At 42.4% G+C, this 57,671-nt stretch carries 38 protein-coding genes (1 of these 38 running past the window's edge); 14 read left to right on the top strand and 24 right to left on the bottom strand.

Translation table 11 applies throughout. From position 1 onward, the window contains the following. Positions 1 to 270 precede the first annotated feature (270 nt). The 7 genes from HUJ21_RS12615 to HUJ21_RS12645 all read right to left on the bottom strand — a co-directional run bounded on the left by HUJ21_RS12615 (position 271) and on the right by HUJ21_RS12645 (position 14,562). A complete protein-coding gene (locus HUJ21_RS12615) occupies positions 271 to 1,734 on the bottom strand; it encodes a vanadium-dependent haloperoxidase (RefSeq protein ID WP_291370322.1) in 1,464 nt (487 codons plus the stop codon). Beyond that, a complete protein-coding gene (locus HUJ21_RS12620) occupies positions 1,721 to 3,850 on the bottom strand; it encodes a thioredoxin domain-containing protein (RefSeq protein WP_291370324.1) in 2,130 nt (709 codons plus the stop codon). Before HUJ21_RS12620 ends, HUJ21_RS12615 begins: the two co-directional genes overlap by 14 nt. A 32-nt stretch (positions 3,851 to 3,882) precedes the next feature. Further along, entirely contained in the window at positions 3,883 to 7,287 is a 3,405-nt protein-coding gene (locus HUJ21_RS12625; protein ID WP_291370326.1) for a VCBS repeat-containing protein, read from the bottom strand. A 121-nt stretch (positions 7,288 to 7,408) separates the two neighbouring features. Further along, positions 7,409 to 9,226, bottom strand: a complete 1,818-nt coding sequence (locus HUJ21_RS12630; RefSeq protein ID WP_291370328.1) for a RagB/SusD family nutrient uptake outer membrane protein — start codon at positions 9,224 to 9,226, stop codon at positions 7,409 to 7,411. Between the two features lie 41 nt (positions 9,227 to 9,267). Beyond that, positions 9,268 to 12,618, bottom strand: coding sequence for a TonB-dependent receptor (locus HUJ21_RS12635; RefSeq protein ID WP_291370330.1), 3,351 nt, complete (start codon positions 12,616 to 12,618; stop codon positions 9,268 to 9,270). A gap of 143 nt (positions 12,619 to 12,761) precedes the next feature. Then, positions 12,762 to 13,817: a FecR domain-containing protein gene (locus tag HUJ21_RS12640; RefSeq protein WP_291370332.1), complete on the bottom strand. Its 1,056-nt coding sequence runs from the start codon at positions 13,815 to 13,817 to the stop codon at positions 12,762 to 12,764. A gap of 139 nt (positions 13,818 to 13,956) precedes the next feature. Next, complete coding sequence (locus tag HUJ21_RS12645) at positions 13,957 to 14,562, bottom strand: sigma-70 family RNA polymerase sigma factor (protein WP_291370334.1); 606 nt, start codon at positions 14,560 to 14,562, stop codon at positions 13,957 to 13,959. A gap of 295 nt (positions 14,563 to 14,857) precedes the next feature. Between HUJ21_RS12645 and HUJ21_RS12650 the strand changes: the two genes are divergently transcribed. Both HUJ21_RS12650 and HUJ21_RS12655 read left to right on the top strand, forming a co-directional pair. After that, positions 14,858 to 15,964, top strand: a complete 1,107-nt coding sequence (locus HUJ21_RS12650; protein WP_291370336.1) for an alkene reductase — start codon at positions 14,858 to 14,860, stop codon at positions 15,962 to 15,964. A 264-nt stretch (positions 15,965 to 16,228) separates the two neighbouring features. Beyond that, positions 16,229 to 17,257, top strand: a complete 1,029-nt coding sequence (locus HUJ21_RS12655; protein WP_291370338.1) for an LLM class flavin-dependent oxidoreductase — start codon at positions 16,229 to 16,231, stop codon at positions 17,255 to 17,257. A gap of 10 nt (positions 17,258 to 17,267) precedes the next feature. On the opposite strand, the gene HUJ21_RS12660 is transcribed toward HUJ21_RS12655, so the two are convergent. From HUJ21_RS12660 to HUJ21_RS12670, 3 genes are all read right to left on the bottom strand, one after another. Further along, a complete protein-coding gene (locus tag HUJ21_RS12660; protein ID WP_291370339.1) occupies positions 17,268 to 17,897 on the bottom strand; it encodes a hypothetical protein in 630 nt (209 codons plus the stop codon). A 232-nt stretch (positions 17,898 to 18,129) separates the two neighbouring features. Beyond that, a complete protein-coding gene (feoB, locus tag HUJ21_RS12665; protein WP_291370341.1) occupies positions 18,130 to 20,241 on the bottom strand; it encodes a ferrous iron transport protein B in 2,112 nt (703 codons plus the stop codon). Positions 20,242 to 20,244: 3 nt separating this feature from the next. Further along, entirely contained in the window at positions 20,245 to 20,466 is a 222-nt protein-coding gene (locus HUJ21_RS12670; protein ID WP_166151093.1) for a FeoA family protein, read from the bottom strand. Positions 20,467 to 20,846: 380 nt separating this feature from the next. On the opposite strand from HUJ21_RS12670, the gene HUJ21_RS12675 reads away from it, so the two are divergent. Together HUJ21_RS12675 and HUJ21_RS12680 are read left to right on the top strand one after the other, a co-directional pair. Then, positions 20,847 to 22,229: an MBL fold metallo-hydrolase gene (locus HUJ21_RS12675; RefSeq protein WP_291370345.1), complete on the top strand. Its 1,383-nt coding sequence runs from the start codon at positions 20,847 to 20,849 to the stop codon at positions 22,227 to 22,229. Positions 22,230 to 22,442: 213 nt separating this feature from the next. After that, on the top strand, positions 22,443 to 23,909 hold the full coding sequence (locus HUJ21_RS12680) for a pyruvate kinase (protein ID WP_291370347.1): 1,467 nt from the start codon (positions 22,443 to 22,445) through the stop codon (positions 23,907 to 23,909). Positions 23,910 to 24,053: 144 nt separating this feature from the next. On the opposite strand, the gene HUJ21_RS12685 is transcribed toward HUJ21_RS12680, so the two are convergent. After that, on the bottom strand, positions 24,054 to 25,220 hold the full coding sequence (locus tag HUJ21_RS12685) for a hypothetical protein (protein ID WP_291370348.1): 1,167 nt from the start codon (positions 25,218 to 25,220) through the stop codon (positions 24,054 to 24,056). 262 nt (positions 25,221 to 25,482) lie between these two features. Between HUJ21_RS12685 and HUJ21_RS12690 the strand changes: the two genes are divergently transcribed. After that, entirely contained in the window at positions 25,483 to 28,344 is a 2,862-nt protein-coding gene (locus tag HUJ21_RS12690) for an alpha-L-rhamnosidase (protein ID WP_291370350.1), read from the top strand. Between the two features lie 34 nt (positions 28,345 to 28,378). Here the strand turns inward: HUJ21_RS12690 and HUJ21_RS12695 are convergent, their stop codons facing one another. From HUJ21_RS12695 to yiaK, 3 genes are read right to left on the bottom strand one after another with little or no spacing between them, the layout of a single operon-like run. After that, on the bottom strand, positions 28,379 to 29,353 hold the full coding sequence (locus HUJ21_RS12695; protein WP_291370352.1) for a phosphotransferase: 975 nt from the start codon (positions 29,351 to 29,353) through the stop codon (positions 28,379 to 28,381). Then, entirely contained in the window at positions 29,343 to 29,846 is a 504-nt protein-coding gene (locus HUJ21_RS12700) for an ATP-binding protein (RefSeq protein WP_291370354.1), read from the bottom strand. The genes HUJ21_RS12695 and HUJ21_RS12700 overlap by 11 nt, the downstream gene beginning before the upstream one ends. A gap of 47 nt (positions 29,847 to 29,893) precedes the next feature. Further along, a complete protein-coding gene (gene yiaK / locus HUJ21_RS12705; protein WP_291370356.1) occupies positions 29,894 to 30,910 on the bottom strand; it encodes a 3-dehydro-L-gulonate 2-dehydrogenase in 1,017 nt (338 codons plus the stop codon). A 244-nt stretch (positions 30,911 to 31,154) separates the two neighbouring features. Here yiaK and HUJ21_RS12710 point away from each other — a divergent pair, with 244 nt between their 5' ends. Then, complete coding sequence (locus HUJ21_RS12710; RefSeq protein WP_291370358.1) at positions 31,155 to 32,162, top strand: zinc-binding alcohol dehydrogenase family protein; 1,008 nt, start codon at positions 31,155 to 31,157, stop codon at positions 32,160 to 32,162. 96 nt (positions 32,163 to 32,258) lie between these two features. Continuing rightward, positions 32,259 to 32,732 carry a hypothetical protein gene (locus HUJ21_RS12715; protein WP_291370360.1) on the top strand — a complete coding sequence of 158 codons (474 nt, stop codon included), beginning with the start codon at positions 32,259 to 32,261 and terminating at the stop codon, positions 32,730 to 32,732. Positions 32,733 to 33,051: 319 nt separating this feature from the next. Here the strand turns inward: HUJ21_RS12715 and HUJ21_RS12720 are convergent, their stop codons facing one another. Further along, positions 33,052 to 35,214: a glutamine synthetase III gene (locus tag HUJ21_RS12720; RefSeq protein ID WP_291370362.1), complete on the bottom strand. Its 2,163-nt coding sequence runs from the start codon at positions 35,212 to 35,214 to the stop codon at positions 33,052 to 33,054. Positions 35,215 to 35,448: 234 nt separating this feature from the next. Between HUJ21_RS12720 and mtaB the strand changes: the two genes are divergently transcribed. The 3 genes from mtaB to HUJ21_RS12735 all read left to right on the top strand — a co-directional run bounded on the left by mtaB (position 35,449) and on the right by HUJ21_RS12735 (position 39,697). Then, positions 35,449 to 36,771, top strand: coding sequence for a tRNA (N(6)-L-threonylcarbamoyladenosine(37)-C(2))-methylthiotransferase MtaB (gene mtaB / locus HUJ21_RS12725; protein WP_291370364.1), 1,323 nt, complete (start codon positions 35,449 to 35,451; stop codon positions 36,769 to 36,771). A gap of 96 nt (positions 36,772 to 36,867) precedes the next feature. Next, positions 36,868 to 38,958, top strand: coding sequence for a BNR-4 repeat-containing protein (locus HUJ21_RS12730; RefSeq protein WP_291370366.1), 2,091 nt, complete (start codon positions 36,868 to 36,870; stop codon positions 38,956 to 38,958). A 37-nt stretch (positions 38,959 to 38,995) separates the two neighbouring features. Further along, entirely contained in the window at positions 38,996 to 39,697 is a 702-nt protein-coding gene (locus HUJ21_RS12735) for a DUF1080 domain-containing protein (protein ID WP_291370368.1), read from the top strand. A 947-nt stretch (positions 39,698 to 40,644) separates the two neighbouring features. Here HUJ21_RS12735 and HUJ21_RS12740 read toward each other — a convergent pair. Further along, complete coding sequence (locus tag HUJ21_RS12740; protein WP_291370370.1) at positions 40,645 to 42,777, bottom strand: hypothetical protein; 2,133 nt, start codon at positions 42,775 to 42,777, stop codon at positions 40,645 to 40,647. Positions 42,778 to 43,001: 224 nt separating this feature from the next. Between HUJ21_RS12740 and HUJ21_RS12745 the strand changes: the two genes are divergently transcribed. Continuing rightward, positions 43,002 to 44,810 carry a GDSL-type esterase/lipase family protein gene (locus HUJ21_RS12745; protein WP_291370372.1) on the top strand — a complete coding sequence of 603 codons (1,809 nt, stop codon included), beginning with the start codon at positions 43,002 to 43,004 and terminating at the stop codon, positions 44,808 to 44,810. Here HUJ21_RS12745 and HUJ21_RS12750 read toward each other — a convergent pair. The 4 genes from HUJ21_RS12750 to HUJ21_RS12765 form a co-directional block, all read right to left on the bottom strand. Then, a complete protein-coding gene (locus tag HUJ21_RS12750) occupies positions 44,795 to 45,874 on the bottom strand; it encodes a dihydrodipicolinate synthase family protein (protein ID WP_291370374.1) in 1,080 nt (359 codons plus the stop codon). The genes HUJ21_RS12745 and HUJ21_RS12750 overlap by 16 nt on opposite strands. Before the next feature lie 3 nt (positions 45,875 to 45,877). After that, positions 45,878 to 46,894, bottom strand: coding sequence for an NAD(P)-dependent oxidoreductase (locus HUJ21_RS12755; protein ID WP_291370376.1), 1,017 nt, complete (start codon positions 46,892 to 46,894; stop codon positions 45,878 to 45,880). Positions 46,895 to 47,292: 398 nt separating this feature from the next. After that, positions 47,293 to 48,489, bottom strand: a complete 1,197-nt coding sequence (locus tag HUJ21_RS12760) for an Nramp family divalent metal transporter (RefSeq protein WP_291370378.1) — start codon at positions 48,487 to 48,489, stop codon at positions 47,293 to 47,295. 56 nt (positions 48,490 to 48,545) lie between these two features. Then, positions 48,546 to 49,046: a hypothetical protein gene (locus HUJ21_RS12765; protein ID WP_291370379.1), complete on the bottom strand. Its 501-nt coding sequence runs from the start codon at positions 49,044 to 49,046 to the stop codon at positions 48,546 to 48,548. A gap of 289 nt (positions 49,047 to 49,335) precedes the next feature. Here HUJ21_RS12765 and HUJ21_RS12770 point away from each other — a divergent pair, with 289 nt between their 5' ends. Further along, a complete protein-coding gene (locus HUJ21_RS12770; protein WP_291370381.1) occupies positions 49,336 to 49,878 on the top strand; it encodes a hypothetical protein in 543 nt (180 codons plus the stop codon). Positions 49,879 to 49,904: 26 nt separating this feature from the next. Here the strand turns inward: HUJ21_RS12770 and HUJ21_RS12775 are convergent, their stop codons facing one another. Beyond that, positions 49,905 to 50,372: a polymer-forming cytoskeletal protein gene (locus HUJ21_RS12775; protein ID WP_291370383.1), complete on the bottom strand. Its 468-nt coding sequence runs from the start codon at positions 50,370 to 50,372 to the stop codon at positions 49,905 to 49,907. Between the two features lie 656 nt (positions 50,373 to 51,028). Here HUJ21_RS12775 and HUJ21_RS12780 point away from each other — a divergent pair. Together HUJ21_RS12780 and smc are read left to right on the top strand one after the other, a co-directional pair. Further along, the gene (locus tag HUJ21_RS12780) at positions 51,029 to 51,457 is read left to right on the top strand and encodes a response regulator (RefSeq protein WP_291370385.1); all 429 of its coding nucleotides are present in this window, start codon (positions 51,029 to 51,031) and stop codon (positions 51,455 to 51,457) included. Between the two features lie 138 nt (positions 51,458 to 51,595). Then, a complete protein-coding gene (gene smc, locus HUJ21_RS12785) occupies positions 51,596 to 55,156 on the top strand; it encodes a chromosome segregation protein SMC (RefSeq protein ID WP_291370387.1) in 3,561 nt (1,186 codons plus the stop codon). A gap of 54 nt (positions 55,157 to 55,210) precedes the next feature. On the opposite strand, the gene HUJ21_RS12790 is transcribed toward smc, so the two are convergent. The 3 genes from HUJ21_RS12790 to HUJ21_RS12800 all read right to left on the bottom strand — a co-directional run. Beyond that, positions 55,211 to 55,699 (bottom strand): DUF6691 family protein, encoded by a 489-nt coding sequence (locus HUJ21_RS12790; RefSeq protein WP_291370389.1) that lies wholly within the window; start codon positions 55,697 to 55,699, stop codon positions 55,211 to 55,213. A gap of 38 nt (positions 55,700 to 55,737) precedes the next feature. Then, positions 55,738 to 56,319, bottom strand: a complete 582-nt coding sequence (locus tag HUJ21_RS12795) for a YeeE/YedE thiosulfate transporter family protein (protein WP_291370391.1) — start codon at positions 56,317 to 56,319, stop codon at positions 55,738 to 55,740. 155 nt (positions 56,320 to 56,474) lie between these two features. Next, a protein-coding gene (locus HUJ21_RS12800) for an MBL fold metallo-hydrolase (RefSeq protein ID WP_291370392.1) crosses the window boundary here: on the bottom strand, positions 56,475 to 57,671 show its 3' portion. The gene runs 225 nt beyond the window's last position; the window shows 1,197 of its 1,422 coding nt (coding positions 226-1,422); the start codon falls outside the window, past its right edge — the gene reads right to left on this strand; its stop codon occupies positions 56,475 to 56,477.

Consider the following 57,671-nt stretch of genomic DNA (forward strand, 5'->3'; position numbering starts at 1 on the left):
CAATTGTCCGAAAGGATCGGCCTGACATGAAAGTTATAGCTGACCTGGTCTCCTGAATCGAGTATTTCCCCATTCTTTTGACCTTTATTACAACCTGAAATAAAAACTAATAAAATTAAACTACTGATTATTCTCATCGATTACGGAAATAAACTTTGTTACTATAAAGAGAGAAAAAATGGGAAATCTCATCTTGCTCCGAGTAAAACTAACCGGAAAATTAACAAAACGCTTACCAAATCAATCGTTTTCATTTTTAAGCCAAACCAACTAATCCCCTACATGGGCATTATAAAAACCCCATACCTCATTGGCAACATTCCGACCTAGTTCAAGTCCTTCCAAATTATCGGATTGGATGTGATACCCACCTAAAACTCTGGAAAAGCCGGCCATTTCCGCTGTTTCGGTAAACGTAGGAAAATGCAGAACAACTGTATCTCCCAAAAAATCGGGCTCCGTCATGGCACCGGCCACCAGGGTTGCGCTTTCACCAAATTCGTCACTTCCTGTCCATAATCTTAGTGCCTCCGCACAGGCACCACTAACGGCACTGTGACCTGAAACATAACTTGGAAAAGGGGGACAAAGGAAAACCTCAGGCGAATAAGGCCGCCACTGATTCCCGGGCAACTGGCTCATTCCTGTCTTTTCCCCTGCCCATCCATAGATCTGCTGGTCTTCAAAAAGTGAATGAACCAAGGCAAAAGGCCTTGCATAATCGTAAAACATCTTGGAATCCCAGGCAGCAATAAAAGCATCCATGGCCACTACCTGGTTATAGAAATACATTTTCACATCCTGATCAAGGGTATGCTTGTCTCGTCTTGAAACATCCTGTGCAAATCTCAGCCAATGACCTGCCTGCTGTACAGATTTAGGACCATCCCGCATGTACTCTACCAATGCCTTTTGATAATCTGTTAAATTGGATTGAACATCCACCACTTCCTGAACTTCCATATTAAGCTTTTCGGATCCGATTTTGGGAGGAGGGCCGGGACGAAATTGGTCTGCTGATTTTAGCCCGATTGGTTTAACTCTATCCCAAAAAGGCGTCAAACATGGAGGCGCAAACCTACCTCCTTTGCCATCGGAAAAATATTTGGGTTGCCACCTGCCAAGGTCCGAATTTACATCTGCGGAGTTGGCGGGTTTGTATCCGGTATAATCAAAATAGGGAATTTTAGAAGAACCAGGTTCTTCACCATATTGGTTGGCACCATCACCTTTTCTGGAAGATATTACATAAAAAGCTGCCAAATTCCCGATGCCTTCAGGAGATTTGGGATCCTTAGAAGACAGGTCGGGATCCAAACCCAAATCCAGCATAAATCCTGTAAAAAGCAGGCTATCCCCCGGGAAATATTCCATAAGTGCACGAAATGCGGCATAGCTAATGGCAATTTCCTTTTTTTCCAAAGTCCTTTCCTCCTCAGGTCTCCTGGATACATCTTTCAAATAGACAGGAACTGCTTTGCTATCATAAGCCGTCCAGGCATCAAACATGGATACAAAAATCAAGGCCAGATAACGGGAAGTTACCGTCGGTCGGGGTTTAAATCTCTCGGTATCGTTAGCAGTGGCTTCCAGTGCAATTTGGGCCCATTTATAGGCCAGGTTATCTTCTCCTAAAGGACCCTGATTCAATTTTGTTGAAGCATTGGTGCCGCAACCAGTGAGAAGACCCAAACAAACCACAACATAAAAGGAATATAGCTTACATTTCTTCATAAGATGTGTGGATTAATTCAATAGCTTGCTCCGGTAAAGCCACCGGAAGTTTACAGGTATTATTTTTACAGACATAAATCATGGTTTTCCCCGCATAGAACCTATTATTGAACAGGGGCAATCCATTTTCCTTTTCCGACCCTACAATCAAAGTGTTGGGCAGGTGTTTCTCATGCAATTGTTGGATCAATGTTTTTGAATTTTCACCAACCACGGCTACCTCCATGTAGGGAAGCGAAATATGCATCAATAATTCATTCCACTTCCCATATGCCTGACCGTCGGAAAGGATGCTTGGCATCATGGAGGCCACCATATTTTTCGACTTCTTCAAAAACTCTTGTTTACCTAAAATATGGCCTAAATGAAACAAATTCAAAGCCATTGAAGCATTGGGAGAAGGCAAGACACCATCATGGGTTAGCACAAGCGGAGATATCAATTCCTCTTTCTGATTGAACTTAAACATACCTGAACCCTGATCCGGGAAAGTATCGATCACATGGGAATTTAGGCTCACTGCCAGATTCAAATGATCCTGATTCAGGGTAAGGGTATATAATTTAATTAATGCCTCAATGAGAAATGCATAATCCTCCAGAAATCCGGGCACATGACTGCCTCCTTCTTTGTAGGAATGAATCAATTGGTTTTCCCTGAGAGAATATTTTTTTAGAAATTCAAGTATTTCAAGTGATTTATTCAAAAAGGCCTCATTCCCCGAAGCACTATAAGCCTCCAAAAATCCAATCATGAGCAAGGAATTCCATGAGGTGATTACCTTATCGTCTTTTCGGGGAGCGATGCGCTTCTGCCGAATCCCTAAAAGAAGTGAATTCCACTTTAATTTTAAATCCCGGAATTCAGCATAAGAAATTCCATGGTCATTTGCAAAAAACTTATCCGGCTTATCCCTGAAAAGCACAATGGAACTATCCTCCATCATTCGCTGAGATGGGAGAGAATAATAAGCGGAAAATAAATCAAAATCATCCTCCAAAACCGCTTTCAATTCCGCTTCTTGCCATAAATAATATTTTCCTTCAGTCCCCTCCGTATCTGCATCTAATGCAGCATAATATCCTCCAGAAGGATGTTTCATTTCACGTTCCAAAAAATCAGTGATTCCAACAACGATGTCCTTGTAAAGATCGGCATCAAATTCCTTCATTGCGGTGGAATAAATGCGCAGCATTTGGGCATTGTCATAAAGCATTTTTTCAAAATGGGGAACCTTCCAATACGTATCCGTACTGTATCTAAAAAAGCCTCCTCCTACCTGATCATATATTCCGCCAAGTGCCATTTTGTTTAGCGTGTTTTGAACATGCTCCATGGATTCCTCATCCTTTTTAATTGAAGAATAATTCAATAAAAAAGAAAGGTTGGTAGGCATCATGAATTTTTCATCTCCCCTATCCCCTCCCCAATCCAAGTCCCAGGTGGTTTTCCATCTACTTATACTTTCTTGTAAATTAGCTGCGCTGGTTTCGTCGGAATGAGTTAGGGGAACAATCTTGTTGGTTTCCTGAATACCCTTTGCCAGCATTTCCCCGTATTCCTCAGCTTTCTGTGTATCTTCTGTATAAAATTTATTTACATCAAGCAAAACCTGCATCCACTGTTCCCTGGTATGGTAAGTGCCTCCATACAGTGGATTCCCATTTGGCAAGGTGATTACATTAAGCGGCCAGCCTCCACTCCCCGTAATTAACTGGAGGGCCGTCATGTATACATTATCTACATCCGGACGCTCTTCCCTGTCGACTTTTATATTGATAAAATGTTCATTCATCAAGTCGGCCACTTCCTGATCTTCAAATGTTTCTGATTCCATCACATGACACCAATGGCAAGAAGCATATCCGATACTCACCAATACAAGCTTTCCTTCTGATTTGGCCTGCGCCAGGGCCTCTTTGCTCCATGGCACCCAATCAACCGGATTACTGGCGTGTTGCAATAAATAGGGGCTGGTTTCATGAATGAGGGCATTGCTATCGGGATGAACTACATTTACTTGTTTCCCCCTGCCACATGCCGCTAAACCGATAAAAACGGCGAAAAACAAATAATTTATAATGGATGACTCCTTCATATATTTGGCAATAAGCATTTTTAAGGAAAGTCGGATTTCAATAGCAGAAGTTAAGGATTAATCGGAGAAATCGCTGTTAAATTTAGGTTTTCCTTTTTTTCAATCCGGATGAGCTGAAGAAAATCATTGTTTTTGGCAAATAAAATCCCCTCATCCCCTCCGGCCAAATTCATCTTTTTTGCTGATTTCACTTCTCCCCGTATCATCAATCCGCTTTGATAAGGCATTTGGCTTTCAAATCCCCCGTTTCCATTACCCAATAGGAGCCCCCCGTAACTGGAATCATTTCGTGGCGTCTCCACTTCAGATCCGTACAAGTTACCCGCATAGATAATATCCTGGTGGCCGTCTTGATTTATATCCAGGGGCACAAGTGTATTGATGGAGGATATTTGGGAGAAAGTATCCAATGGGGAAATCCTGAATGTACCGTCTCCCAGGTTTTCCAGGTATTGATGGGCAAAACTTTTCACCTCATAATGTGTGGATTTCTCCAAATATTCAGTCGTATAAATTTGCTCCAAACTGGCAGAGGCATAGGATTTGTAATCCTTAAATTTTGCTTTTATGGCTGGAATTTGCTGGGAGGAACATTCCCTCCCCCGGACAGGAACTCTCACTCCTTTGTCTAAGTAACTTAAAACAAGATCATCCTTACTGTCATTATCGTAATCGTAGACATAAAGGCTGAAAGGAGATGACTGGCTTGCCTGGTATTTGTAGTTTTTCCCCAGATTCCCAACAATGAAATCGATATCCCCATCATTGTCAAAGTCCTCTCCAATAAGTCCAAACCACCAACCTTTGGTATGCTCCAATCCTGCATTACTTGAAGCATTGATAAATTTACCTCCTTTATTTTTAAGGTAGGTTATTCCCATCCATTCGCCTACCAGCATTAAATCATCCAATTTATCCCCATCCACATCTACCCACATGGCCTGGGTCACCATTCCCAAATCCAGCAACTCAGGCGCTACCTCTTCGGTAACATCATCAAATTTTATTTCATCTCCACTACTATTGTTCCTCAAAATTCGACTTTTTGGGGCATGGGGATAATTTCTAGGTGCTACCCTCCCTCCTACGAAAAGGTCCAGGTCTCCATCCTGATCTATGTCCGAGGCAACTGCTACCGATCCGCTTTCTCTCATGATAGGCAGAGCCGTTTCTGATTTTTCAAATAAGCCATCTCCCCTATTTATATAAAACTTATCCTGATAATAGGCATCTCCTTTACGAAGTTCGTTGCCACCGCATACCACATAAAGATCAGACAAGCCATCTCCGTTTGCATCAAAAAACATGGCCCCTACATCCTCCTGGAACTTATCCTTTTCCCATAGTTCATGAAGAATTTCAGCAAAGGTTCCATCCTGATTTTGTACAAACATTTTTCCACTTTGACCAGAGGCCCCTCCGATATAAAAATCATCCAAACCGTCATTATCGATGTCCCCAACTGCAAGTCCGGGCCCGTACTCCGAAATTTTGTGTGGCAACAATACCTGATATTGAAAATCATCAAAGGTGTTTTCAGTATGCTGGTGATCTATGGAGGTAAGGGAAGTAATGTCGCTGAATAAACCAGGCTGAGAAACCGACTTAGCAGGTCTAGCTTCCTCAGCATCGGAATCATTTAGTGTGATTCTTTGGTTTGCGGGAATGTTTTCCAGCAGACTTTCACGGCCATCGGGCCATAGAACCCTGATCTTCTTGATTGAACCTGCCTTTCCAATTCCAAAATGAATGATTGGGTCTACAGAAGATTGAAAACCCCTGGTAAGCGTCAGTTCCTGGTACTGGGTTCCTGCATCCGTTTCCAACCAAATTTTGGCTCCAATACCCAAAGTGTTTGCGGCATTCCCCTTTAACTCAATTTGTAAAAAATTAGCACTATCCTTTTCACTGGCATTATTTTCATAAATGCTTGCCCGATCATCCAGGTTATTGATTACCAAATCCAGATCCCCATCGTTATCCAGATCTGCGTATGCCACTCCATTAGAGAAGCCGTTAAAATTTATGCCCCAGCTTTCTGATACATCGGTAAAGGTTAAATCTCCTTTGTTTTGAAAGGCAAAGTTCTTGATTTTTTCAGATGGAATCTTTTTGGTCAGATCAAGTGAATTTCCTTCTTCGAAATTTTGCACCTCATCACTTCTGAAATAATCACTATTGTTAATATCTCTTCTTACACCATTTGTTACATAAATATCCTTATAACCATCGTTATCAAAATCAGCAAACAGAGAGGCCCAACTCCAATCTGTGGAGGATACCCCAGCCATTTTTCCGATATCTCCAAAACGCGGCAAACCATTGCTGTCATTACCCATATGCAGTTGGAGTGTATTAATAGAATATTGGTGGTGCATATCATTATTTACCATGGAATAAAAGCGATCTGGATCCATGCTATCCATGTTTTCCTTAGCCCTTCGGTAACTTTTGGGCATCATATCCACCTGATAAATGTCCAAATAACCATCATTATTGAAATCAGCCACATCTGTTCCCATTCCAAAATAGGAGGTATGATTGGTGAGTTCCAGATTTAAATCTGTAAAAGTCCCGTCCTGATTATTGATGTAAAAAAAATCGGGGGTACTAAAATCATTGGACACATACAGGTCTTGCCAACCATCCTGATTAAAATCTCCAACTGACACACCCAAAGACAATCCGTATTTATCAAGTCCGGCTTCCCGGGTCCGTTCAGTAAAGTTTCCATTCCCTTCATTTCTGTAAAGCCGGTCGCTGCGGTGATAGGGTGCAGCATTACGGTAGGTAAGGTACTCCATCATACTTGTGCGTGAAGGCACAATCGGATAATTTATTACATACAGGTCCTGAAGACCATCTCCGTTATAATCAAAAAAGACAGCCTGAGTGCTATTTCCGGCGTCCGCCAATCCATAGGCTTCTCCCATTTCGGTGAAGGTGGGGATGTCACCTTCCTCGGCATTGTTAATAAACAATAAATTTTTTGTTGTTGTCCATTTACCTGAAACACTGACATAAATATCCATCCAACCATCCTGATTTGCGTCACCAACCGTGACCCCCGTCATCCACCTGTCATCACCTGCAACACCAGCCAGTTCGGTTACATCCTCAAATTTCATGTTTCCTCTGTTGAGGTAAAGTTTGTTTGGGACCATATTTCCTGTAAAATAAAGATCTTGCAGGCCGTCATTGTTAAAGTCCCCTACAGCCACTCCTCCTCCCATATAAATATACATGTAGTTAAAATAGTTAATGGAATCATTTTCCGTCAGATTATTCGAAAAGTCTATCCCCGTGGCAGGAATGGAAAGTTCGTCGAATAGGGGGTGTTCATCGCCAGGTATTTCACAGCCCAACAAAAAAAAGAACAAAGCAATAGAGAGTAGGCTACCCCATATGCTTGAAATTTTATAAAAATTAAAACAAAAACACAAGAAATTATTCATCTGAGACAGGATCATTTAATTACGAACTTACGCAACTGCTAAGGCAAAATTCCACAGAGAAGAAAGCGCAAATGTGCTTTCTTCTCTGTGGAAAAATTCTATTAACAACTATACCAACTTATCAATCTTCATATCCGGGATTTTGCTCTATATTATTATTGCTGCGTTGAATTTCTTCTCTGGGTATTGGAAACCTATAATAGAAATCTCCCGGCCAGGGAAAGCGGGGATCCACCTCGGGTACTTCGCCATAGGTATAGTTTAAGGTACCCATTAAATCACCTTCTTCCGCTGTGGACCAATCCATTGTAACACTGGTTAGCCCTCTTATTGGATTGATGTCGATATTTCCGGGAGCAGCTTTCCAACGCAACAAATCCCAAAATCGCATGTCCTCCAGATGTAGTTCTACGGCACGTTCATTGCGATAATCCCTTACTAGATTATCACCAGAACTGGTAATTTCGGGCATATCGACGGAGGGTCTTTTTCTTACCCTATTTATGTATTCCCTGGCCAAATCTTCATTACCCAAAGCCATCTGAATTTCGGCATAATTGAGGTAAAATTCTGCCAATCGCATGAAAATCGTCGTTTGGCTGTAATCAAAATCAAAACTTGCCCTTGGGCCCTGAAAATCCAACAGCTTTCTAAACGTATAACCGGTCTGAACCCTCCAGTGAAAAGGAGTTAGTCCTTTTACCCAATAGGTTTTTGAATCCCTCCCAAAATCAAAAAGGGTCTGATTATTTATGGGATCAATTTTGTTGGGATTTTCATAGGGGGGTTGGTTGTCTGGATTAGGATTCGCATCCTCCCAATATTCGTATAGTCTTTGCGTACTTTTTGACCCATCGATGATATTTACCGGCCCTGCACCCGGATATAAAATATAACTGTAGTACCTGGGATCCCTGTTTACATTTGGATTTTGTTCGTCATAACCGGAATTGGGGTTGACTGTCATTCCATCAGCTAAATAAGGGTATTCTCCATTCTCCATTTGAAACATATTGATGAATTGCTGGGTAGGCATGAGTCGCTGCCGGGCATCAAAACCACTTGGCCAATAGTCATAATTATACCCCCAATCCGGGATTCTGGATCCGGCTGTATACGTTCTGCCAAAAACCGTTTCATTCGTTTCAAGAGGCTGAAGAAACAACTCCTCGTGATTTTCGTGAAGGGTAAAACCCGCATCGATCACGGCCTTAGTCGCTGCAGCTGCTGCCTGCCATTTACTCATGTCATTGGTCGGGTTATTGAGCGGGCTGGCCATGTACAACAACATTCGGGCCTTTAATCCCATGGCGGCTTCTTTGCTAATTTTACCGGCGGCTGGGGTTACACCTTCTAAAAGGGTAATGGCCAAATCAGCTTCATCCAAAACAAATTGGGCACACTCATCATAGGAATTTCTGGAAACATCGAAGGACTCATCACTCAAGCTAAAGCTTTGGGTAATTAAGGGTACCCCACCAAAGGTTCTGATCAGCTCAAAATACATCCAGGCCCGGAGGAAGTGTACTTCTCCCTTCATGCCGTTAAGGAGTTCTGCATCAATACTTGATCCTTCGGTTTTTTCAAAGAAAATATTGGCTCTACGAATAAAATCATATTGCTCCGCCCAAATATTGGTCAATTGGGTAACATTGTCAGGGGTGATATTTCCCTCCAAATATTGGCGTATTCCAGCAGCCCTGTCGTGCGTATCGGGAGCAGAAACTGCTATATCGGTCATACCAATATAGCCACCGCTACCTGGTCTCCAATGAGGTTTAATCCCGTTGTACATATTATATACATAATTCTGTAGAAAGGTGGGATCGGTAAATACATTTTCTTCGGAGATAGCATCCAGGGGAGTTACCTCAAGAAGGTCTTCGTTGCAGGCGGAGAAAACAAATCCAGTTAGCAGTATGATATAAAATTTTTTCATCAGGCTGCTTGTTTTAATGCTGATTTTCATAACGTTTTTCATTAGAAAGAAAGATTAAGACCAAAACCCAGAGTTCTCATATTGGGGTATGTACCCCCTTTACCACTGAGAAACTCAGGATCACCTGCACCAAATTCTGCCAGATTATTGTAAATCATGAATAAATTTTCCCCTGATAAATACACCCGTAATCCAGAAATACCGATTCTATCCATAAGCGGTCCTGGTAAATTGTAACCCAACTCAGCAGATTTAAAGCGGACCCATCTGGCATTGTGATACCAGAAATCATTGTTTTGTGCGGCAAAACCCACCGGCCGAATTCTAGGAAGGATTGCATCAGTATTCTCCAAATCATAAGTATTGTTGGCCACATAGGCCAATCCATTTCCATTGGCTCCCGTATCAAAGCCGTTGTCAAGCCTGAACTTCCCCCCGTCTTGCCCCTGAAGCAACATTGTCAGGTCGAAGTTTTTATAATCAAACCCTATGGTCATTCCAAATTGGGACCTGGGAAATGCGTTGATGTTGTAGCGGTATCGGTCATTCCCGTCAATGACACCATCGTTGTTCAAATCATTGAATATCAGACTCCCTAAAGTAGCATTGGGGTAGCTGACATAGGAATCCAGGTCATCCTGTGTACGGTAAATACCAATGGCATTGTAAACCAATTCTGAACCTATAGGCATTCCTTCCAGATTTTGATAGGGCTCAGCCTGAGGTACTTCATCGAAGAATATGATTTCATTGTCGTTATAGGAATAATTGGCACTAACTCTGTAATTGACCAGCCCAAAATGTTCCCTAAAACCCAATTGAAATTCTATCCCGTGACTTTTCATCTCGCCGATATTTTCATCGGGTAAAATCAGTCCGGTATAGCCTGGAATAGAAGCCTGCCTTCTGCCCAGGATATTGGTCGTGTATGTTCGGTAGACATCCGTTTCGAAAGTCAATCTATCCTGCAAAAAACCCAGCTCCAATCCAATATCCGTTGATTCGGAAACTTCCCAAGTTATATTGGGATTTGGAGTTGTCAGAGCCGCTATTCCCCGTACATCGGCACCATTTACTACCCAACCAGGTCCGTATCCAAACCGGCCAATGTACTGAAAAGGGTCTACCCTGTCATTTCCCAGTTTGCCCCAGGATGCTCTTAGTTTTAAATTACTAAAAAGGTTGTCCGACATAAATGCCTCTTCACTTACTACCCATCCTGCCGACAAGCCCGGAAAAAAGCCCCATCTGGTTTCCTTTGGAAAAATGGGGGATCCATCATACCGGAAGTTAAAACCAAACAAGTACTTGTTGCTGAACTCATAATTTAAGCGTCCAAAGTAGTTTTGCCGGGCATTTTCGCTGGCACCTCCACTATTGTTCCATTGACTCCTGTTTTCGCTACCTGCGAAAAGCTGGTCAATTTGGGGAGAATCAAATCCTAACCTTTGCGCCCAAAAGAAATTGTCATCATAGGTCATTTGCTCGTAAGCAATGAATCCACTTACCCTATGATTGGTTTTGATAACCCTATCATAAGCTATTTTCGAATTCAGGGTTATCATCGTACTTTGGTTAAAATCCTCCCTTAACCCGATATCCTCAACAGTACGCGAGGTTCTTTTTACAATAACTCCTTCGGAGTTTCTCTCGTAATAATCCCATACGTAATCAAAGGATTTATTGTAATTGAAAGTCTTTACAATAGAGGCAAAACCGTCCACCGACAAGCCTTCCACAAATGGAATCTTGTATTTATACCTGAAGGTACCATTGGCTACATCTCCTGTATTTCGTCTATATCCCGGACTTAAAAGCCGGGCGGCAGGATTTAAATGGGACCAACCTTCTCCAGGATATCTGTAATCCCCTCCAATATAAGCCTCCTGCAAGGGACTGGTGGAAGCAAAGGCCCCAATAGCACCTGAGCCACCTTGAGGAGATTGCGTGAATTTTTGTCGGATCGACAGATCAATTCCAACTTCCAAATCATCCGTAACGGTTACGTCCAGGTTTGCACGTACATTGTATTGTTTGAGCTTCGTAATATCATCGGCGCGGAGTATACCTCCCTGATTGACCATTCCTACAGAAGTAAAATACCTAATCCTGTCAGATCCGCCACGCATGGTTAATGATTGCCTGGAAATGATTGCGGGAGGGTCTACCAAGGCATCCCACCAATCTTCCGCACGACGGCTCCCATTTCTGAAAGACTCCACCAAATCGTCTGGGAATACTGCTCCACCACCTTCCAGTACCCTATTCCGGTTCAAAACATCCATGTAGTCAAAAACACCTGCCGACTTAACCTTCATGGTAGGCGACTGAAACAAATGGGAAGTGGAAAAATTAAAAGTTGGTTTCCCGGTCTTTCCTCGTTTTGTAGTAACCAAAATCACTCCACCAGCAGATTGGGCTCCATAAATAGCTGCTGAGGCATCTTTTAAAACAGAAATGGATTCTATATCATTCGGGTCCAATCGGTTGAGCCCATCAGGATCTGCGTTAGCTACACCATCAATTACAATTAATGCCGAATTATTTCTGGTGGTATTGAATCCCCTTACCAGTATTTGCGCATCATCGAAACCTGGAACTGCACTTCGCTGGTTGACATATAAGCCTGCCAACCTTCCAGATAAGGCGTTGGAGAGGGATACCGCTGATGACTTTTTAACCTCCTCACCGGAGGTTTGAACCACTGCATTGGTTAGTTCGGATTTCTTTTGAGTACCATAACCGAGAACAATAACTTCGTCGAGTGCCTGTGCACTCTGCTCCATGGTAATGTTAATGGTGGTTTGATTTCCCACTTCTACCGTCTGACTCTCAAACCCAATAAAGGAAAAGACAAGGGAGGAGCCTTCGGGAACGACTATCGAATATTTTCCATCCATATCGGTGGCTGTTCCTGAGTTGGTACCGGGAACAAATACCGTCACCCCTGGTATGGGGTCACCATTTGCATCCACAACCGTACCAGTAATCGTTACTTCAACGAGTACAGCTTTCGACCTGTCTTTTGATTTCGAAAATTTTACGCTGATTTTATCATCCACCTGCTTAAAGGCCAATTGGTGGGAAGAAGAAAGGGATAACAAAACGGATTCCAGTGTCTGATCCTCAATCTGAATACTTACCTGATCTGCGCCTTCAAGCAGACGATCGTCGTAAATAAAAGAAAACTCCGTTAACCTCATTATCTCAGAAAAAGTCTCTTCCAAAGAAACATCTTCAAGGTCTAAACTCAGGTGAACTTGCTTAATATCCAGTGAACCCTGGGCATTGGAAGGAGCCGCATAGATCAGTGGTAAAAAAAGCATCTGGATCAGAAATCCATACAAATAGTATTTTCCTATCATACATAGGGCATGTAATAATTTTTCCATAAATTTGGGTGTTTTATTGTGAGTTTTCAGTAAAACAAAGGCAAATAGGTAACATCTGATAAATCTTTCTATTTGCCGGACAAAGTCAATGAGAAATCATTGGCTTTGTTTTTTTATCGATCTGTTTTCTTCATCCAATTTGATTAATGTTCGAAAACTAACTTAACTTTTTTTTGATCAATGATGTGATTGAACCCGTATGCATATCCAACGGATTCCAAAACATTACTTAAATAGCTGTCCTTGAATTCCCCCGATATTTTTAACTTCTGTTTTGGCTTATTCTCCAGAGAAATTTCTACCCCATACCATCGCTCAAGTGTTAGTTCAAATTCAGAAAGCGAGGCATTGTCAAAAAACAAAACTCCTGATTTCCAGGAAAAGGCTTTTTTTGGATTAAATTTACTCTTGGTGATTTTTTGGTTTCCAACAGATGTCACTTCCTCTCCTGGCTCAAGAAAAACAAGTTGATTTTCCAGCAGCTCATTTACGACCTCAACCTTACCTGTAGCAAGTTGAACCTTAATTTTTTCGGGATTATAGGATTGAATATTGAAGGAAGTACCAAGGGCAGTAGTGATGACTTTCCCGGAAAATACCCGAAAAGGTAATAAACTATCCGGGACCACTTCGAAAAAAGATTCACCAATCAAATGAATCTCCCGATTATTCACGCCAAAATCACTCCTGTATTTGATTTCACTATCGGCATTGATGATTACCGTGCTGCCATCTGGCAAATGAATCTTTGATTTTTGCCCTTTTGGATTGAATTTGGTTATCCAATGTGGCTTATTTTCAGTTTTTCCCAATTCTGGTGCTGTATGATACTTTACCACATCAAATGCCAAAAACCCCATCATTGAAATGAAAATCACTAACAAAAGCATCGAAAACCTCCTCCAATGATTTTTATTGGAATGGTCTAATTTCACTGTGTAATGCCCCCTCCCGGGTTTTCCTTGCTGAATATTTTGGTGGATACTGGAAAGCAACAAAAGTTGATCCTGTTCTTCCCAATCCTCCCCGGTCGCTTGAAATTCCAGCAAAATTAACCTGGCCTGGTTTAAAATTATTCCTTTCTCCTTATCTGAAGCCATTTTTTCCCAAAAACAACCGTTCGAAGTATCATCATGTAATACCCAGGATAAAAAGGATTTATCCTGCAAAAAATCTTCTATGGTGTTGTATGACTTCATTAATCTTCTGCTATATGTATTAAAGAGAAAATAGTGCTACAAATCTCATCTCCAATTCCAAAAAAATTTAATATTTTTTTGGAATACTTGAGGTATTAACCAATAAATTAAACCTAAAGAAGTGTTTTAACCAATTTAATTAATACCAATGCAAATTAAAATAGAATAAAAAAATAACTTTGGACGTGAAATCACTGTGTGACAAAACGGTCTTTAAGGATTTGATTCCCTTAAATATTAAATTGTAGATTGAAGGAATTTGAACTCCCATTAATTCAGAGATTTCGTCATAGGTCAATTCCTGAAGATACCTCAAATAGATTGCCTCTTTTTGCCTTAGAGGTAAAGCGTCAATTGCTCGACTAAGTTTGTGGGTTGAATCAAGGCTGATCTGATTTTCCTCTAATATTTCCTGAAAAGATACTTCCCAGGAAATTTTAGAATGGTAATCCTCAATACTCTCGTATTTACAGGCTACGTTGACACGCTTGATTACCTCCCTCCTAAAGCATGAAAAAAGATAGAATTTTATTGACTTATTGATGAAAAGCACATTTTTGGACTCCCAAATATGAATGAAAACATCTTGTATTACGTCCTTGATCAATTCCGTATCCTGCGTGAATCGAAATCCATATTTGTATAAGTCTTTGGCATGGGTTAGATAAATATGATCAAAGGCTGTTTGATCACCATCTGCCACCAATTTCCAAAGTTCAATGTCTTTTAGTATGTGAAACTTCATTGAACATAAGGTTATAAAATGGGTTTAATTGAATATATCAAACATACGATAATTTGAAAAATAAATTACTTACAAACGAAAAGAAATTCAAATTATTAAAATACCAAACCTTTAATTGGTATTGAAAGAAATTTTATTACTTTTTTTAGTTTTTATCCTCATTTCAATTTTTACCGAAAAAGAAACTATTATGTATAAACATAGGTTGTATGTACATTAATAGGTTTGTTTTGTTTATTTAATATTTTAATCCAGCAATCAAATTATGCTAACTAATAGAAAATCAAATACATACATGGAAAAACAACCTTTATTGGAAAAATTAAAGATGGGTGACCTCTTACTCAACAACAGAGTAGTGATGGCCCCCATGACACGAAGCAGGGCTGATAACCCTGACAATGCGCCAACCGAACTTCAGGTTAATTACTACACCCAACGAGCTAGTGCAGGGCTGATCATAACAGAGGGATCACAAATTTCCAAAAAAGCAGTGGGCTACATCAATACTCCCGGTATCCATACTGCTGCTCAAATGGAGGGTTGGAAAAAAGTGACATCTGCCGTACACGCGCAGGGGGGTAAAATATTCGTACAGTTATGGCATGTAGGCAGGATTTCTCATCCGGACTTTCACAATGGAGAATTGCCCCTGGCCCCTTCTGCCATCAATCCCAATTCCAAAGCCTACACTCCAAAAGGTTTTAAGGAAACGGTAACACCAAAAGAAATGAGCCTTGAAGAAATCAAGGAAACCATACAGGATTTCAGAAATGCTGCAAAAAATGCCTGGACGGCTGGTTTTGACGGGGTAGAAATACACTCCTCCAATGGGTACCTCTTGCACCAGTTTTTCAACAGGACATCTAATGTCAGGACAGATGAATATGGAGGCAGTATAACCAATCGAACGAAAATCCTTTTTGAGATCATTGATGCCATCAAAAAAGAGATACCGGAAAACCGTATTGGCTTGAGATTAAACCCTTCGCTTCATGGTTTGTTTGGCATGAGCATGGATGAAGAGACCATACCTGCCTTCGACCATATCATCGAAAAACTCAATGACTACGACCTCGCTTACCTGCACCTTTCAGAACCATTTAATGATGTTTCGGAAATTCCTTACGCAGAAACAAACATTGCCGAAAGGTACCGACCCCTGTTTAAAGGTACACTTATCATAAATGCTGGCTTTGATAAAGAAAAGGGTAACCGGTTTATCAGTGAAGGATTGGCAGATGCAGTAGCCTTTGGCAAACCTTATATTTCCAATCCCGACCTGGTAGAAAGATTCAGGCAGGATGCTCCGCTGGCAGAGTGGGATCAGGACACCTTTTATACGCCGGGTTCAAAGGGATATACAGACTACCCCAAATTGGAAGCAACACCACAAAGTTAATTTAGCTTTACCTTAACTAAAAAGCCATTTCTGTTCTGAGATGGCTTTTTAAGTTTTTCCCGAAATCAGCAATCCTATCAGCACTGTAGAGGGATAAACCAGCAAACAATCGGGTGAATTCTGATTTTATAAAAGGAATCGACCGAATGAAGGAATTTACTACGGGTTTGTGGCATTTTCCCTCCATTACTCCTCAATCTGTGGATTTTAATTTCCTTGTTTAGAAGCAGGAACCAAAAAAAGGTCTCAATAGTTTTAATACCTATGTCTACAAATATTCCCTTTTCCATACTTGATTTGGCCATTTTAAAAAAGGACCATGATGCTTCAGATGCCTACTCCAGGAGCCTGGACCTGGCCAGACATGCAGAAAGATGGGGCTACAATAGGTTTTGGCTGGCAGAGCACCACAACATGCCACATGTAGGAAGTTCTTCTCCTATAGTTTTAATGGGTTATATAGCTCAGGGAACCCAGCATATACGGGTCGGGTCAGGGGGTATCATGCTCCCCAATCACAGCCCCTTGATGGTGGCAGAACAAATCGGCACTTTGGCCACTTTGTATCCTGGAAGGATTGACCTGGGTCTGGGAAGAGCTCCGGGTACGGATCAAAAAACCGCAGCAGTTTTGAGGCGCGGAAGAATGGAAACCGTCCAGGAATTTCCTCAGGACCTGGAGGAGTTACAACAATTTTTCTCGGTAGACAATTTGGACGCTGAGGTAAGGGCATTCCCTGCCGAGGGATTAACAGTGCCCATATATTTACTTGGGTCCAGCATGGACAGCGCCTACCTGGCTGCATCCCGGGGCTTGCCCTATGTTTTTGCCAGTCACTTTGCTCCCAATTATTTCCAGCAGGCATCGGCTTATTATCAAAACAATTTTCAGGCTTCGGCGAATTGCCCCAAGCCCTATCTGATAGCCTGCGTCAATGTAATCGTTGCAGATACGGATGATGAAGCCCAATTTCTGGCCAGTTCTTTTTATCAAATGGCATTGGGAATCATCCGCAGACGCTCCTACCCCTTGTCAGCACCTGTAGAAGATATGGATCAAATCTGGTCCATACAAGAGGCCGCCGCCTTACAGCACATGATGCAATATTCCTTTATTGGGAGTCAGGCGACAGTCAAAGCCGGACTGGAAAAATTTGTAAACCGGCATAAAATTGATGAACTGATGGTCACCACCAATTTATATGACCATAAAAAGCGATTGTACTCTTTTGAACTGACTGCAGCTGCCATACAATCCTTCCAGGCAGACCATTTGGTGCACAATCATGCATGAGTGCGTGATTTTAGTTTAAATTGGGGTTTTCCGGAATTTTAAATCCATTGCTGGTTTTTGAAGCAAAAAACAGGGCCTGTATCAATAAGCAGATAATGATCAGGACCACCATTTCAAATTGCAACAGGATGCTTCCCATGGAAAAAATTTTGTCTGTTTTTGATTTTAACTTATCCGCCTCATTCAATTGGATCTGAGAAAGGGAATGCAGGTCTAAAAGTGCTGAACGGATCATCGGTTCCTCGCTATCCAAATCACCAGCTTTTAACCTTAGGTCCATTTCATGGGTGAGTCCTGTAAAGTGGACAAAATACCGGGCCTCTTCATCTGTCAGTCGGGTAGCTTCATACAAATGATTGAGGGTATCGATTTCATTAAGAATCTTGTTGGCAATTTCCTGTTTTTTTAAAAAGGGTAAAGCCGGATCGTTGATCGCATCATGCATGTCATGAAGCTTTTCCGAGAAATCCAATATATAGCTTTCTGCAACCAGCCTGTCTTTGTAAATGGACTCAAAGGCAGATTTCAGCTCTTCAATTTGGTTGCGTTGATTAAAATTGATCAGCAAAACAACCACGATTACCCCAAATAACAAGCTTGCTGCTGTTATTTTATTTTTTACACTGTATGTCCACTTCATGATTCTTAGAACCGGATCCTTACCCGTATCATTTCTTAATGGAAAATTAAACCAGCACCAAATGTAATTGTTAAAAGGGAAAAAGAAACAGCAATCCACAAAAGAGTTTATCCACATTTGTCACAGCCACAGCCATTCTGGCCCTTCACCCGTTTTTTAATCCAGGTCCTGTAAATCCAGAAGAAGATAACTCCGGTAAACAATATACCCACAATAATTTCCTGCCACATGATTAACTCCAGATTTGATAGGTGATCAATGCACCCAGATAGGCCACAATCGTCATACCAATAGTTTGCAAAACCGGCCATTTCCAACTTTTCGTTTCCCGGTAAACCACGGCAACCGTACTCATGCATTGCATGGCAAGCGCATAAAATACCATTAGAGAAAATCCTGTTGCCCGGGTAAACACCTTTTCTCCGGTGTCGGCATGCACTTGCTTATTCAGCTTTTCTCTGATAGTCAACTCATCCTCAACATTTTCTCCCACACTGTAGATGGTAGCTACAGTGGCGACAAAGACCTCTCTGGCCGCAAATGAAGTCAATAAAGCAATCCCAATCTTCCAATCATAGCCCAAAGGCCGAATGGCTGGTTCAATGGCTTTTCCCAAAATCCCAATGTAGGAAGCCTCCAGCTTCCTGGATGCAAATTCATTGGTCAGTTCAAACTTTTGTTCCTCCACTACATTTTCCAACATGGCTTTCTCCTCAGCTTCAATGGCTTCCATTTCTCCGGAAGGCCCATAACTGGCCAGGACCCAAAGCACAATGGATATGGCAAGTATTACCTTTCCTGCTTCCAAAACAAAAATCTTCGATTTGTTGAACATGGTCAGCAATACCGTCTGCCAGCGAGGCATTCTGTAAATGGGCAATTCCGTCATCAGGAAGCTTTTTTCCTGGGACTTCAATACAAATTTTAAGGCAAAAGCCCCCAAAAGGGTAAAAGCAGCGCCTATCAGGTACATCACCAAAAGGGCTAAAGCCTGAAGGTTTATCCCCAACCAGGCCTCATCAGGTACGGTAAGTCCAATCAATATGATGTAAACCGGGAGTCTGGCAGAACAACTCATCCATGGAGTTACCAGAATAGTAATCAATCTTTCTTTGGTATTGCTGATATTCCTGGTGGCCATGATCCCGGGAATGGCACAGGCCATTCCGGAAATGAGGGGGACAATGCTCTTTCCATGCAATCCAAATGGCCGCATGAGCCTGTCCATCAGAAAAACCACTCTGGAAAAGTATCCCGTATCTTCCAATAAAGCCAGGAATCCAAACAATAGCGCAATTTGAGGGATAAAAATAACTACTCCTCCTATTCCGGTGATAATACCTTCGGAAAGCAAGTCTGTCAAAACCCCCGGCGGAAGGGTATCCGAAACCCATCCGCTCAAGGCGGCAAAAACACCGTCAATTAAATCCATTGGTGCTTCGGCCCAGGCAAAAATGGCCTGAAAAATCAACAACATAATCCCTAAAAAAGTAACATACCCCCAAACAGGATGCATCAATACCTTATCCAAAGTGGCATGAAACTTTTTGGGCTTACCACTACCTGAAGATTGAGTCCTGCTCAGCGTGGATTTAATTTTTTCGAAGCGTTGATTGGTTTCCCTGGTTTGCTGAATCTGGCTGTCAAAACCATGGCTCCTGGCTTTATCTTCCAGCCACTGTTTCCTTTCCTGGTCAAGCATTGGGTCATACCCGGCAAACACCAACTGTTGAAATGCCTGATAGGGAGTTTCAAACCCGAATTTCAGTCTGACTTCTTCCAACAGTGCTGCAAAACCCAACTCATAAAATGGTTTTCCTACTGCGAAATCATCATTGGATAACAGGTCCCGGACTGCTTCCAGCCCCTGGTTGTTTCTGGCATCTGTCAGCACCAGGGGAACACCCAATTCCTTATACAATGCAAAAGTCTGAATGGAAAGCCCTCGCTTTTCAGCCAAATCTTTCATGTTGACCACAAATGCCATAGGGATGCCCAAATCCAACACTTGTGTTCCCAGTAGAAGGCTGCGCTCCAGGTTACAGGCATCCAAAACCACCAATGCCGCATCAGGCTTTTCCATCCCAAGCCCGTTCAATACCTTTTGTGCAATGATTTCATCCTCAGACTTGGGATACAAACTATAGGTACCTGGTAAATCTATCAACTCAAAGCTTTTATTTCCTATCTGAAAATAGCCCATCATTTTGTCTACCGTCATTCCCGGATAGTTTCCTATCTTCTGATTTAATCCGGTAAGCTGATTGAAAATACTCGATTTACCTACATTGGGGTTACCTATAATCGCAATGCTTTTTACAGCTTTCTTTTCTGACACTTCCATGTATTAGGATCCTTTTATTTGGATAAGGTCGGCTTCTTCTATTCTTAATGCGAGAATATTTCCTTCGATTAAAAATGCCATGGGCCCCTTAAATGGAGCTTTTTGGAGAAGACTGATGCTTTTACCGGGCATTACCCCCATTTCCATCATCCTTACCATCAGGGGTGATGCGGAGATACCTTCGATTTCGTATGTTTGGTTGATTTTAAGTCCGGTTGCAGTCATGAGCATTTTGAATTAAAGACCAATTCCGTTAGATGATTTGAAAAGGCAATTTTAATATATTTTTTGCGGAATAATAAGTATTTCAGCCTTTATTTAGATTGAATAAATAATAATGACAAACTCAGTTCTTTCAATTACATCCATCACCAACTCCATTCAAAAGGAGAGGATTGCCGGGGTTTCCTACAAAGCACTGTTAAAACAAGCGCATTCAATTTCATAAACCGGAATTCAATTATTATTATAGCTGTAAATGGTTTCCGTAATAATTATCACATCCCGGGAAATCAGTAATGCTTAAACTTGCATAAGATTTGGGTGAACCTACTTCTGGTCCACCCGTTTGAAAAATGAATAAATGATAAACTAAAAAAATAGCGATGTTTTTCGAATTAGTATATGACAAAAGTTTGGCGCAAGCCAGTTATGTAATAGGATGTCAGGCAGGAGGTGTAGCCGCTGTGATTGATCCAAAAAGAGATGTGGACACCTATCTGGAAATAGCCAAAGCCAATAATATGAAAATCACTCATATTTTGGAAACACACATCCATGCTGACTTTCTGAGTGGTTCCCGGGAGCTGGCCAAACTGACAGGTGCGCAGATGTACCTTTCCGATATGGGAGATAAAGACTGGAAATATGAATTTCCCCACAACAAACTGAAGGAAGGGGATCATGTTAAATTGGGCAATCTGGACTTCGAAGTGTTGCATACTCCGGGCCATACCCCGGAAAGTATTAGTTTTCTGCTTACCGACAATCCCGCCACCCAGGAACCGGTAATGCTTTTCACGGGAGATTTCGTGTTTGTAGGGGATGTGGGAAGACCAGATTTGCTTGAACAAGCTGCAGGATTGAAAGGCACCCAGGATATTGGCGCAGCCCAAATGTACGATTCCCTTAAGACATTTAACAAACTACAAGATTTTATTCAGGTCTGGCCTGGTCATGGAGCCGGCTCTGCCTGTGGAAAATCTCTCGGAGCGGTACCCGTCTCCACTGTTGGCTATGAGAAAATCAGGAATTGGGCTTTACAGTTGCTAGCCGATAAAGCAGCATTCAGCAAAGAGCTTTTGGCTGATCAGCCAGAGCCTCCCCGGTATTTTGCCATGATGAAAAAGCTCAACAAAGTTGACCGAAAGCTGTTGACCGAAGTACCGAAAATCGAAAACCTTACCCAAAAGGCATTTGAAAAAGCCAAAAAAGAAGGATTGAAAATCATCGATGTTCGCACACCGGAAGCTTTTTCCAAGGGTTTTCTGAAAGGTTCTCTGAACATCCCGAATACCAACACCTTCTCCACCTGGATGGGCTGGTACATGGATTATGATGAATTCTTTGTGCTGATCGCCGAAGAAAATGAGGTAGAAGAGCTTACCCGTAAATTGATGAGAATCGGTTTGGATAACATACAAGGATACATTACTCCCGGACAATTGGCCGACATTGAAGGAAAAGCCTTGGAAAATTACCAGGCCATCGATAAAAAGGAGGTTGAGCAGCAGCTCGAAAAAGGAACCGTGCAGGTAATTGATGTGCGGGGAGCCTCTGAATACAAAAAAGGCCATATCGAAGGGGCGAAAAATCTTTTTGTAGGTAAGCTGGACCAGAACCTGGATAAAGTTTCCAGGGAAAAGCCCGTAATTGTCCATTGTCAAAGTGGTGGCCGGGCGGCCATCGCCTATTCTCTGCTAAGGGCCAATGGCTTCGATAATATTTCCAACTATGCCGGAGGCTGGGAAGACTGGAGCAATAATTAATAAGCCAAACAGCTGACAGTAAGGCGGGACATCCCATGGATGCCCCGCTTTTTTTTTAAGGCAATTTTTCGGTTTCAATCATGCCGGTTGACGCTCCATTTGGCATTGAAAAAGGGGGTGTGTTTAATAATCGGATTAATTTTCGTTTGAAACCATGTTTTGGCACCATTCTGGGGATTAAAATGCCCGGAATAACTTCTATATTTACCCCGGATGAAAACAGCATTAGAACAACTGAATAAGGAACTGGCAAGCCTGGAGCAGGCCTTAATAGAAACCAGCCAAAAGCATCAAAAATACATAGAAGGGATTCCTGAAAGCTCCCAGGCAGCTGCCAGAAACCTGATCCAATACCTCTTTTTCAGAAGTGAGGACAGGAAAGCTTTGCAGGAAAAGCTGCATTTGTACGGCCTCTCCGCACTATCCAACTCAGAAAACCATATTCACAGGCAAATTCAGGTCATTCGGGAACGCCTTGGGCACCACTACAAGCCGGAGGAACTCAACCCCTGCACCTATACGTACAGCCAGGCTCAATTGGCAGAGAACAGCCGGGTTTTATTTGGCCCACCAGAAAATCAGGGAGTACCGACAATAATGGTAACCTTTGACACGGGTTTTGCCGATGATCCGGATTTGGTGGAAAACCTAATGGTCCAGGGCATGAATGTGGCCCGAATCAACTGCGCCCACGATGATGAAAAGGTCTGGAAAGCCATGATTGACCAAATTCGTGAGGCAGAAAAAAAGACAGGAAAGCATTGCAAGATACACATGGACCTGGCAGGTCCAAAAATCAGAACCGTATTATTGGGTAAGGGCAAAAAGAAAGGAAAGGTTAAAGTATCCGTAGGGGATACCATTTGGCTTTCCGAGAACATGGACCATTTCAGCGAGGATCAGGTCGTGTTGCATCCGAATGAGGAGGGCATTATTTCTTCCTTGGTACCCGGGCACCGGGTTTTTATTGATGACGGGGAGATCGGAGGTAGGGTCACTCAAACCGAAAATGGAAACGCAGCTGTGGTCCTGGACAGGGTTTCTTCCAAAAAAGGAAAGATCAAATCAGAGAAAGGCATCAATTTTCCGGACACCACCTTCAACATCTCCTCTTTGACCGATTATGACAAGACATGCCTGCCTTTTATTTGCAGCCATGCAGACCTCATTGGCTATTCCTTCGTGAAAAACACAGGAGATATTCGACATCTTCGGAAAGAGTTGCAAAAAATAGGTGGTCGCCGTCCTGACCTGGTGTATCAAATCGAAACTACGGATTCAGTGGCCAATTTACCGGCATTGCTTTCGGAAGGCATGATGCACCCACCTTGTGTAATCATGATTGCCCGTGGATACCTGGCCGTAGAAATTGGTTTTGAACGTATGGGAGAAATTCAGGAGGAAATCCTTTGGATCTGCGAAGCTGCCCATGTGCCTGTAGTATGGGCCACACAGGTATTGGAAAACCTACATAAATCTGGAATGCCCACCCGCTCTGAAATAACCGATGCAGGCCAGGCTGCACTTGCTGAATGCATCATGATTAATAAAGGCAAGCACACAATCTCCGTTTTGAAAAGCCTTAAAAAAATCATGAAATGGACAGGCGGACGCAGAACTAAAAAGAGATTTACCCTTAGCCGCTTGTCCATTGCGGAAAACTTTATTCAATCTACTTAAAGTGGGGCGGTTATTCTTTGACAGCAGCTGGCTTCATTTTTTACCAGGCTCATTATCAAAATAGTTGCTTGATTCGTCTTGGAAAGTCATTTGTACAGATAGCTAAAAAAATCGCAAATAGAAAGCCAAAAATTAGTAATTGTATTAGTTGGAATCCGGTTCCAAATTAAAGTATAATACTGGTTTTTTTGTTTTATCGCCGCTGCCACTGGCGAAAAAAGACACCTGTAAGCTTCCCAATGAGAAGAAAACCAGTCCTTTACTGCGTCCGCTAATCAGTCTCTGTAATACATTTGGCGGCAAGGGGATATCCATTACCTGATCATTACCCTTTGGTACAAACATATCGATAATCATTTGTTCGTTAAAAAGTTCTGTCTTTACACGTCCTTGTGCCAATGATTCATAGGTGAGTGTAGTTGCATCCCAATCTGTATTTCCACCAATAATTTCTACGACCCTGAGTCTGCAAAACTCATCTTCCGGCACGGGCACCTGTTGGCTCGAAAAGACGGCCAATCTCAACAATCCCCAACCATCAACAGTCCCCTTGACCTGAGAAAGATCCCATTTTAACAATGTGCTCAGCTCATGAGAAACACTCAAAAGTGGAATATCACCAGTACCCCAACCTGACAGATTTTTGTCAGTATATTTAAAATCAACCATTCCCGCATCATCTACTACCACCGAATTGCCAAAGGAGGCCGGCTTTTTTGGTTCTGGGTGGTAGGGCAGAGCATTTGCCGATGGACTCAGGTTTTCGTCTTTATCGTAAAAAACCCTTACATTCCGGACATCGAGGTAATACGCATTGACACCCCAGTCCATCAGCGCAAAATGGCCTGTCAACTGATCTCCTTTTTGATAGTCCAAATTGTCGGGACTAAACCTTATCGTATACCAGGTGGCAGTATCTTCCAAATCAAATTCCATTAAATTCGAATGATGGTCTACCCCTTTCTGATTAGGGGAAAATAAGCGCATGTTAATTCTCCGGATTGGATGGCTTGATCTTACTTCGGCTTCCATCCAAAGGGGCACCCCGGAAGGGATTTCCTTGGGTAAGGTTATGGGGTGTTGCATGATCGCCCACCAGACATTATACCTGTCATCCTCCGCATTTACATGGAAGCGTAAAAATCCATTTTGTCGTTCAATTGAGGTCTCAACCTGCCCATCGCCATAGAGCGAATTCCAGGTTATCGGATCAGCTGCCTGGTAATCCATGGCATCAGTCCACTCAAATTGTTGGCCTGATGAAAAATTTGCTAAAAAAGTGAACAGTAGATAAGTGATTAGTTTTTTCATTTATGTATTTTAAAATATCAATCATTTGCCCCATTGTCAAATTATCATCCATAGGATGACAGTTAATATACGAATAAAGAACACTGTACGCTTAATTCGCCCGCGATAAACAGTTTTTATTAAGTAAGAAATTCTGTTTTTGAAAGAATTTAGTCCTATTTTAAGAATATATTTCTTCGGTTTTATCCTATCAAACGGGACAGTGCGGGACAGGCTATTCCCAAAACTTGCTTATTTTTACTCAATCCTAATGCCTTTTCTTATGAAAAACATCGTGATTTGTTGGCTGCTTTCCCTGCTGCTATACCATTCTGCCCTGGCCGGCGGCGATTTGACTCCTACCTTCCTCAGGGTGGAATACCGAACGAATCCCTTTACTGACGAGGAAAAACCCCGTTTTAGCTGGATTCTGGAATCAGCCACAAAGGATCAATACCAAACTGCTTATCGGGTGCTGGTGGCAAGTGATGCTGCGCTATTGGAAGCAGGTAAAGCCGACTTGTGGGACAGCGGCAAAATCAGCGGCGAACAGACTTCTCAGATCGAGTATCAAGGCAAGCCGCTTTCCTCCCGGCAACAGTGCTTCTGGAAAGTACTTAGCTGGGATAAGCACGGAGAGCAGGGCAGGTGGAGTGATGCTGCCACCTGGGAAATGGCCTTACTGCACCCGGGTGATTGGCAAAGTGCCTGGATTGGAAAGGATTTTAGTGCCAGGACAGCGCCGGTACCATTCAAAGGAAAGGAATTGCACCTGCCTCCCGCCCCCATTTTCCGAAAAGAAATCTACATTGAGCAAAAAGTAAAGAAAGCCCGATTATATATCACTGCATTAGGACTCTACGAATTTAAAATAAATGGCAACCGGGTAGGTAAGGATTACCTGGCACCGGGCTGGACAGACTACGACAAGCGGGTATACTACCAGGCATACGATGTCACCGATCAATTAACGGCAGGAACACAGGTTTTGCAGGCCCGCTTATCCTACGGCTGGTATAGCGGCTATATTGGATATGCATTATTGGTTGGCAACCCCGTGGCGAGGGCATTCTATGGGGACATACCGGCACTGAAAGCACAGCTGGAACTCACTTATGAAAACGGGCAAACCCTGACCGTGGCAACAGGTCCTGACTGGAAGGTAAACTCCGGGGGGCTTTTGGAATCGGATATCTTACATGGAGAAACCTACGATGCAGGTAAGGAGCCAGAAGGCTGGCACCTCCCCGGATACGAAGACAGCGGTTGGGATCCGGCCGAACGCATTGCTGTTGGCGAACGCAATTTGCAGCTATATCCCGCACAGCCGGTTCAGGTCACGGACAGCCTTTCGCCAGTGTCCATTAGAGAACTGGAAGACGGAAAACACATCATAGACATGGGACAAAATTTCGCCGGCCTGATTCAGTTAAATGTAAAGGGGCAGGCAGGAGATAAAATCGTACTCCGGTTTGGGGAAATGCTTCATCCGGACGGACGCCTTATGGTCGAAAATCTCCGCATGGCAAGAGCTACGGACACCTACATTTTAAAAGGTGATCCAGAGGGAGAGGAATGGGTTCCTGGTTTTACCTATCACGGTTTCCAATACGTAGAGGTGACAGGCTTTCCGGGGACGCCCAAAAAAGAAAATTTTACTGGTTTAGTGCTCGGATCAAATACGCCCAAAGCGGGGCATTTTGAAACCGATCATCCCATGGTTAACCAACTGTACAAAAACATCGTTTGGACGCAGCGGGCCAATTTTGTAGATATCCCTACAGATTGTCCGCAGCGGGACGAACGGATGGGTTGGACCGGAGACGCCCAGATTTATGGCGGCACCTCGGCTTTAAATATGGATGTGGCCGCTTTTTTCACCAAATGGATCCGGGATTTGCAGGATGCTCAATGGGATTACGGTGCCTATCCCGACTATGCGCCTGCTCCACGCGTAAGGGCTACCGATACCTTTGCCCCCGGTTGGATGGAGGCGGGCATCATCAATCCCTATGAGATGTACCGTGCCTATGGAGATACCCGGATCATAGAGAGGTCCTGGGAAAACATGGAAAAATTCATGGCTTTTCATGGCAAACGAAGTGGCGAACAGTATTTTTATCCGGAAGGATCTTTTGCAGATCTAAACCCAAAAGGGGGATACGGAGATTGGCTTTCCGTCGGAAAGAAGACTCCTCCTGATTTACTAGCTACGATATATTACGGTTATACAGCCCAATTGATGGCCGAAATGGCCAATGCCATTGGCAAACCTTCCCGGTACCAACACTATCGCCAACTGGCCGGAAAAATCAAATCTGCTTTTGCTGCCCATTACCTTGATGAGGCCTCAGGCAAGCTGACTACTAACCCCAAACCCTACGGAGATGGAGCCGGATACGTGGACGGACAGCTGGGTTTTTCGGGACATACCCAGACTGCTTATGCCAATGCCATTTACCATGATTTTCTTACCGAATCGCAAGAAAAAGTGGCAGGAATACATCTGGCCGGCCTGGTGGAAGAAAATGACGGCAAACTGGCCACCGGTTTTCTAGGCGTAAAACAATTGTTGCCCGCATTGTCAGCAACAGGCCGGTCCGATCTGGCCTTTCAATTGCTATTAAACACCGAATATCCTTCCTGGGGCTTTGAGATTGAAAACGGAGCTACCACCATATGGGAACGCTGGGACAGCTATGTAAAAAATGATCCTGAAAAAATGGAATCTTTAAATGCGGGCATGAATTCATTTAGCCACTATGCTTTTGGTTCCGTTTATGAATGGATGTTTCGAAATATGGTAGGTATTAAACCTGATTTACCCGGGTACAAGTCCTTTACCATTGCCCCTGAGATCCCAGTAAATGAAATCAGACGGGTGCATGGAAGCTACCATTCCATTCATGGAGAAATCATCAGCTCCTGGAGGAAAATTAAAGATAACCTGGTTCTTGAAGTGCTCATCCCGGTAAATACCAGAGCAGTTATTCTGATCCCAACAAGTGATCCGAATTCGGTGTCACTTGACGATAAATCCCTGCAAGAACATAAGGACCTAAACCCTGGTCCTTTTACCGGGGGAAAGCTGGAGCTAACGCTGGGATCGGGCAGGTATCGGATTGAAAGCAAGTTGGGTCACTGATCCGCTAAAGTGGGATTACAGGAAACACTTTATGCTACCCATCCTGCTGAATGTACCGTTCCATCAGCGCCAAATAGACGCTTTGATCTTTTCGTTTATCTTCCGAGGGATCCATTCCCAAAACCTTTGCCCGAATATTGGCCCGCAAACATTTAAAATAATTAAATATTGCTTTATCCCTGCCCGGATCCAGTACAGGAATTTTTTTTAGATACGTTTCCAAAAACAAAGCCGACCAGTCCTCTTTGCCAAAACGCTCCAGATCCATGCAGATAAAAGCTACCTCGTAAAGCAGGTCTATGGTACGCATGCTTTTACTGAACTCTATGCAATCAAAAATAACCGGGGGGTCGGTCAGAAAGACATTGCCCGTGTGCAGGTCTCCGTGCAAATCACGCACCCAACCTAAACTGGCCCTTTCCCTTAATCTCCTGCTGTGTTTCTCCAAAAACAAATCGCTCCATTGAACGGCCTTTTGAAGAAATTCCTCCTGCTCATCGGTATACTTGTGGGCATTATTTAAAATATCGTTAAAAATACCCCTCGCCTCCTTTACATTGAATAGCGAATTGTCTGCGGGCTGACTGCGGTGAAATAAGGCCACTTTATTGGCAAGCTTCTCGATCAGAAAGGGAGCACCCTCTCCTGATTGCAACATCTTATCCATCCTGTGATCCTCCGGTAAACGTTTCATCATTACGGCATAATCATGAATGACCCCTCTTTTTCCATTCATTTCCCATTTCCCATCATTCCAGGTAATCGGACAGCTCCGGATATAAATGGAAGAAAAACGAGCATTCAATTGAATCTCCTGGTCGCAAAAATAAGCTCTTGATTCAAGGCTGGAATAATCCAGAAATGAAAGCCTGATCGGTTTTTTGATTTTAAAGACCCACATATGGCTTAAAATGACCCAGGAAATATGGGTTTCCACTACTTCTCCTTCAATCCTTCGGCCCAGATAAAGCCCTTCTCTGGCCAATAATTGGATGTCCTCAGCTTTCATTTCGGTTTTCTAAATAATTAACTGCTTTTTGTATCATACCAGCTATTTTACCGTCTTCCGATTGGATGTCCAGGTAATTACCTATTATCGGGTCGAAGTCCCTTTTCAATTTTTGATATACCCAAAAATCCGCATCGCTTTCCTCCCTGCTTTTTGACAGTCGTTTTTCAATCAAATCCTCCTCAGCCCAAACCCGGATACAGATAAAGGATTGTCCCATTTTCAGAGCTATTTCCTGAAATGTCAATCTGTTTTCATTGCTTTGAAAGGTGGCGTCCACCAAAACCGATTTCCCCGCTTGTAAAAATTTCTGAGCCCTCTCTGCCATCTCGTCATAAACCTTTTGCCGGTCATGGCTACTGTATTGGCCTCTTAATCCCATTTCCATCCTAACCTGATCACTACTCAGGTAAATCATACTGGTTTCAGCTGCCAGCTTATTGGCAAAATAGCTTTTTCCAGACCCAGGTAATCCCATTACCAATAGTAACATTCAAAAGAAATTTTAACCCCATGACTTATTAAAACCATTCATCGAAATTATCCATTCATATGCAGCACTTCTTCCCAGATTTCCGCTGCTACAGGTACACCCAATGCCAGATTTTCTTTTCTCCTCTGAAAAGATTTTTCGCCAGGATAGCTCACCTCCATGCCTTCAAATACGGCGGTAGCCTTCAAATCTTCTACTACCTCTGCCAACTTTTTGTCCAACTCAAGGGGAGCAATTCCCAATTTCTCCAGATGGAAAGATAGAAAAAACTGAGAGATTCCGTATTCTTCCCCCTGCAGTCCAATTTCCCGGGTAGTCTTTCCTTTGGATAATCCGGAAGCCAGCAAATCCAGCATCAGAGATAAGCCTGCCCCTTTCCATAGGCCAATGGGTAAAGCCAATTGTTTTGCCAAAACATGGATGGGGTTTTTTGTTAGTTCGCCTTTGCTATCAAAACCTGCGGCATACGGCATGGAAGCCTTTTCCTTCTCGAAAATACTCATTTTGCCATAGGAATATTGTGTCATGGCCATGTCCAGCACAACTGCTTCATTTCTGAAAGGAACTGCTATCACCAGAGGATTATTACCCAATTTTGGCTCGCTTCCGCCCCAGGCAGGCATATTGGGAATGGTATTGGTAAAGCAAATGCCAATGCATCCGGCTTTTGCCGCCTGCCAGCCATAGTTTCCTGCTCTCATCCAATGATTGGTGTTGTTTAAAGCCACACAGCCCATTCCATTTTCAGTGGCCATCGAAATGGCCCTGCCCATGGCAAAATGGGCATTGTACATCCCCGGTCCGAGCTTTCCATTCCAGCGTTCCATCACCGGAAGAGAAAATTCCTGTTCTGGCATGGCATCCACCTTCACATGTCCTTTCCTGACCTGTTCCAGAAAGGTGGGAAAACGGTTCAAGCCATGAGAAGCCACCCCATCCAAACTGGCTTTGGCAAAGAGAGCGGCACAAACTGAGGCTTTTTCCGAATCAAATCCAGATTTTTGCAGAATTGAACCCAATATTGATTCCAATTGCCCTAATGGGATGCGTATATTACTTCTCATTTATTTCAGACGCTTTATAAAGATGAGTTACCAATAACGGGATTTTTTTTAGCTCTTAAAAGTACAATTTACAATCATTGGCAATGATTATACGGAATAGACCACTTTAAAGATGATGAATAAATATAAGCTATTTATCGAGCGTATAGGACGCTTAAAATCAATTTCTTTAAAAGTTTTATGGGTCTTACCCTGGCTTTCTTTACTTTTACAAATAGCATCCGATAAATGCAATCCAGAAAACATGAAGGCAATCCGTTGTGAGCAACCTGGCTCATTGAAACAGCAGCACATAGAGGTACCAGCCCCGGCGCAGAATGAGGTACAGGTTAAAATCAAAAAAATCGGCGTATGTGGAACGGACCTGCACGCATTTGCCGGAAACCAGGCGTTTTTTAGCTATCCCCGGATATTAGGGCATGAAATTGCAGCAACAATCAGCCAGTCCAACGGTTCCCATTTTCAATCCGGAGATCCTGTCGTCGTGATACCTTACATTCATTGCGGCGTTTGTAATGCCTGCTTGTCGGGAAAAACCAATTGCTGCACAACACTCAAGGTTTTGGGAGTGCACATTGATGGGGCCATGCAGGAATACATGTCTCTTCCCGCCCATCTTTTACTTCCCAGCCCCGAATTGAGCTGGACTGAAATGGCCATGGTAGAACCGCTCTCCGTTGCGGCTCATGCCGTAAGGCGGGCAGGAGTTCAGGCCGGGGAGGAAATACTGGTCATGGGTTGTGGCCCTATTGGCCTGGCCATAATGGTATTTGCACACCATGCAGGAGCGAAGGTAACAGCATTGGACACCAATCAGGAACGCCTTCTATTGGCAAAAGATCATTTCCATGCAGAAAACACCATTGATGCAGCACAACTCCTATCAAAACCCGGTTATAAGGCAAAGTTTGGAGCAGGTTTTAATACCGTTTTTGATGCTACAGGAAACAAAGAAGCCATGGAATCCGGGCCATTTTTCGCTGCCCATGGCGGAAAATATATTTTAGTAGGACTTTACAAAGATCAGCTTAGTTTCCATCATCCTTCCATCCATGCCAAGGAATTGAGTTTGTTATGCAGCAGAAATGCAACCAAACCTGATTTCCTTGAAGTAATGAAAATTTTAGCTTTGAAAAAGTTCCCCACAGAAAATTACCATACCCATGATTTGGGATTTGATGAGGTTCCTGTAAAGTTTACCGACCTGACCCTTCCATCCAACCAGGTAATCAAAGCCATGATAACCATTTAATTTCGGACCATTAAAAAAAACTTTGTACCGATTGTGGAGAGGTTTTTGTTATTCCTTTTGAAAATTACCAGATTGAAATTAAGAAATGATTCGGTTATGAATAAGTTAATGCTGTTGCTACTCACAATTTCAGGATTGGTAACTTTTCCTTCTATTAGTCAAGGGCAAGTGCAGGCTGGCTATGAAGTGCTAAAAACCAACCGGGCATATGTGATCAAAATGAAAGCTATGGATTATACCCGAATAGATACCGAAGGGTTAAGCCTGGATTGCTCATCAACGGACTTGAGCAAAGAACTAAATTTCGATCACATTGCCTCCTATTTTGATGAAGACACCAAAACCTTGTTTCGAAACATAAAAATTCAAAGCAGGGTATACATTGATATTCGCGGTGATGTTCAGGAGCTTTATTTTATCTGTGAAAATGATCCGGAAAAGCATGCTGTTGATTTCGAAAAATTGGAAAAGGTAATCAAAAGAAAAATGAAAGTGGAGAATAACAGGGATTGTCTTACAAAATTCGAGGACAAATACATCAGTTGGTACATTCCACTTTACAATTATTAAAGGTTTTGTGGGTCAGCCCTTCACCAACACCTGAAAATTTTGCGGATTTCAGAAACTATCACCTTGTTTGGATGACAGGAACACCTATAAACTACCTTTGAAAAGACTGCTTTAATAACTATCCGAATGCCCAAAAGGCAGGGCTGCGATTTTTTTTTGATTAGTCCCCAGGTAATTAAATGCGAAATATGCATTAGCCTATCTATTACGAATCCTAAGGCATAATCCGGGTTAAATCCAAAATCACAAATCCTACACTGGTCAAAAAAAAAGCCCGGAAAAACTCCAGGCTTTAATATTGAAATATAATTAATGATCCTTACTTCAGGAAGAGCATCTCCCTGTACTTGACCAAAGGCCAGTATTCATCATCTACCAGCAGTTCCATCTTATCAACCGCATATCTTATTTTATCAAAATAAGCATCTTTCACTTCAGCGCTGTACAATTTGGCTTTTTCGGTTATATCCTCTACCTTATTTACCCTTTTTCGCGCTTCAATCATGTTGCTAACATTTGACTTAAGGGCTTCGATGTGTTTTGAAACTTCTTCAATAGTCTCTATGGCTGCACGGTGGTCTAACCCTAATCCTTTAAGACCATTGGCGTTGACGATAAGCTGATTTTGATAACGGATCGCCGTAGGGATGATATGGTTCAATGCAAGATCTCCCATCACCCTGGATTCGATCTGTACCTTCATGACATAATTCTCCAATCTGATCTCATGACGGGCATGCAGTTCCTTTTCATTCAATACATTGTGCCGCTTGTAAAGATCAGTGACTTGCTTGGACAATAAAATGTCCAGTGCCTCTGCAGTACTTTTTAGGTTTGAAAGCCCTCTTTTCTCCGCTTCTTTTTCCCACTCCTCAGAGTAGCCGTCTCCTTCAAACCTAATTTTCTTGCTTTCTTTAATGTATTTTCTCAATACATTTACAATTGCGATTTTCTTTTCCTTACCGCCTTCTATTTCCTTGTCAATGTCCTTCTTAAGTTCTTTTAAGACATCAGCCACAATCACGTTCAAAGCCGTCATTGGACCGGCAGGATTGGCACTGGAACCTACAGCCCGGAATTCAAATTTGTTTCCGGTAAAGGCAAATGGAGAAGTTCTGTTACGGTCGGTGTTGTCCAATATGATTTCAGGAATTTTAGAAATTCCAAGTTTCATGTACATATTGTCACCTTTTTCAATTTTAATATTTCCGTTTTTCTCCAACTCATCCAAAATCCCGGTAAGTGTTGATCCAAGGAAAACAGAAATAATGGCAGGAGGTGCCTCATTGGCTCCCAACCTGAAATCGTTACCTGCAGATGCAATACTGGCTCTCAATAAATCAGCATTTTTGTAAACGGCTTTCAGGGTTGCCACCAGAAAACAAAGGAATTGGAGGTTTTCTCTGGCCGAATTACTGGGCTGAAAAAGATTGACACCGGTATCTGTGATCAGGGACCAGTTGTTGTGCTTGCCACTACCATTCAGTCCTGCAAAGGGCTTTTCATGAAACAGTACTTTTAGCCCGTGTTTTTCAGCCACTTTTTCCATCACATCCATCAACAACAGATTATGATCGGTAGCTTTATTGATATCTTCAAACAATGGTGCTACCTCAAACTGCCCGGGAGCCACTTCATTGTGTCTGGTGGAAACAGGAATACCCAATTTAAGTGCTTCTATTTCGAAGTCCTTCATGTACTCCTTCACCCGGGATGGAATTGATCCAAAATAATGATCATCCAATTGCTGACCTCTGGCTGGATTATGACCGAAAACGGTCCTTCCTGCCATCACCAAATCCGGACGGGTCGCATAGAGTGCCCTGTCTATTACAAAATACTCCTGCTCTACTCCCAAAGAAGGATTTACTTTTTTTACATTTCGGTCAAAATACTGGCAAATTTCAACTGCAGCATTATTGATGGCTTCAGTTGATCTGATGAGTGGGGTTTTAAAATCCAGGGCTTCCCCTGTAAAAGAAACAAAGATTGTTGGAATGCAAAGGGTCTGATTGAAAATAAAGATGGGAGAACTTGGATCCCAGGCAGTATATCCACGGGCTTCAAAAGTGGTTCTTATGCCTCCACTCGGGAAAGATGAAGCATCGGGCTCCTGTTGTACAAGCGCACTCCCCTTGAATTTCTCCATGCCTGACATGGCGTCAAAGAAAGTGTCATGCTTTTCGGCAGTCGATCCGGTTAAAGGTTGAAACCAATGTGTATAATGCGTGGCTCCTTTGGATAGAGCCCAACTTTTTACAGCAGTAGCCACCTCATCTGCGGTGGACATATCTATCTTGGTTCCCTTGTCGATAGCGGTGCTGACTTTCTTGAAAACAGGTGTCGCCAGGGTTTCCTGCATTTCTTTCAAGCCAAAAACCTGCGATCCAAAATAATCGGAAATTTTTAAGGAGGGCGCAACTGCAGAAACCTGTGGTCTTCCCTGCACCTTCATTAATGCTTTTTGTCTTAATGTTGCCATTGTTTTAGTTTATGGTTTAAAAACTACTTACAAAATTAGAAAAATAAATGAATCTTCAACAAAAATGGTCAGAAATTGAGGTCACAAACAAGAAAATTACACTTTTGACATAAAATAAAGGACTAATAGCCATCAATTGAGGTGAAAAAACCAGATTTCAAATCAAATTTTACGAAAATGGAAAATTCGTCAATAATTCCTACCTTTGGACGTTAAAATCAAATGGTTTGAAATTTGAAAAAAGTAGCATTTTATACACTGGGTTGTAAATTAAACTATGCCGAAACCTCCACTATCAGCAGGATGTTCGAGAAAAAAGGCTATGTAAAAGTGGGTTTTGAGGATAGACCGGATATTTTCATTATCAATACCTGCTCGGTTACCGAAAATGCAGATAAAAAATGTAAAAAGATCGTTAAAGAGGCCAAAAAAATTTCCCCCGATGGGTTTGTAGCCATAATCGGTTGTTATGCCCAGTTAAAACCCCGTGAAATAGCTACCATTCAAGGGGTGGATGCGGTATTGGGAGCCGCAGAAAAATTCAGGCTTATCGAATTACTGGATGGTTTTGCTGCCAGTCAGGAAGCAAAGGTTTTTGCCTCGGAGATCAAGGAAGCCCAGGATTTCAACCATGCCTTCAGCATGCATGACCGGACCCGTACTTTTCTTAAAGTACAGGATGGCTGTAATTATGGCTGTGCCTTTTGCACCATACCATTGGCCAGGGGCAAAAGCAGAAGTGACACTATTGAAAATATCCTGGTCACGGCTAATGAAATTGCAAATACCGATGTAAAGGAAGTGGTCCTAACAGGGGTAAATATAGGCGATTTTGGCATAGAAGGAGGAAAAAGAAAGGAAAGCTTCTTAGACTTGATCCGCTCTCTGGACCTGGTAGAAGGAATTGACAGGTTTAGGATTTCTTCTATTGAACCCAACCTTTTGACCAATGAGGCCATTCAGTTTGTTTCTGAATCCAGCCATTTCGTTCCTCATTTTCACATACCATTGCAATCCGGAAGTAATACCCTGCTCCGGAAAATGGGCAGAAGATACCTGCGTGAATTGTATGAAGACCGTGTATACAAGATCAAAAGCCTCATGCCCCATTGTTGTATTGGGACAGATGTGATCGTAGGTTTTCCAGGTGAAACAGAGGCATTGTTCATGGAGACCTACAACTTCCTGAAAGAATTGCCCGTTTCTTACCTCCATGTATTCACTTATTCAGAAAGGGCTAATACAAGGGCAGCTGAGATGGAGGATGTTGTTCCCATGAAAATCAGAAATAAACGCTCAAAAATGCTACGTATTTTGTCTGAAAAGAAAAGAAGGGCATTTTATGAAGAAAACCTGGGCAAGACCTTCCAGGTCCTTTTTGAAGAGGACATTGAGGAGGGTAAAATGCATGGTTTTACGGAAAACTATATCAGGATTAGTGCCAAATATGATCCACTACTGATCAATGAAATAAAGGAAGTCACCTTAAGTGATATCAATGAGAAAGGAACGGTGGAAGTTTTGGAACCCGAAAACGGGTTGATTGCTCATGAATAAGGGAATTTCATCCCCCGGCATACCGTTGGAATTAATTTTGAGGTTTTTTATCCCATTTTCTGTGATGAATTGGCAAGGATAGTTTAATTTAACCCCATGATATCCTTCATTAAAATTTGGCAATTGCCCCTTATAACTGGCAAAACATGCTTTCTTTTTGCATGTTTGTTTTTCTATATCAGCTCCACATTTTGTTTTTCTCAAGACTCCCTGAGAGAAAATGAGGATCCGTTCCAGCCCAAACTATTGTCAGAAGATGGCAGCTGGTGCTGGTTTCAGGACAAACGTGCTTTATTACTGGAAGATAAAGTTTTTTTTACAGGAGTTACTGCCGAAGGCTTTAACACGGTCAGCGAATGGGATTTGTCCAATAATGAAACATTTACAAAAACATTGACCCGGGGTACCCTGCCGCCCGATGACCACAATGTTGGTGCTCTCATGCTCAGGCCTGATGGGAAATTACTTACGGTCTATGCCGGTCACAGCATAGACAGCCTGGTGAGGTACAGAAGCACCAGGTCGGGTCTGGATATAAGGGATTGGCAGGATGAATCGGTTTTTGAAACCAATGGAAGGGTTTGCTATGCCAATCTCTTTTACCTGGAAGCCACTGGCGAAACCTTTAACTTTTTCAGGGGCAATGAGAACAATCCGCATTACCTGCTTTCCAGAGATGAAGGGGAAAGCTGGGAATTTGGCGGAAGACTATTTCAGTTTGAGGGCAGATCCTACCTCAAATATGCTTCCGATGGACAGCAGCGGATACACTTCATTACCACGGATGGCCATCCGCGTCATTTCAACAACAACATTTACCATGGTTACCTGGAGAATGGAAATGCCTATCGATCAGACGGAAGTCTGGTGGGCCCATTAAGTACCGCCGATACAAGCAATTTGAAACCTTCAGATTTTACCCTTGTCTATGACGGAGACCTGAATACAAGGACAGATGTGGCCTGGACCAGTGACCTTCAGCTGGATGAATCGGGTTTCCCCTATTTGGTTTTTTCTGTTACCAAAGATCCCATAACAAGGGGGGAAACCCTAAATACTTCCCTGGGAGGTTTTGACCACCGCTATCACCATGCCCGTTGGGATGGCAGCGAATGGATAGAAGAGGAAATCGCATTTGCAGGCAGCCGGTTGTATCCGGGGGAAAATGAATATACCGGACTGATCAGCCTACACCCCGGGAATAAAAATGTACTTTATTTTTCTGCAGATGTCCATCCCGTTACAGGAGCACCCATGCTGGTGGATGGCGAAAGAAGGTATGAAATCTTTAGAGCAGAAAGATTGGACGACCATAACAGCTGGCACTTTAGTCCTGTAACCTACCAATCCAAAACAGACAATATTCGGCCGATTGTCCTGGCAGACCAAAACAGAGAAATCGTCCTTTGGCTTACTGGTCGCTACAGCAGCTACCGGGATTATCAATTGAAGGTCTATGGAAAGATTCTGCCTCAACCAAAGAACAAGTTGGAAGCTGAAAAGAAGAAAATCACCTTTTTGACCAGCAGAGATCCCGACAATTATGCGGCAGATATGACTATTCCCTATTATGCGATGAAACTGAGCAAGGAAAAGGGATACCAAACTCAGGTCATTACCGGCGAAGGGGAAAGAAACGCCTTCCATTTACCGGGGCTTGAAAATATCGGCAACAGTGATTTATTGGTCTTTTTTTTAAGGAGAGTTGCTCTTTCAAGTGCCCAAATGGCATTGATAAAAAAACACATTGATGCAGGAAAACCGGTCCTGGGCATCAGAACCGCCAATCATGCTTTTTCCGTGAGGGAGGATGACATCTCTACCGGATTTGAGGATTGGTGGGAATTTGTCCCAGAGGTATTGGGCCATGAAAACCAGGGTTATGGCCCGGCCACCGCAATAACGAAGGTTTTGCCAGAGAAGAAATTTGGAAAACGCCTTTTAAAGGATATCCCTGAACAGCCCTGGACAAGCCAGGGCAATCTGTACCTGATGGGAGAAAGTTTGGACCCCAGTGCCAATGTCCTGCTTTCGGGAAGCTCTGCCAAGCTAAAAGCACCTGTGGCCTACACCAGGAAATCGGGAAAGGGCAAAGTGTTTTACACCTCCCTGGGCTACCCTACCGACTTCACCCATCCCGCATTCCTCCAATTACTGGAAAATGCCATCGCCTGGTCGCTAAAATGAGCCTGAAAAAAGATAACCACCTTAAATCAATTTAAATATGAAATGCCCAAAACATTTAGTCTTTCTCTTATTGTATGTCTGTTTTTCACTGCCCATTTCAACTTCATTGGCCCAATCCAATGGATACGAAATGCTATTCGATGGGAACTCAGTAGAAAAATGGCGCAGTAAACAATCCAGCTCCTTTCCCGAAAAAGGATGGAAGGTGGCAGACGGACAGCTATTTTTGGATAGCAAGGGTGGTGGAGATATCATTACCCGGGAAAAATTCTCTGATTTTGAATTGGTATTTGAATTTAACCTTACAGCAGGAGCCAACAGTGGTATTAAATATTTTGTTGACACCATTTACAATGAAAAAACTGGTAAAATGATGGTCAATGGCCCGGAATACCAGATCATAGACGACTTTAATTATCCTGGAATAAAAGAAGACCCAAACGGTCTGAGCTCTACTGCTGCTGCCTACCTTTTTTATCCTCCCAAAAACAAAACCCTCCGGCCACATGGTGAGTGGAATACCGGAAAAATTGTGGCCAGGGGAAATAAAGTCACCCACTGGTTGAATGGAAAAAAGGTAGTGACGTATCAAAGGGGCAGCAAGGATTTCCTGAGTAAAAAGCAGGAGAACAAATTTAAAGATGATGCCCGGTATGGGGAATTGGAAGCCGGCCATATACTCCTAACCGACCATGGAGATAAAGTTTACTTCAGAAACATCAAAATCAAAAAGCTCTAACCAGAATTCGTATCTCTTTTTTTGTCGCCGAGTAGGCAAACACAAAGGGAACGTATGTTTTTTTGAAATTACATCGTAACCTGAATTCGAATTAAGATCGTCAATAAAACCGATTGAATCGTCACGGCGAGAATTAACTTTTTAAAAACCGAAGAAATCAGGATGAGGATGGGTTTTTTGCATTATATGGGAATATAAACTTCTCATTGTTTAATGGATAATGGTGAGTCAAAGGCTATTTATGGTATTTTAGCTTGTTTCTATTGTACTTTTTCTCCCGATTCGCTGTGCTGCTCGGGACAGGCTTTGATGAAAAAGTACCAAACCCGCCTCCCGGAGGGCAGGAAATCAAGACAAAAAAATCCTTCCTCCCACAAGCCTCCTGCGCACCTCCTGAGAAATATCAGGACAGGCCGCTGACTACTGCCAGGACAGGCCGGTTTTTTGTCGGGCCTGCGCTCTTTCCGTTTTTAATTTATAGGTGTTCTTTTCTATAAAATTTTTTCAGGAGTTATACTTTAAAAGAAATATTTTTAATTGCGTCATCGGTAATTAGCAAATCCCTCCGCCGCGGCGGAGGGCATAGCTTGTCCCGACCAGAGTCGGGAGGGGATTTTTTCGGTAACGTCCCAAATATCTATTCGTAAGTAGTTACTTTTTTTAAGATCTTTACAGATGTCGGCCCAAACCACTTTGCGTATTTAAAATTTAGTCCTTCTTTTTGTCATAATTTTTCAAAAGGTATACTTTAAAAAAAGCAGCTTTAAATACGTCATCGGTAGCACTAACATTTTAAAGAACGCAGAAATCGGGATGACGTTGTTTGTTTTTATCATGTTGATTTTCAGAGGATTAATAAACACGTCATCGGTAGGGTGCGTTTTTGAATAATAAAACCTATCGTCATCCAAATGTGTGAGGTTCTCGTCACCCTCGATTTCAGGTATTTATTGATAATCCTCCAACATGAGGTCAAGGCGATCCTCCATCTGTGTTGCGATATCAGAATCCTGAGTCAAATCCCAATAGCTCTGCTCTTGCAAGACCAACACCTGTGTGGCCACAATCCAACTTTGGGTCCAACCGGTGAGCGTACCCCAGGCACCCCATCCCACATCTGCATTGGAAGCCCAGAATTCCCATTTGTCAAAGTCAAATGCCCGAAACCAGGCCCCATCCAGGTCATAAAAGCGGTCACTTTTTACCTGAATCCGTGTAAGGAAATCCGAAAGTTTATTCAATGCCTCATGATATTGTGGATTACCGGTAGCATGTGCAGCTTCATTGAGGCTGAAAAAAGCAAAATTGCTCGTATACAGCATGTCTGCAATCGGGTCTCCGTTTTCAAAAATCAAAGGGGCCTCATGAAGGCCATATTCCTCATTTGAACGGGTCCTGCCATACCTGCCTTTATCCGTTCCCCCCAATTCTTCCCTGATTGCCCCATTGGCTTCCTGATTTTCCAATAGTTTGCTTACCACAGTATCCAGCCATTTCCGGTGTTCGGGTGTATCTTCCACCCTCACCAGCCAGGCCAGAGGTAGAATCATCCTTGCCCGTTCCTGCTGAATCCCGTTTGTCCACAACCATTCATCTGGATAGCCTTCCATGGTAATCCTGATGGCTGTTTTGGTTTTTTCCAACAGGGGCTCATAGCCGGTTTTGTCATAAAGCCAAAGGTATACCGCCCACATCCATGATTCGAAGTGGGGGGCAGGATTGACGACATCCCTGTTCCAGTAATGCTTCCAGCCTTCCCGTTGAAGATCGCGGTTTTCTATACGGTTAATCCTGAATCCATTCTTACCGGTGGTTCGGAAATTTCCCAAAATGGCTTCCAGTATTTCCTGATTCCAATCCTGCTTTTCCAGATGTGCCATGGCTCCCAGAATGCCCAAAATTGCCCTGGCATTGTCGTCTCCATAATATACATGGGGATGGGTATGGGACCAACCTATCAATCCAAAAGCAGCTGAATCGGGATGGTTCCTGGGCCCTCCCCTCAAATTTTCGCGAAACAGAAAGTCAATCAGGTTTACTGCCCGCTTATCATATTCTTGTTCATCCAAAAGCTTACCTGCAGCGGCCAGGGCATAGGCCCCTTCCCCCTGAACATCTGCCCTGATCCAGTAGCGGTATTGCTGGCTACCATCATGGTATATATTGGAAGAATGACCTTCCAATAATCCTTCCCTGCCATCACCTGTTGGTAAATAGCCAGGTACTGGTGGACCAACCGGATTGGTTCCATCCCCCTGATATTCCAACCACCTGTCCTTCCAATCCTCATGAATGAAAAAATTCCCCTTAAAAAACCAGTCCACTCCTCTTTTAACACTATTTACTTTATCCGTATCGGAAATTGCCTCATTCTCATCAAAATTCGGTTCCAGATACCTGGGCCATGTATCAAAAGAAAATGATTTTTTGCCGCTAAGTTGGCTTATCAGGTAGCCCCACACGGATTTCCAATGGTCCTGGGGGCCAAACCGCCCTTTTGCAAAATCAGAAAGCTTGGTCAAGGCAATGAAACCAGATCCTTTTGCATACAATATAGGATAAACCGGCACCCCCTCCAGCCCATAAGCAGCATGATCCAAACCGGCCACTTTTGCCAGAACCAATAAAGGATCATTTACAGCTGCAGGGATCAGGTGACAATCGTTTATGCCCAAAATCCGCATAGGGGGGAGTTGGTCACCAAAAACATCCGCTACCACCACTCCCCTTTCCAGCCTGGTTTGCAGTATTTCTCCCGTACTTTCCAGCCCATCAAAATCGGAAGGGTATTCCAGGTAATAACGTATTTCCTTTTCTTCCAATAAAGCAATCAACCCTTCCGGAATATCCACCCTGTCCTGAGGGTAATTTTCAGAAAGTATCAGTAAGATGGCCTCTCTTCCCATGCGGTCTGCCGCATCCAGGGGATCCTCATGGAATTTCAGTTGAAAACCTTCACCCTCAAGCCATAGTACCAAATCATTATTGGCTGAACCGACAACATGTATTACCTCCGAATTTCCTGTACTACAAGAAAGCAAAGCATAGAAAACCAACAAAATAAAACAGGACCTTAACATAGAAAATGGAAAACTGGTTAAAAACAACAGGCAATATACATTTATCCTCACATTTCTGAAATTTATGGATTGGTAGAAATTAATGGTAAAAAACCCCGAATAATTTTAAATTATAAAATATTGGCTGACAAATAATTAGGATACAATACGAAATAATAATTTTTACTTGGTTAATTAAATTTGAAATTCTTAAATTTAAAAAAACATGGTTTAGATTATTAAAAATGCATTTCAAATATCTTTTCCTTATCGCCTGTTTTCTGGCCAATTTGAATTTATCCCTGGCTGAGACTGCCTTTTTAAAGGATTCTACCTTAATGGACAAAGAGGCGTCTGCACCCAGATGGAGCATCATCAACAAAGGAGCGGGAAACAACAATTCCCTGGACCTTTTGGCAAGATTGGACGAGGATGTCATCAGCGAAAATCCGGATATGGTTTTCATCATGGTAGGCATTCATGACATGATCAACCTGCATAAGTTTTTGGATTACGGTACCTATCGCAAAGCTTACCAAAAGATCATTTCCAGGCTCCAGCATGCAGGAATAGAAACCGTGTTGCTCAACCTTATCCCGGTAGACACCAATGCCATTTCCAACAGGTACCAGTTGGATTTTTTTGATTCTCCTCCCCTGGTAAAAATAAAAAAAGCCAATGAGATCATTGCCGATCTGGCCAGAACAAACGGTCTTAAAACAATCGATCTTTATCAGGAATTCATCAAAAGAGAATCCCCAAATCCCGGAAAAGCTTCCCTGATCATGAATGTGGCGAATTCAGGTAAACCGGATGGGGTGCATCCCACCAGTGAGGGCAACCGGATCATTGCCGAAAAGATTTTTAATTTCCTGGTAGCAACTCAAAAAATCAACCACAAGAAGAAAATGGTTTTTTTTGGTGACAGTATCATTTTCGGTCAGGGAGTGGAAGGCAGTGGCACCAGCGAGGGGCAAACTTTTCCTGCCTACCTGAAAAAAATGATCCAATGGGATGAATTGGCACCTTATTTTTCAGTGCCTTATGAATATGAAGATGTAGAAGGGGATTTCAGTGACCCTTTCGTTTTTGAGGACGGCACAGTGGTAAATGACCTTGCAGACTGGAAGGAAAGGAGAAAGGAGATCCTTAAAAAATGGCACGACCACATGGGACAATGGCCAGAAATGATCAGCAACCCTTCTTTTGAGGTATTGCATACGGTGGAAAAAGAAAGCTTTGTACAAAAAAAGATCAAATTTGAATGGGTTCCAGGGCAAATGACGGAAGGTTATTTGTTAATACCTTATGGCGCTAAAAACAACCCTGCTGTGGTAACGGTATATTATGAACCGGAAACAGCCATAGGAAAGGGAAAGCCAGACAGGGATTTTGCTTTGCAACTGGCCAAACGGGGTTTTGTCACCCTTTCCCTGGGCACCACAGAAACTACTGAAAATGAAACCTATTCCATTTACTACCCCCATATAGATAGTGCCACTGTACAACCCTTATCCATGCTGGCCTATGCAGCAGGAAATGCCTGGCATTTGTTGGCCAGTCTAGCTGAGGTAAATGCAGACAAAATAGGCATCACCGGTCATTCCTATGGAGGAAAATGGGCGATGTTCGCTTCCTGTTTGTTTGAAAAATATGCTGCTGCAGCCTGGTCTGATCCAGGTATTGTTTTTGATCAGAATAAACCAAACATCAACTATTGGGAACCCTGGTACCTGGGATACCACCCACAACCCTGGAGAAAAAGAGGATTACCGACCGAAGACAACCCGGCAAAGGGCCTGTACCCGGAATTGCTGGAGAATAAAATGGATTTGCATGAACTTCATGTACTCATGGCCCCAAGACCATTTTTGGTTTCCGGGGGTGCCGAAGATCCCGTCGATCGTTGGGTCCCCCTGAATTACAGCCTTCGAGCCAATGAACTCTTAGGTGTAAAAAACCGGGTTGGTATGAGCAATCGGAAAGAACATTCCCCCAACAAGGAATCCAATGAAATCATCTACTCTTTTTTCGAATATTACCTTGCCCCTTGATTTTGATTTAAAAATTGAGACAGATTTTTGAGAACAAATTCATCATCATTTAATTCGGGGTAATCTGAACAGACCCTTTCTATCTCCTCCATTTGACCAGGGGAAAGTGTTTCCTGTGGATTCAAACACCACCTTCCCTCTAAGAGACCTTGCCGTCGCAACACCTCGTGAATACCTGGTATACAGCCTTTGAACTGGTGGTGGGGATCAAATATTGCTGCGTTGGTATCTGTTATTTGCACACCTAAAGCCAAGAGATCAGCTATTCCCTCTCCATCTCTTTCCAGACAAAGCTTTATCCTGGCCAACAATTCTACGGCCCGTCTGGTCCAAACAGCCCAATGTCCCAATAATCCCCCAACGATCCTTTTGGTGACCAATTGCCCTTCTACCATAAAGGAAAATGAGCTGAGCAAATCGGCCACTATGTTATCATCATTTCCCGTATACAGGGCAATTTCATGTCGTCTTTCCGAAGCGCATACAGCTCTTACCACGTCCAGGGTTTGGTACCTGTTAAACGGCGCCATTTTTATCGCATGCACGTTTGGGATAGCTGCAAAATCCTTCCAGAATTCATGGCTGAGCAGCCTCCCGCCTGCTGAAGGCTGTAGGTAAAAGCCAAAAAGAGGAATCAGTTCTGCGACTTTCTCTGCCCTTTTTATCAATTTACTTTCAGACCAGTCTCCCAACCCCCCAGCACTCAATAAGCCTAAATCATAACCCAGACTTTTGGCCAGGTAGGCCTCTTCCAGGGCTTGATCTGTATCCCCAACAATTCCGGAAACCATCAAAAAAGGCTTTTCAAGTTTTGCTGCCTGCACTTCTTCCATGGCCATTTTCAGTACAGGCTCCAGCAGCCCATGTTTTTTATCCCTGATTTCAAACTGGGTACTATGCACGGCCACAGCCATACCTCCAGCTCCGGAGGCCAGGTAATACCTGCTAAGCGCCCGTTGATGTGTTTCGTCTAATTTCCTGCCGGAGTCCAGGGCCAATGGATGGGCCGGAATGACCAGGCCTTCCTGCAAATACTTGTTTTTTTGGGGGTCTATTTGATTCATGATTTAGAATTTTCCTTCTCGTTCCTGAAAATGCGTAGGTTTGTTTAATATTTCTCCTTTCTGAAGTATCCATTCAGCGGTCATTTCTATCATTTCAAGCAAGGATGTCCCGGGATACCCAAACAGGCGGTGACAGCGGGAAGCATTATTGAGTAATACATAAGGTTCCGGTTCATTTTTAAAAACCGGAGCCCTTCCGAAAATCCTTCCAAAAATATCGGCCACCTGATGGATGCTGATGGTTTCAGGGCCTGTAACGTTAAGCAGTTTTGGGGGGCTGCTTGTATGTAAAAGCGAACGAATGGCGATTTCGTTGGCGTCCCCTTGCCATATGACGTTCATATGTCCGCTTCTCAGGTCAATGGCTTGTCCTTCGGAAACCATTTTCCCGATTTCAAGTAAGTTTCCATAACGCATGTCAATGGCATAATTTAACCGGTAAATGAGCATGGGAATGCCATAGCGATGACTGAAATATTCGAATATCCTTTCCCTGCCCAGGCATGATTGGGCATATTCACCCAGAGGTTCAGGGGCTGTATCTTCCGTGGCACCTCCAGAGGCATAGTGTACAAAAGGATAAATATTTCCACTGGAAAAAATGACCATCCTCGAGTTTTTATATTTTTCTGAAACCCGGCCGGGAAGGTAGGCATTCATGGCCCAGGTAGTATGTGCATCTCCGGAGGTTCCAAATTTTTTCCCTGCCATATAAATTACATTTTCAGCCTGGGGTAGGGCCTGTAAAGCTTCATCATCCAATAAATCGGCACTGATACACTGAAGTCCGTGGTCCTGAAGATCGGCCTTTGTGCCCGCGTCTGAAAATCGAGAGACACCGATTACCTTTTTTTTCAGGTTGGCAGAATTAACGGCTCTTAGGATCAGTTTTGCAAGGCTGGGTCCCATCTTTCCTCCTACTCCCAAAATAATAATGTCCCCCTCAATCCTTTTTAAATCATTAATGAGCGCTTTAGAGGGGCTACTGAGTCTTTCTTCAAGTTCTGCTATGGATTTCATAAGATTATTATTGTTTTTTAGCGGCCATATGGCATCTTTGACGATTTAAATAATTATTGCCCTGCGTGTTTAATGAATGATTTTAATCGTGTCGATTTCATGTGTTTATAATTGTCTCTAAGTTGCCACATGGTATCTCGCATGTTGGATAATCATTCCTCCGTGTGTCGCTTGCGACATGCTCGATTTCATCGGATTATATTTTATTTTTCAAAGGTCATAAAATACCCACCCGCCACTATAAGGCGGGCTGGCTGGCCTGAACCGTTTTTTTTTTTCGGTGGAAATGCGCATGGCCAATAATCATCCCTGTGTTTGACGATTTCAACATGGTTGATTTAATGGATTAAACAGAGCTTTACCATAGTTTTGTATTTCTAATATGATTCGGGCACTATTCATTTCAAAAATAAATTTACACCATTGCTTACCGCCAGGGTAAGCAAAACGAGCAAGCCAAGAACCCCAAGAATATTTGACAGTTTTTTATTCTTCAATTCGCCCATGATATTAGCATCATTTCCGATCAGAAACAAACCAAATCCTATGAATGGAACGGCAAAAATAGTGATCCCCTGGGCAAAAACAATCAGCTCCAGCGGAAGGCGTCCAAAAATGAGTGCCACTGCAGCTCCGATAACAATCACCAGAGAAATCAGTAATTTAACAGGAAGCCCATTCAGATCTCTTCCAAGGGATAAGGCATCCGCCAGGAGTGTACCCCCTATACTGGCATTTCCAAGTAAGGAGGAGAAAGAAGCCCCAAACAAACCCACCATAAATACCAGAAAGGAAAACTGACCATAAACCGGTGCCAAAGCAAGCCCCATATCCCCGGCAGAACTTACTCCCACACCTTTAGGGTACAAAATTGTGGCCGCACTCAACATGATCATAGATGAGATGATACCCAAAACCATTATTCCTGTAAAACTTTCGGTAAGGGCTTCTTGCTTTTGAGATTTTTTCCAGCCTTTTTCCTGGACCAAATAGGACTGGTAAAATGCTCCGGCAATGGAAAAACTGGATGCTACCAGGGCAATTACCAAAACAAAAGAACCTTTGGGTATGGCAGGAAACAATCCATTTACTACCTCTCCAAAATCAGGAGGAGCCAAGACAAGCGTAAGAAGGAAAGAGATCAGCATGATGGCCACCATCAGAATCATCACTTTTTCCAGTACTTTATAAAAGCTCTTGAAAAACAGCAATGAAATCGCCAATAATGAAATAAATACAATCCATAAGGCATTTGACCCCCCCAGGAATTCGGAAAGGGCCAGACCCGCCCCAACGGTATTTCCTGCCTGGAAAGAGGCTGTCACAAAGAAAAGACCAAAGCCGGCAATCCATGCAGCGGCTTTTCCCCACTTTTCTCTGAATAAGTTGATCAGGGAAGTATTTGCAGCCAAGCCAATCCTTGCCCCCATTCCGGTAAAAGTTAACATCAAAACAACGGCTACAAGGATCACCCAAAGTAACTGATAGCCATAAACTGCCCCAAGTTTGGAAGTAATGGTAAGACTTCCCGGGCCAAACACCAAAGCGGCAGTAATCAATCCTGGCCCCAGGGATTTTATCCAGCGAATGATCACAGGTTAATGGATTTATACATCAGGGGAATAATTCTTTTACGGAGACTGATAAGCAATTAAAAATGTCTTCTATTGAAAATTTCAGTTAATATCACTGCATCTCTGGCAGAGTCGGTATTTTTTAAAATCCTGGCATATTTGCTCCTTCCTGAATATTCTTCTGCTACATCCACCACCTCACCCAGGATCTTTTTGTCATCCTCCAGATCCACCTGATCATCTAGTTTTACCAAAGGTTGCTTGATATCCCGGTACGGGTCTTTATACGAACCCTCAATTTCGGGAATTGTAGCAGGTTCCGGCTTGACAGGCTTTCTGGAAAATTCAGGTTCCGATTCCGTAACCACTTCCTCACCATCGTATTCCAGATCCCTTTCCCTCTCCGACTGCTCATTGCGAATTTCCCTGAGCAACTCTTCAAATGAAGGACCTTTCTTAGGGACCTTATCTGTTGTCTCCGGATCATTCTCCATCTCCGGGGTTTTCTTCTTGGCAAAAGAAGTGTAAATAAAATAAATGATGATGGCAATGATATAGAATATCGTTCCTGAATCCATTGTACTGTCGCTTTAAAACTTCAATTTACAAAAATTAATCGTTTCAAACTTACTTTTTGGACGGAAGACCTGAATTTAATAATGGCCTGACAAAGGTTTTCCAATTCACAAATGAATTACAACCAACTTGAATCGCTTCAGAACCAGTCCTCCAAATGAGATAATTATATGATTTAGCTCAGTTTTCAATAAGAAAAGCAATTTTTATTGTAATATTTAAATTTATTTTTTTTATATTCATATTACAAAAAAGAGGTAGTAAAACCAATTACATTAACCCTACGCTGAGATGAAAACTAAAAAAAGAACACCCGACGTACTTGATGAAATGCAGATTGATTTTCCGAATCTTCTCGTGAAAACCCAACATGGAAATGTTTACTTAAAATCGATGATCAACAACAAAAGGACGATCCTGTGCATCAATCCTTCAGAAATAATCCCATCAAATACGGCAGAAACGAAGGATTTTATTGGTATCCTGAAAAAATTAAAAGACATGAATTTTCACCTGATCGGCTTCAACAGAAAGTCATTCAGAGAGCACTTAAAATCTTTGAATTGGGTCAATTCTTATATCAGGGAAGAATTGATTTTTCCTATATTTTATCAGGCTGAGAATGAGCAAAAAGAATATCTGGAAGAAAAACTATCTGAAACAAATGACCTGAAAAACCCTGTCTATTTTCTCGATAAAAACGGAACCATAAAAATGATTTTGAACGGTGACAAACCTGACAACCGGAGTCTGGAAAAAATCATGGAACTTGCATCCAAATTGGTATTGGGAGAACAAAGTTTCCAGAAGGACATGGTACTAAGGGACAATTGATCCCTTAGCACCATATACCGCCTAGCTCAGTTTTCAATGGATTCCTTCATCAACTGTGGATGGAGATTGTTGTCTTTTAATTTGCCTATTTTACTCTTATTATCCTCTTTTTCAGTTTTACTCATTTCTTTGTTTTCGCTGTATTTCTTAATACAAGCTTCCACTTCGGCACCGGTCTCAATTTTTATTTTATTGGAAAGTACCGAACCATGAACTACACCAGTTTCACCAATGATGGTGATGTCTGTAGCCACAACCTCACCTACAACCTCCCCTAAAATTGAAATGTGACTGGCTTTAACATTGCCAATGATCTGTCCGGTCTTGCCTATGATCACCTTTTTGGTGGTAGTCAGGTTGCCCTGAATGATTCCTTCAACCCTAATATCATTGCTGGAATCAATGTCTCCTATCATCCTGAACCCAGGAGCAAAAAAGGAGGTTGAACTTGGCCCATCCATAGCAGGGTTGGATTTTTTTTCTGAGGTCCACATGATCTTTTCTTATTAAGTTAAAAACGCTTTAAGTGATTAATTTACCTAGTTCAAATAATACAATAATCTCTAATTATATTTTAAATATAGAACTTAAAAAAATGATGTGCAAGAAAAAATTTTACAAAGCATTTTCTAGTAATTTAAATTATTTTTACCGTATATATTATTGGTTTTTAATTTTTCATTGTTATTTATACTCATTTAATAGGCCATTTATCAAATTTATCGGTAAAGGGTAATGAAATATTATATACCTTTTTCAATATTATTTTTCACTAATCAAAACTTACGGATATGAAACTCAATAAACAGGCACCCAAATGCATAAATCTAGAACTATTATCCCAAATCCAATATTTTTTTTATTCAGGCTACTTTAGTTTAAATAATTTACAAGTGAGGTTTATCCATAGATAAAAACCATTTTAATTGTAACTTTTAGCAAACAGACCAAAACACAGCAACTTCCGAACAATTTAAAATTATAATTAATATTTTTTCATTTATATATATTTGAATATAGGTTATTTTTTTGAATTCAAACCTTATTTTTTTAAATTCGGTTTTGTTTATCTTGTATTAAGTCATAAATTCGAAATACAGAAGATTAAATTTTAAAAAGCTGGATTTCCGGGTTAAATTAAAGTTGCAGCATGAAACAGAAACTTGAAACCATAATTGTGGATGACGATATTTTGACGCTACATTATATAAAGAAAATTGTCAAAACATCACCGATTGATGGCCCGATACATACTTCGGAGAATGGAAAACTTGCATTTCAGATTCTGGAAAACAGGAAAGATGATTTTGATACCATATTGGTCTTTTTGGATATCAACATGCCTGTAATGGATGGATGGTCATTTTTGGAATTGCTGCAGGAAAAAACCTATAAAAACAAAATTCAGGTGGTTATGGTGACTTCTTCCACTGACCCTGCAGACAAAGCCAGATCCAACAAATACCCACAGGTAATCGGTTACCTTGAAAAACCCGTCTATCCACAGGTATTTACAGAAATCTACAACCTGTTCGATAAAAACATTGTCATAACCAAAAACAAAGATTCCATCAATTGATGGCAGATCCATACCAAACCCGGTCAAACAGACAAATCCGCTAATCCCCTGACTTGATTTTTCTTCTATATCCATGCTCCTGCTTCCTTGCAAATTGCAGGGATTGGGTTAAATTTGTTTGGCATTAAATGAACCTGCATGCAGCTTTCCAAACTAGAGATTAGAGGCTTTAAAAGTTTCGGTGACAAGGTATTGATCCATTTTGATAAGGGTATCACCGGTATTGTTGGGCCAAATGGTTGCGGGAAATCAAATGTGGTAGATGCTATCCGCTGGGTTTTGGGCGAGCAAAAAACCAGGATGCTCCGTTCCGACAAGATGGAAAATGTCATTTTTAACGGAACAAAAAACCGCAAACCACTGAACATGGCAGAAGTCTCCCTGACTTTTGAGAACACCAAAAACCTACTGCCCACAGAATACACCCATGTAACCATAACCAGAAGGTACTACCGCTCTGGTGAAAGTGAATACTTGCTCAACGGAGTCACCTGCCGCTTGAAGGACATTACCAACCTTTTTCTGGATACTGGCATCAACTCCAATAGCTATGCCATCATCGAATTGAAAATGATCGATGAACTGCTCAACGATAAAAACAATTCCAGACGGGATTTATTTGAGGAGGCAGCAGGAATATCCAAGTTTAAAACCCGGAAAAAAGAGACTTTAAGAAAATTAGAGGATACCGATGCGGACCTGGACCGCGTTGAAGACCTCTTGTTTGAAATAGAAAAAAACCTCAAATCCCTGGAAAAGCAAGCCAGACAGGCGGTTCGCTATTTCGAACTAAAAAAAGAATACAAATCTCTGAGCATCGCCCTTGCAAAAAAGGGAGTGAAAGACCATAGGGACACCCTTATCAGTCTCAATCAAAAATTAGAAGCAGAAAGTGACCAAAAAGTACAACTGAATTCAGCCATTGCAGCAAAGGAGGCAGCCCTGGAAGCATTAAAATCGGGCATGGTGAATAAGGAAAAGCTACTGTCCACCCGGCAAAAAACACTCAATGAACATGTGCTGAAAATCCGTCAGTTTGAAAGCGATAAAAAAATAAAAAACGAACGACTGCGCTTTCTTCAGGATAAATCAGAGCAGCTCAGAACACAAATAGACCAGGACAAAAAAAGCAATGAAAGAGCGGGGTTTAGTATTAAATCTTTGGAGCAGGAAAAACAGGTTGCCGAGAAGCTGATTGCAGAAAAAGAACAACTGGTTCAGGAACTGAAAGCGGTCTATGAAGAAAAAAAACTACAGCATGGCAGCTATCAGGAAAAACAAAAAGTCCTGCAAAGCAACTATTCCCGAAAAAGGGATGAGATGTATCAGCTCAGTAAGAATCAGGAAATAAAACAAATCCAACTCAACAGCCTGAAACAGGAGTTGGAAAAAACCGCCACGGATGACAGTAGCCAGGTGGAAAATCTGGCTGGATTTACCGAGAGTTTGAAAGCAATCCAGGATCAATTGGACAAAGAAAACCGGGAATTACGGCAAATAAAGGCTGAGGAAGAAAGTCATCAGCTGAAATTGGAAGAAGCCACCCGTACCCTGGACCTTATACGTGATGAATCGACCCAGATCAACAGGAAGCTGGATGCCAAAAGTAATGAGTTTCAACTCACCAAGTCCCTGGTAGACAACCTGGAAGGATTTCCGGAGGCCATTAAATTTTTAAAGAAAAACAGCAACTGGGGCAAAAACAAACCTCTGCTTTCGGATATATTGACAACTGATGAGAAGTACCGCGTCACCATAGAAAATTTTCTGGAAAACTACATGAATTACTATGTGGTTGAAACAGAAAAGGAAGCCATAGAAGCCGTAAAATTATTGAGTGATGCAGGGAAGGGAAAGGCACATTTTTTTATTTTGGACAGGTTTGAAAAATTCCGACCTTCTCAGAACAAACTGTTCTCAGACGCAGTGGCCGCCACTGAGATTATTGAATATGATGGTAAATACGCACCACTTGTAGCCTATCTCCTGGACGATGTATATATTTTTAATGGTGATATCCATCAGGTTCCCAAAACACAGGAAGCGATTTTTATTACAGAAAGCGGTAAATTTATAGACCGTCAATTCACCATTTCGGGCGGATCTGTTGGCCTGTTTGAAGGCAAAAGGATAGGAAGGGCCAAAAATCTGGAGAAATTGGACAAAGAAATCAAGTCCCTGCAAAAAAAGATCACTGAGGTCCGAACCAATTTGGATAAAAAAGCAGCAGAGGTTTCTAAATTAAAAGCACTTAATTTCAAGCAGCCCCTTGAGGAAAAACAAAAAATTGTCAATGAACTGAACCAGGAGCACATCTCTTTAAAAACCAAAAAGGAGCAATTGGCAGAAATGCTTTCCTCCAATGCCAACAAAAAAGAGGACATCCAGGAAAAACTTTATCAGCTATCCGAAGAATTAGAGGCGTTGGTACCGCAGCTTGCCAATCAAAAGGAGGATTTTGCCGATCTTGAGGAAGAAATCAACGAAATAAACCTGGCCTTACAGGAAGCTGCCGAAGATCTCTCCCTCCGCTCTTCTCAATACAATGAGGAGAATATTCAATATCACCAACACCTGAATAAATTACAAAGCATCGAGCAGGAAATAGGTTTCAAACAAAGTACTTATGAAAACAGCAAGGAACGCATAGAAACCGCTCAACTCGAGATGGGTCGCACAGATCAGGAAATCAAATCGTTGATTGACAATAATGAAATCAAAGATGATGAGCTCATCGAACTATATGGAGAAAAAGAAGATATAGAAGAAGGAGTCAATGAGGCGGAAAAAGACTACTACGCTGTTCGGGGAGAAATCGATGAAGTAGAAAAATCCATTAGAGAAATCCAGAAACGCAAAGAACAGGTAGATAGCCTGGTGATGGAATTGCAGCAGGCAGCCAATGAAATCAATCTCAAGCTCAACGGTTTAAAAGAGAGATTAAGTGTGGAGTTTGAAATTGACCTGGATCAACTGATGCAGGATGATCCGGAACCGGATGCGCAATTTGAAGGAAAGGATGAGGCCTTCATCAAAGAAGAGGTCAGCAAAGTCAAGCAAAAGCTTGAAAGAATGGGACCGGTAAATCCCATGGCCATGGAAGCTTATGATGAAATTAAAGAAAGACATACCTTTATTACGGAACAAAGAGATGATTTGCAAAAAGCAAAAGCATCTTTGGTGACCACCATTAACGAAATCGACCAGGTGGCCCGGGAGACATTCCTGGATGCCTTTGACAAAATAAAAACCAATTTCGTCAAAGTATTCAGGTCGCTTTTTACAGAAGAGGATGATTGTGACCTCAAATTGGCAGATCCGGATTTACCATTGGAAAGCAGCATAGAAATCATTGCCAAACCAAAGGGAAAAAGGCCTTTATCCATCAACCAGCTATCGGGAGGAGAAAAAACGCTGACTGCTACTTCTCTGCTATTCTCCATCTACCTTCTGAAACCAGCTCCCTTTTGTATTTTTGATGAGGTGGATGCTCCTCTTGATGATGCCAATATTGATAAATTCAATCAAATCATTCAGAAATTCTCCAATGAATCCCAATTCATCATCGTCACACACAATAAACGAACGATGGCAAGTACAGACATCATCTATGGCATTACCATGATAGAAGCTGGAATTTCAAGAGTGGTGCCTGTGGATTTGCGGGAACTTGTAGAGAATGACGGTGAAGAGATATAAAAAAACCGGGCCACGATGGAAAATGGCCCGGAAAATATCAATAATTGAAAAGAATCAGTTGGGTAATTTATCGGCAAATTTACCATATACCCAGGTTCCTGCAATGGCACTTAGCAAGGTAACAGCCACCACAGAGAATCCTGATCCGATTTGTGCAAACAACGGCCCGGGACAAGCTCCGGTCAGGGCCCAACCCAAGCCGAAAATAAATCCTCCAATAATCTGCCCTTTCCTGAATTCCTTATCCGCAATCTTGATTGGTTCACCACCAAGAGTTTTGATGCCAAATCTTTTGATCAATTGAATTGAGATAAGACCTACCAAAATGGCGGACCCTATTACCCCATACATGAAAAATGACTGTAACCTGAACATCTCCTGAATACGAAACCAGGATATGACTTCGGCTTTGACAAATACTATCCCAAACAAAACACCCACAATCAGGTACCTCATTAGTTTCCAACCGGACTCACCGGATTTCCCCATATTGGGGGCTTCACACTCCACCGGATTGGATTCGATTTTTTCCTTTACTTTCATAATATGTTGATTTGAAATGTAATCCTATTTCATTTTTTTTATAACCCGACCCATTGCATGATATAGGGAAGCAACAAATGGGTCATCACAAATCCGCCAAGCATAAAGAAGATTGTGGCAACCAGTGAAGGCCATTGAAGGTTACTGATACCCATGATGGCATGCCCTGAAGTACAGCCTCCGGCATAACGCGTCCCAAAACCTACCAGAAAACCGCCGATCACAAAAAAGAACAAGCCTTTTAAGGTGAATAAGTTGCTCCAGCTAAAGATATCTGCGGGTAGCAAATTTCTGAAATCAGTGATTCCCAATTGTATCAGGTCCTGCTGGGTACTTTCTGCCAGCACTATGGCATCCGGATTGGAAAGAAATACGGAGGCGATTACTCCACCCAGGAATATACCTGCTACAAATAGGATATTCCATATTTCCTTTTTCCAGTCATACTGGAAAAAAGGGATTTTGGCTGGTATACAGGCTGCGCAGGCATGCCGCAAAGAGGAGCTGATGCCGAAGGATTTATTTCCGATGATCAATAACGCAGGCACGGTCAACCCTATCAAGGGGCCGGCTACATACCATGGCCAGGGTTGGCTGATCCAATCTATTAATTGTTCCATTTTTTTCACTTTGTTTTATTTTTTTTAATCTATCATTAATGTTAACAGGAAATTCGCTCAGATTTATCCATTTGATGCTGTCTCTTTTGGTTGAGGGTTATAAAAATGGCAGGAAGCCAGGTCCTGCCATTAACCAACACATCAACCAAAATAGCTCACAATAAAGTCGTAGGACAAACGTAATCGCTCACCGCAAACTTACCTGATGCTTTTATAGCGTCAAAACCACCTTGAATATCCACCAGATTATCGTAGCCCCTGGCCCTTAATACAGAGTTGAAAATCATGGAACGATACCCGCCAGCACAGTGCACATAGTAGGGCTTTTCTTTGTCGATTTCGGCCATGTGTTCATTGATGTAATCCAGCGGTAAGTTCTCCGCACCAATCAGGTGTTCGCTTTGATGCTCACTGGCCTTTCTCACATCTAAAATTTTTAAATCCTTAACCTTAGCAACCAGGGATGCCAATTCGTCAACAGATATCATTGAAATGGTGTCTATATCCCTACCGGACTTTTTCCAGGCAGCTATTCCCCCTTTCAAATAACCAATTGCATGGTCATATCCAACCCTTGCCAGTCGGGTAATGACTTCCTCTTCCCTACCCTTATCGGCTACTACCAGAATTTCTTGCTTCACATCCGGAATCAATGTTCCTACCCAAACGGCAAAGCTGCCATCAATACCAATATTAATGGCATTGGGGATAAAACCTTTGGCAAATTGTTCAGGAGCCCGGGTATCCAACACAACAGCCCCTGTTTCATTGGCTGCAGCTTCAAATGCACCAGGAGACAAAGCCTGTTGCCCCCTGTCCAATACCGTATCAATACTGTCATATCCCTGGATGTTCATCAAAACATTTTGCGGGAAATAGGCTGGTGGAGGCGTGAGACCGGTAAGCACCTCTTTAATAAAAGCTTCCTTACTCATTGCCTGCAACGCGTAGTTGGTTTTCTTTTGGTTTCCAAGGGTATCACTGGTCTCCTTACTCATATTTTTGCCACAAGCACTTCCAGCTCCATGAGCTGGATATACTATCAGGTGATCCGGCAGGGGCATTATTTTTTCCCTTAAGGAATCATACAAATGCGCTGCAAGCTTTTCCTGTGTCAGGTCTTTGATTACCTTTTGCGCAAGATCTGGTCTGCCCACATCTCCAATAAACAAGGTATCGCCAGTGAATAAAGCCACTTCTTTTCCTGCCTCGTCTGACAATAAAAAGACAGCACTCTCCATCGTATGTCCCGGGGTATGAATTACTTTCACAGTAGCTCCCCCCAATTGGAATTCCTGACCATCCCTGGCAACAATGGCATCAAAACCCAAAGCCATTTCAGTAGGCCCAAA

The sequence above is a fragment of the Cyclobacterium sp. genome, assembly GCF_014762705.1.
Lineage (GTDB): Bacteria > Bacteroidota > Bacteroidia > Cytophagales > Cyclobacteriaceae > Cyclobacterium.

What these genes read in the sequence shown, in the direction of transcription:
- HUJ21_RS12615 (WP_291370322.1), bottom strand. Translation starts at nt 1,734, where the DNA reads ATGAAGAAATGTAAGCTATATTCCTTTTATGTTGTGGTTTGTTTGGGT.
- HUJ21_RS12620 (WP_291370324.1), bottom strand. Translation starts at nt 3,850, where the DNA reads ATGCTTATTGCCAAATATATGAAGGAGTCATCCATTATAAATTATTTG.
- HUJ21_RS12625 (WP_291370326.1), bottom strand. Translation starts at nt 7,287, where the DNA reads ATGAATAATTTCTTGTGTTTTTGTTTTAATTTTTATAAAATTTCAAGC.
- HUJ21_RS12630 (WP_291370328.1), bottom strand. Translation starts at nt 9,226, where the DNA reads ATGAAAAAATTTTATATCATACTGCTAACTGGATTTGTTTTCTCCGCC.
- HUJ21_RS12635 (WP_291370330.1), bottom strand. Translation starts at nt 12,618, where the DNA reads ATGGAAAAATTATTACATGCCCTATGTATGATAGGAAAATACTATTTG.
- HUJ21_RS12640 (WP_291370332.1), bottom strand. Translation starts at nt 13,817, where the DNA reads ATGAAGTCATACAACACCATAGAAGATTTTTTGCAGGATAAATCCTTT.
- HUJ21_RS12645 (WP_291370334.1), bottom strand. Translation starts at nt 14,562, where the DNA reads ATGAAGTTTCACATACTAAAAGACATTGAACTTTGGAAATTGGTGGCA.
- HUJ21_RS12650 (WP_291370336.1), top strand. Translation starts at nt 14,858, where the DNA reads ATGGAAAAACAACCTTTATTGGAAAAATTAAAGATGGGTGACCTCTTA.
- HUJ21_RS12655 (WP_291370338.1), top strand. Translation starts at nt 16,229, where the DNA reads ATGTCTACAAATATTCCCTTTTCCATACTTGATTTGGCCATTTTAAAA.
- HUJ21_RS12660 (WP_291370339.1), bottom strand. Translation starts at nt 17,897, where the DNA reads ATGAAGTGGACATACAGTGTAAAAAATAAAATAACAGCAGCAAGCTTG.
- feoB (WP_291370341.1), bottom strand. Translation starts at nt 20,241, where the DNA reads ATGGAAGTGTCAGAAAAGAAAGCTGTAAAAAGCATTGCGATTATAGGT.
- HUJ21_RS12670 (WP_166151093.1), bottom strand. Translation starts at nt 20,466, where the DNA reads ATGACTGCAACCGGACTTAAAATCAACCAAACATACGAAATCGAAGGT.
- HUJ21_RS12675 (WP_291370345.1), top strand. Translation starts at nt 20,847, where the DNA reads ATGTTTTTCGAATTAGTATATGACAAAAGTTTGGCGCAAGCCAGTTAT.
- HUJ21_RS12680 (WP_291370347.1), top strand. Translation starts at nt 22,443, where the DNA reads ATGAAAACAGCATTAGAACAACTGAATAAGGAACTGGCAAGCCTGGAG.
- HUJ21_RS12685 (WP_291370348.1), bottom strand. Translation starts at nt 25,220, where the DNA reads ATGAAAAAACTAATCACTTATCTACTGTTCACTTTTTTAGCAAATTTT.
- HUJ21_RS12690 (WP_291370350.1), top strand. Translation starts at nt 25,483, where the DNA reads ATGAAAAACATCGTGATTTGTTGGCTGCTTTCCCTGCTGCTATACCAT.
- HUJ21_RS12695 (WP_291370352.1), bottom strand. Translation starts at nt 29,353, where the DNA reads ATGAAAGCTGAGGACATCCAATTATTGGCCAGAGAAGGGCTTTATCTG.
- HUJ21_RS12700 (WP_291370354.1), bottom strand. Translation starts at nt 29,846, where the DNA reads ATGTTACTATTGGTAATGGGATTACCTGGGTCTGGAAAAAGCTATTTT.
- yiaK (WP_291370356.1), bottom strand. Translation starts at nt 30,910, where the DNA reads ATGAGAAGTAATATACGCATCCCATTAGGGCAATTGGAATCAATATTG.
- HUJ21_RS12710 (WP_291370358.1), top strand. Translation starts at nt 31,155, where the DNA reads ATGAAGGCAATCCGTTGTGAGCAACCTGGCTCATTGAAACAGCAGCAC.
- HUJ21_RS12715 (WP_291370360.1), top strand. Translation starts at nt 32,259, where the DNA reads ATGAATAAGTTAATGCTGTTGCTACTCACAATTTCAGGATTGGTAACT.
- HUJ21_RS12720 (WP_291370362.1), bottom strand. Translation starts at nt 35,214, where the DNA reads ATGGCAACATTAAGACAAAAAGCATTAATGAAGGTGCAGGGAAGACCA.
- HUJ21_RS12730 (WP_291370366.1), top strand. Translation starts at nt 36,868, where the DNA reads ATGATATCCTTCATTAAAATTTGGCAATTGCCCCTTATAACTGGCAAA.
- HUJ21_RS12735 (WP_291370368.1), top strand. Translation starts at nt 38,996, where the DNA reads ATGAAATGCCCAAAACATTTAGTCTTTCTCTTATTGTATGTCTGTTTT.
- HUJ21_RS12740 (WP_291370370.1), bottom strand. Translation starts at nt 42,777, where the DNA reads ATGTTAAGGTCCTGTTTTATTTTGTTGGTTTTCTATGCTTTGCTTTCT.
- HUJ21_RS12745 (WP_291370372.1), top strand. Translation starts at nt 43,002, where the DNA reads ATGCATTTCAAATATCTTTTCCTTATCGCCTGTTTTCTGGCCAATTTG.
- HUJ21_RS12750 (WP_291370374.1), bottom strand. Translation starts at nt 45,874, where the DNA reads ATGAATCAAATAGACCCCCAAAAAAACAAGTATTTGCAGGAAGGCCTG.
- HUJ21_RS12755 (WP_291370376.1), bottom strand. Translation starts at nt 46,894, where the DNA reads ATGAAATCCATAGCAGAACTTGAAGAAAGACTCAGTAGCCCCTCTAAA.
- HUJ21_RS12765 (WP_291370379.1), bottom strand. Translation starts at nt 49,046, where the DNA reads ATGGATTCAGGAACGATATTCTATATCATTGCCATCATCATTTATTTT.
- HUJ21_RS12770 (WP_291370381.1), top strand. Translation starts at nt 49,336, where the DNA reads ATGAAAACTAAAAAAAGAACACCCGACGTACTTGATGAAATGCAGATT.
- HUJ21_RS12775 (WP_291370383.1), bottom strand. Translation starts at nt 50,372, where the DNA reads ATGTGGACCTCAGAAAAAAAATCCAACCCTGCTATGGATGGGCCAAGT.
- HUJ21_RS12780 (WP_291370385.1), top strand. Translation starts at nt 51,029, where the DNA reads ATGAAACAGAAACTTGAAACCATAATTGTGGATGACGATATTTTGACG.
- smc (WP_291370387.1), top strand. Translation starts at nt 51,596, where the DNA reads ATGCAGCTTTCCAAACTAGAGATTAGAGGCTTTAAAAGTTTCGGTGAC.
- HUJ21_RS12790 (WP_291370389.1), bottom strand. Translation starts at nt 55,699, where the DNA reads ATGAAAGTAAAGGAAAAAATCGAATCCAATCCGGTGGAGTGTGAAGCC.
- HUJ21_RS12795 (WP_291370391.1), bottom strand. Translation starts at nt 56,319, where the DNA reads ATGGAACAATTAATAGATTGGATCAGCCAACCCTGGCCATGGTATGTA.